The sequence below is a fragment of the Aliivibrio sp. S2TY2 genome (assembly GCF_028765525.1).
Lineage (GTDB): Bacteria > Pseudomonadota > Gammaproteobacteria > Enterobacterales > Vibrionaceae > Aliivibrio > Aliivibrio finisterrensis_A.
Map to the genome: position 1 here is coordinate 1 of NZ_JARACS010000005.1, position 57,671 is coordinate 57,671.

Genomic DNA, 57,671 nt, shown 5'->3' on the forward strand with positions numbered 1-57,671 from the left:
ACAATGAGTCAGCGACGGGCAGCGATACGGCAGACGTGGATTTAGTGGCGCCTGGTGATGGTGAAGGCGACAACGGCAGTGATGTTGCACCAACGGTCGTGATTAACTCAGGCGATGATGACACCATTAACGCTGATGAAAAAGACGCGGGTGTTACGGCGAGTATTGAGCTACCTGAAGGTACAGATCTGACCTCAGACAGCCTAGTTATTTCAATTAATGGCGGTGAGCCACAAACAATCAAACTGTCAGATGCGACGTTCGATGAGAGTGGCAAAGTTGTGGTTTCTATTCCAGCAAGTGCCATCGTAGATGGTACGCCAGTGAAGGTTGACGCGATTGTTGTTGATGTCGCTGGCAATGAGTCAGCGACGGGTAGCGATACGGCAGGCGTTGATTTGGTGGCGCCTGGTGATGGCGAAGGCGACAACGGCGGTGATGTTGCACCAACGGTTCTTATCGATTCTGGCGATGATGACACCATCAATGCGGTGGATAAAGACGTGGGTGTTACGGCAACAATTACGCTGCCAGAAGGTACGAACATTGCAGAAGACAGTGTGGTTGTAACCTTCTCAGATGGTACAACAGACACCATTAAACTGTCAGAGATTACCGTCACCGACGGTAAGTTCAGTGTAGCGATCCCAGCGACAGCGATAGTGGATGGTCAAATAACAGAAGTAAGTGCGATTGTTGTTGATGTCGCTGGCAATGAATCAGCGACGGGCAGCGATACGGCAGGCGTTGATTTGGTGGCGCCTGGTGATGGCGAAGGCGACAACGGCGGTGATGTAGCACCAACGGTCGTGATTAACTCAGGCGAAGATGACATCATCAATGCAGCGGAGAAAGACGCGGGTGTCACAGCAACAATTACGCTGCCAGAAGGTACGAACACGGCAGAAGACAGTGTGGTTGTAACCTTCTCAGATGGCACAACAGAGACCATTAAACTGTCAGAGACTACCGTCACCGACGGTAAGTTCAGCGTAGCGATCCCAGCGGCAGCGATAGTGGATGGTCAAACAACAGAAGTGAGTGCGATCGTTGTTGACGCGGCAGGCAATGAGTCCGTGGAAGGCTCAGACCGTGCTGAGGTTGATACGACTTATGGTGAAGACATTGATGAGCCAGGTAATGATATTACTCAACCAACGGTGAGTATCACGGATAATACGGGTGATGAGGCCGAGCTTATCAGTGGCACAGAAAACGCAGACATCACGGTGAGGTTCGGTGAGGGCGTGAGTTCAGGCACAGCGCAAGTGGTTATTAGTGATGAAGATGGTGACACAGCAAACGACATCACGTTGAACGTGACGTTGAACAGTAATGGCACGGCCACAGTCGATGGTGGTTATACGGTGACGCAGAACGACGATGGCACTTACACTATTAATGACGTAGACGTGAAAACGCTGGTGGATGGCACCTTAACGGCAAATGCGACATTCACCGACAGCGATGGCAACGTGGCGATCGCGAAAGATGATGTGGCGAAAGATACAGTCGCTCCAAACCCTCCTGCAATCACAAACATAACCGACGACTCAGCAGCGAGTGATTACTCAACGGTGACATTACACGGTACTGGTGAGCCGGGAGCAACAATTACTATTTATGATGAAGATAATAACGTTGTCAATTCTTCTACAGCTATAACCGTAGATAGTGATGGTAACTGGACATTAGATATTTCTGACTTATCAGAAACTCCAGTCGGTGATAATGAATTCTTTAGCGTCACGCAAACAGATGAGAATGGTAATGTAAGCCTTCCTTCTGAACAATCTCATTATGCTCACGGTGCATTTAGTGGTACAGATGACTATGATGATTACGTATTACTAGGTAAGGGAGACGACACCTTCAATTTAAACGATGATGATAAAAATGATCGAGTGGTTGTTGATGGTGGTGCAGGAACAGATACAGCAGTATTAGACTCAAATTTATCTGATTGTAAAGTTAGCCTTAATGAAAACGGTGAAATTGTTATTGTTGATAAAGAGGGAGATACAAACATCTTCCGCGACTTCGAACAATTTGAATTTAAAGATAAAGAAGATGCTCAGTCTGTATCAGATTTATTCAAACCAGTAGTTACAATTATTGATGATAAAAACAATGATGGCGTTATTAATAAATCAGAGCTAGAAGGAAAAGTAACCGCAACATTTACTTTGCCTCCAGCAGCTGTAGCTGGAATGATTTTATTGATCACTATTGATGGTAATGCAGAACCTTACGCGTTAACGGAAGCTGACATAGAGTTAGGTACTGTAACTCGTGAAGTTGATGTTCCAGAACATGGTGAAAGCATTAACGCAGATGCAAGTATGAGTTATGAAGGACAAACTTTCTCAGATTCTGATAAGGCAGTTATGGAATCAAACTCGGCCCCTGATGCAGTAAATGACATCCTTATTTTTGATGGTTTAGCTGGAAGTTACTATGGTTATAACGACAGAGGACCTGATAAAGATGGTAATGATTTATCATCAATAGAACAGGTACTTGAGTTTATTAATGGTAATGATCCTGATGCCAGTTTTATAGCGAAAGAATTAGATTATGAGCGTGAAGCTAATGATCTTGGCGAAGATGATACATTGCAAGATTTCTTAGGTGTTGATGCTGATTCCTTATCGAGTGATCCAGGCGATTCTACTGATGCAATTTTGCATATTGAAGGTCAAGTTGATCTAGAACCAGGAAGATACGGCTTTAAAGTAACTGCAGATGATGGTTATTTAATTAAAATCGATGGCGTTATTGTTGCTCAGTATAATGGAAATCAAAGTTCTTCAACAACAACTCCTGGAGAAGATGGTCATATTTATTTTGACATAGATACTCCTGGATTCCATGAGATTGAAATTGTTTATTGGGATCACGGTGGTGCTTGTGAGCTTTCTATTGAGCTAGGAAAGTTTGATGAAAATAATCAATTAATCGAATATAAAGATTTAGGTGATTATCCGTTATCACATCAAGGTAGTTTGGCAACAGAAGATAACATTGTCACTATTACGCCAGAAGACTTATTAGGAAATGATACCGATATTGATGGAGACGAATTAACAATCGTAGGTGTATCAAACCCAACTAATGGAACTGTTTCGATTAATGATGATGGTGAAATTGAATTTAAGCCATCAGAAAACTTTAGTGGTGACGTTACTTTTGATTACACCATCAGTGATGGAAATGGCGGCACAGATACAGCTACAGTAACAATCAATATTGATGCTGTTGCTGATGTTCCTGAATTAACTATTAAAGAAGTGAATGATATTTCATTTGGTAATAATGGATTTGTAACTGACATCATATTAAGTGAATACATTGGTGGCGAGCTAACAGATACAGATGGCTCAGAGGCATTAAGTTATGAATTATCAAACCTACCATCGGATGCGGTGATCTTAGTAGGTGACGAACTAATTCCAATTAATAATGGAATAGTTGAGCTAACAGCAGAGCAATTATCAACAGCTAAAATCCAATTGCCATTGAGTTATACCGGTAAGCTTTCGGTGTCAATTGTTGCTATTTCTACAGAGACGAGTAATGGAGACCAAGCTAGAAGTGAGGCTCAAATCATTGACTGGGTAGTAACAGATATTCCAAATGTTGATGAAGACGTTAACTCAGAAGGTGATTTAGTTGACTCTGTTCAAGTTGTTCATGCTGGGACGGAACATGAATATACCATATGGGCTTCTTCAGGGTCAGGGAAGCCAAATGTAATGTTTGACAAAAATGATACACAGTCTGGATTAATTGTAGACGCTGGTGCTGCTGGTGATGATATATACCTAGGCTCTGGTGACGATACAATTTACCTAGGAGATAGTCATGCAGGGGGATTTGATGTTAACCCTGATGATCCTAAGCTTATAAATGCTCAAAATGTAGTTGAAAATATTTTTAGTAAAGGGAGTGATTTAAGTCATCTTCAGGATGGGGTTGAATCAGGATCATTTAAAAACATATCTGCTGACAGTAATGCTTATCTTGATCTTGGCCATGGCGGTAACGGTAATGACAAGATCTTTGGTCAAAATGGCGTTGATATTATGTTTGGTGGTAAAGGCGACGATTACCTAAACGGAGGTAATGATAATGACGGTCTTCGCGGTGGTAGCGGTAATGATATTCTTGATGGTGGCTCAGGTAACGATATCTTAATAGGTGGACTTGGTGACGATATTCTTACTGGTGGAACAGGGGAAGATATCTTTAAGTGGGTTGACCAAGGTGTTGATAATAGTTTAGATAACGGTACAGACACCATCAAAGACTTCACTGTAGGTGAGGACTTAATTGACCTAACTGAAATTATCGGTGGCGATGATAATGTTATAAATATGGGAGATCTTCTTTCTCATATTACAGTATCAGAGGATGGAGACGACCTAACACTATCGATTACAGATGACAGTGGAAATGAGCATGACATTGTCGTTGAAGGAGCTGTGACTTCATTTGGGCTTGAGAATGCAGATTTCTCTAATCAATCAGAAGTACTAACAAAACTATTGAATGATCAGATGTTTAAATTAGATGATATTACTTAATTAGTGGATCTAACCTTAAATTAAGGGCCTATTTTGGGCCCTTTTTATTTTTCCCTTGTTTAAGGGCGCTCAAAAGAGCACAATTTCAACAAACAAGTCGAAGTGAGATTTACATGGAATTAGAAGATATTCGTCGTGATTATAGCCTTGGAGGCTTACGTAGAGCTGATTTACCACAAGAGCCAGTAGATCTATTTGAACTCTGGTTAAAACAAGCGGTAGAAGCAAAATTGACTGATCCAACCGCGATGACCGTTGCTACTGTGGATAAAAATGGACAACCATTTCAACGTATCGTGTTATTGAAGCATTTTGATAAGACAGGGTTTGTTTTTTATACCAACCTTGCATCTCGTAAAGCACAGCATTTGGAAGACCATAGTAAAATTTCTCTGCACTTTCCTTGGCACACTCTTGAGCGCCAAGTTCACATTACAGGGACGGCTGAGAAACTAAGCGCACTTGAAAATATGAAATATTTCACCTCAAGGCCAAAAGAAAGCCAAATCGCAGCATGGGCAAGTAAACAAAGCAGTCGCTTAACGGCACGTTCAGCCCTTGAAGGTAAATATCTAGAGCTTAAACAGAAGTTTGCTAAAGGGGAGATCCCTGTTCCTAAGTTTTGGGGCGGCTTTAGAGTGAATATTGAATCAATTGAATTTTGGCAAGGTGGAGATCATCGGCTTCATGATCGATTCCTATACAGTAAAGATCAAGATAACTGGGAGATCGACCGATTAGCGCCATGATCTTGGCTTGATCTTAATGAATAAATAAAAATGCCGATGATCATCAGATCATCGGCATTTTTTATGTCTCTTTTAGCCACTCAGTATTAAGTTTCTCTGTATCACCGAGATAATCTAACAACCACTGAATGGCTATAGATTGATTGTTATTATTCCAAGCAAGGCAACATGGACTCGGGTCAATATGATTTTCTATCTTCTTACTCATTACTTGACCGGTTTCTAATAATCTTTTGGCTCTATGAGCTGGCATAACACCAACGCCTAAACCATCAATAAAACACTGTTCAGCACTGTGCCAATTGGGAACGATAAGGCGACGTTGATTATCTAACTGCCATGTCGAGCGTTTTGGTAATATCTGAGAGGTGTCTTCTAAGCAAATTACAGGATATTTAATTAACTCGGAATGTGGGATTTGGTCTTCATAAGCCGCTAATGGATGATTAAGGCCAACCACAAATTCCCAGGCGAGCTCTCCCATAGGACGGTATGAGAAATCACCACCAATCGGAATGGTTGCCGTTGCACCAATACCAATATCGGCACGACCCGTCATTAAGGCATCCCACACGCCGTTAAACACTTCCATGGTTAGTTGAAGCTCAATATCGGGAAAGGTGGCGTAAAAGTCTCGAACGAGCTGGTTTACCCCATTTTCACGAACGACATTATCTAAAGCAACTGACACACTTTGTTGCCAGCCGTTTGCCACTCGTTGAGTGTTAAATCGAATGTCTTCCATCTCTTTAAGGAGTTTTCTTGTTTGCTCGACAAAATAGGTTCCGGCGGCAGTCAATTCGACTTTACGGTGTAAGCGAGTAAATAAACATACATTCAAGCGCTCTTCTACAGACTTTATGGTGTAGCTGATCGCGCTAGGTACTTTATGCAACTCATCTGCCGCATGGCTAAAACTGCCTAATCGTGCAACGGACTCAATAGTGATTAATTCGTGGTATGAAAACATAAAAACCTGATGTTTATTTATTCGCATCAAACTATTTGATGCAAAGTGCAAATTATATCGTTTCACAAGAGTAGCAACTAGCACATAGAATGCAACGAATTTTAAAAATGTTCAGCTTTGGAGAAGAACATGGAAAACAAAAAACAATCTATACCTTATATCTGGCTTGCAGGCCTAAGTATGTTAGGTTTTTTAGCAACAGATATGTATTTACCTGCATTCGATATTATTCGTGGTGATTTAGCAACGACAGAAAATATGATTGGATTAACCCTAAGTATTTTCTTGTTAGGTATGGCGATTGGTCAACTTTTTTACGGACGATTGACTCAAAAGTTAGGAACGAAAAAATCACTGATCATTGGTTTAAGCATTTTTGCAGTCAGTAGTTTAGCTGCTTCATTTTCAACCAGTGTCGAAATGCTATTAGTTGCACGTTTCTTCCAAGCGCTGGGTGCTTGTAGTGCTAACGTTATTTGGCAAGCAATGGTTATTCAGCGTTACGATGCGAAAACATCACAGCGTATTTTTGCGACAATTATGCCATTAGTTGCTCTTTCTCCTGCATTGGCTCCTTTATTAGGTGCTGCGATTGAAAAGTTCTACGGTTGGTCAATGATCTTCGTAACATTAACGATTATTGGTGTTGGCTTAGCAGTTAGAACGTTTGCAGATAAAGAACCAAAACAAGAGCAAGCAACATCAGGAAAAACCATTACTTTTCGTGATGTTATCAAGTCAAAAAAATTCACAGGAAATATGTTAATTTACGCAGCAAGCTCAGCAATCTTCTTTGCGTGGTTAACGGGGTCACCGTTTGTAATGACTCAAATGGGTTATTCAGGTTCTGATATCGGTTTAAGCTATGTTCCACAAACTATTGCCTTTATCGTTGGTGGTTACGGTTGTCGTTGGGCATTAGAACGCTTTAATGCACAGCAAGTACTGCCATGGATTTTAAAATTATCTATCGCGAGTGTGGTTACGGTTTTCTTAGTGTCATGGAGAATGGATGTATCATCAATCATTCCAATGCTCATTCCGTTCTGCTTCTTAGCGGCGGCAAATGGTGCGGTGTACCCAATTGTAGTAAATAACGCATTAATTGATTTTAAAGAAGGCAGTGCTGTTGCTTCTGGTTTGCTTAACTTCTTACAAATGTTGTTCTGTGTAGCGGCAAGTGCAATGGTATCGAGCATTAGCTACATGGGCGCAATCTCTATGGGGAGCATTATGTTATTGCAATTGGTTTTCTTATTCATCGGTGCAGTTATGGTGTTTAAAGCGAACAAAGAAGAAAATATGGAATTAGCAGAGCAATAATCTGTATAAAATGATGTGATAAAAATAGCATTGAGCGTAACTGCCAATGCTATTTTTTTGCTTATAATACCAATCTACGTAAGTATTTGATCATTCTTGCTTGCTAAAATCCATTTATTTTTTCTTTATCAGTACAGGTTCAATATCGATCTCATAGCCAGAATAAAAAACCTTACTTGGACTGTATTCTCTTTTTGTCACTAAATGTTCCGTATTAAATTGAATATCAACTCGTGGAAAAATTTTATTAGTCACAAATATATGATTTTGTTTAAGGTTTAAATTAAACGTGATTTGTTCTTTTTTTAATGTCGCTCTTAAAGTACTTAAATCTTGGCTAGATTTCTCTTTTGAGCGAAGGATTTTTTCAGCTAATTCTGGTGATTGTCGTTCAATATTTATCTGCTCAATTTTAATGATTTGTGCATTGATATCATCACAGTGCTTTTGTAGTGAGTGAAGTGTTTCTTTTTGATTACTGAAATCGTGAAAAGCGTGAACTTTTGTATAAGCGCCTCCTTCAATACCGAGGTTCGCTGTTTTAATTAGGCCATTTGCTGTAGCGCTTCCGCCACTAATTGTTCCGTGTTTTTCTGATTTATCGATAACAAAAATAGAGCCTAGAGATTCAAGTTCGCAGTGATTTGAATGCAATGCAATATGAATATCGTTGTGTGCCATTATATGTGCATTTTGAGCGAGTTTTGTGGTCACTCTACCTTCTGCTGTTATGCGACATATTAAAGCTTCTCCATCAGCGACAGGCCGTCCAATGATCCCATTCATCACGGTGACATCACCTTTAGCATTGACCTCTGCATTCTCGATAAAGCCACCAACGGTAATATTTCCTTCTGCTGATACTTTCATTCCTGGTTCAATGTTTTCTTGAACAAAAATACTGCCATTAAATGAAACGTGGCCTGATGTCGCATTCACATTTTTTAGGGTTAGAAGATTATCAACCGTAACGCCAGAAGCATGAATTAAAGGCGAGCCATCGATATCGGAAATCAATATATTTGAATCAGAAGGAGAGATTGAAGAACCTGGATAAAGCTGAAAATCAGAATCAATGCCAGAAGCCGCAATGATACTTTTTCCTGTTATTGTAAGGCCGTTTTTTCCTAGTGTGGCAGGGATTTTTTCCATTAACGGTGTGTTTTTTTTAACACTAATAACTTCTCCTAGATCTCGCATATCAACATGGCCATCATCCATTTCTTGTGGCTGTAATACACGTTCTAGAATATTAGGTACAAGAGACTTAAACTGCGCATCTTGTCCTGCTATTGGTGCTTGGCCGACAGCAATGATGTTTGAAATTGTTTCCCCTGGATTAAGAACTTGGCTTTTTAACAATAGATTTTTAAGGTTATCTTTATTTATACCCTTTAAAATATGTTTATTTGTTAATGCTTCTATTATTAATGGGCCGCGTAATGGTATGCCACCATAAGCACCAGTTACGGTCATGGTCGCGGTCATTTCATCTTCTTGCATATCGATAGATAACTGCGCATCTAAACGTTGTGAAATGAGAAGACCATTTAACTCAGATACACTTCCTTTTTTTATCGAAGAAATAATATTTTCTATTTCATTATCAAATAGATAGTATTTTTCTATCCCCATATTTTTTAAAGCTTGGTGGATATGATGCGCTTCGATTAGGTGGGGTAATTCGATGTTTTCAGGAATCACAAAATGTACGGTAGATTTGTCATCTGATAAGATTAAGAACTGCTCAATCATATTCTCTCCAAAGAAACTTTTTATAGCATATTGGAGAGGATATTATCACTTATAGCGTATAGGGTTTACATTAAGTGTTGTAAGTGCAAACCGATTCACAATTATATAAAATTACCCATTAAGTTTCCCTACTAATTCAAGAACTTCGAAATAAGGTTGGGACTCAAATTTAGCAAAACCAGCCATTTTGTTGGCTTTTATCTTTGTGGTTAATGGTGTGGGAATACCACATAAAAAACGAGCAAAAACGGCGTTGGCTAACGGTTCTTTACTGTTATTTTGTAGCTCTTGGCACCACCATTTTACTTGTTCATCATCTGCAATGAAATGCGTATAGCCTCTTGGTAAGACTGCCGCTTCAGAGCGACAAGCTGAGCAGTGTCCACATTTCTCTGGTGCATTAAAATCGGCAAAATAACGTGCTAACTCATGGCTGAGGCAAGTCTTTGTTTCAAAGAAATCGAGCATTGCATGAATTCGGTTTATCTCATTCTGCTCTTTATTTTTAAACAGTTGGTGCTGCTCTTGAGCTAAAACATGGGTGCTTTCTACCTTGTTTAGAATTTGATAAACCTCTGTGACTTGTTTACTTTCCAGTTCAATCCAACCTTGCTCATGAAAATAATCCAATGCCGCAACGACACGTTTACGTTCACCTCTGTAACCCATCCACAATGCATCAAAATCAACCGTGTGCCATGTTTTGGCTTTTGGAGAACATTGAAAAATAGTAGATACAAATTGCTGACGCTCAGTTTGAAACTTAGCAATAATGTCATTAATAGAGATTAGTGTTTTAAAGCGATAATCAGCATAGTAGCTGTATTTTGCTTGAATGATGTGTTTTAGCTCTAAGTACACCAATAAGGTTTTTAAAGGCAATTGGCGAACATTGCTGTCTTTAGATAAACGCAGTAATTGAGTTTCCCACGTTTCTGATGACTTATAGATGTCATCCAATACATATTGAATCGCTTCTCTATCAGGAGTATCACCATAAACAAAGTTTTCTAATACATTTAAACCTGAGGTATTGGCAAGAACGGTACAAAATGAGAGCTTGCCATCTCGCCCGGCACGACCAATTTCTTGCGAGTAGTTTTCAATGGATTTAGGTAAATCAAAGTGAATGACTTGGCGAATATCAGATTTATCCACACCCATACCAAAAGCAATAGTAGCGACAATACAATTAATATCGCCATTCATAAATTGGTGCTGAATAGATTCTCTAATGTCGTGTTTTAGTCCGGCATGATAGGCTTTGGCTTGAATACCATTTGATTGTAACCACTGAGCCACATTTTCAGCCGTTTGCTGAAGGGTAACGTAAACAATACTTGCCTGATCTGGCTTTTGTTTTAAGGTGGCAAACAGTGTTGATCGTTTCTGCTCTTCTTCTACAGGTATAATTGAGATGTCTAAGTTAGGGCGATAGAAGCCGGTGATCACCACATTTTCTTTTGTAATGTTAAATTTCTTCCCCATGTCTTCAATAACCGCTGGCGTTGCTGTTGCGGTTAATAGGAGTACTTGAGGTATATTCAGTTCTTCACAATCTTGTGGCAACTTTAAATAATCAGGTCGAAAGTTATGGCCCCACTCTGAAATACAGTGCGCTTCATCGACAACAAGTAAAGAGATATTGATTTGAGCGATAAACTGGCGGAAGCGTTCGTTTTTTAATCGCTCAACAGAGATCATTAAAATCTTAATCTCCCCATTTCTTACCCCTTGTAAGATCGCTTGAGTCTCCTCACGAGTTTGAGTCGAATCAATCGATGCAGCAGCAATGCCTTTGCTTTTAAGAAATGTAATTTGGTCTTTCATTAAGGCAAGCAAAGGGGAAATTACGAGGGTTAGATTAGGTAATAAAAGAGCAGGTAGCTGATAGCATAATGATTTACCTGAGCCGGTAGGAAAAATAGCCGCAGACGAGTGGCCATCGAGGACCTTCTCGATAACGTGTTGTTGACCACCTCTTAGAGAGTCAAAGCCAAATACCTCTTTTAATGTCTGCTGATAATTCATTAATAATCTACCTTTTTTCTCATACTTTTAGTTTGGCCACGTTGGGTTTTGTTATCCACTCGTTTGCGTTGAGAACTGCGTGTTGGTTTTGTTTCTCGGCGCGCTTTTTGAGTTTCTGCTGCTGATAATATTAATGCTTTTAGACGCTCAAGCGCATCATCTCGATTTTTTTCTTGAGTTCTAAATTGTTGTGCTTTGAGCACGATAATGCCTTCTTTAGTGATACGGCTATCTTTCATTTTTAATAGACGCTCTTTATAGAAGGCAGGTAACGTTGATTTTGCAATATCAAAACGAAGATGAATGGCACTTGAGACCTTATTCACATTCTGTCCACCCGCACCTTGAGCTCGAATCGCAGTCAGTTCAATTTCCCAATCGGCTAATTGGACTTGGTTTGAAATGGTTAGCATGTAATAAACCTATGATCGTTGTTCTAATAGAGGGTATACTATCAGTTAGCGTCAATGCGCACCATTTTCAATACAAAGGTAATTCCATGAGTGTAAAAGAAGAGCTGCAAAAAATTCATCACCGTCTAGATCGTTGTAAGAACCGTTTAGCGGCAGCAGAAAAGCGCGATGATAAGCCTGTCGTTAAGCAATTCTTGCAGGAAATTCAAACACTAGAAAAGAAAATCACTAAGCTAAAAGGTAAGCAGCAATACGAAATGGGCAACAAGGGTACTGAAGTTCGTAACCTTGAGTTCAAGCGTGCTATTACTAAAGCTGAGCAAGCTGATATGGGTAAACTGAAAAAATCGGTTCGCGGTTTAGTCGTTGTTCACCCAATGACAGCGCTTGGCAAAGAGCTAGGACTTAAAGAAATGACAGGTTTTGCGCCACAAGCGTTCTAATAACTTTTCATTTCAAACTCAAAACACAAGTACGTGTTGAAATATAAATAGCCATGATATCGTTAAGAGCATGGCTATTTTTTTTAAGTAATTCATTCATACATCAGCTATGATGTCCGCTATTATTCATTATCAGAAAATTACATGACTCACTCTAAATCTGCTCCTACAAAAACACCGATGCACCCTCGCAATAAACATAATGCTAATTATGATTTTCCTGCGTTGATTGCAACATCTCCTGAACTGAAAGCATTTGTTGAAACGAATCAATATGGTAATGAATCAATCAACTTTTCAGATCCTCTTGCTGTTAAAGCATTGAACAAAGCACTGTTAGCGCATTTCTATGATGTACCATTTTGGGATATTCCAGAAGGTTACTTATGCCCACCAATCCCAGGTCGTGCAGATTACATTCATAACATTGCTGATTTACTTGCAATCACTAATGACGGTGAGATCCCAACAGGTAAAAACGTGCGTGGTTTAGATATCGGTGTGGGTGCTAACTGTGTGTACCCTATCATTGGTCACCGCGAATACAAATGGAACTTTGTTGGTTCTGATATTGATCTTCAAGCGCTTAAAATGGCGTCGTTTATTGCAAACAATAACCCAAGTCTGAAGAAGGGTATTGAGTGTCGTCAGCAGAAAAATGAAGAGAATATCTTTAGAGGTATTATCAAGCCACAAGATGAATTTGCGTTCACCATGTGTAACCCTCCGTTCCATGCATCAGAAGCAGAAGCAACAGCAGGGTCTGAGCGTAAACAACAGAATCTAGCGACAAATAAATCGAAGAAAGGTCACGCTTACAATGAATTAAAAGGCGTGAAAAAACTGAATTTCGGTGGCCAAAAAGCAGAGCTTTGGTGTGAAGGTGGTGAATTAGCATTCATTACTAAAATGGCAAAAGAGAGTTGTGAATTTGCACTGCAAGTTCAATGGTTTACGACATTGATTTCTAAGAAAGAAAACGTAGAAGCTTTACATCAAGAGCTTGCACGATTAGGTGTTAAAACGATTAAGACAGTTTATATGGCTCAAGGTCAGAAAATCAGCCGTTTTGTGGCATGGACATTCCAAGCTAATGTAAATTTGTAAGCTTTTAGATGCTGATTTTATTCTTTATCTATCAATAGGTTAGTTATAAAACGTTTCTAAATTTGACTAAACGTAAATTGCAGACACATTCAGTAACAATCTCTGCGATTTAACATTAATAATTTCAATCATTTAGCTGTCAGAATACACAGAATTCGACAGTTAAATGGTTATTTTATGAAATCAAAAACTCTTCTTGCTTCTTTAATTAGTGCGGCCTTTCTTGTCGGTTGCAGTGATGAAGCAGCGACAAAAACAGCACCTCCTGCCCCTCTTGTAGCAACCCATACCGTAGAGTCTATTCAATATCAACAAGGTAAAACTTATATTGGCCGTATTGAAGCGATGGAAGATGCGTCTATTGTTGCTCATGTTTCTGGTTATATTCAGTCTCGTTCATTTAAAGAAGGCCAAATGGTTGAGAAAGGCGATGTACTTTTTCAGATCGATCCTTCTACCTTTGAAGCGCAAGTAGCTAATGCCAAAGCGGGCATCACTCAAGCGAATGCAGCATTAAAAAAAGCACAACTTGATTTCCAGCGTGGTAAAAACCTACTTCCTAAAGGCAACATTAGCCAAGCTGAATTTGATGGTTTAACCGCACAATTATTAAGTGGTGAAGCACAAGTTGAGTCGGCTCAAGCGCAATTAAAATTGGCAGAAGTTAACCTTTCTTACACCACCATTACCGCCCCATTTTCAGGACGTATTAGCGACAGTAAAGTCAGCATCGGTGATTTGGTTTCACCGGCTTCTGGTGTATTGACTACTTTGGTGAGTTTAAACCCAATTCACACCCGTTTTACCATTAGTGAGCGCGAACGTTTATTAATGGGGATCGATCAAGTGAAAGGCGATGGTGATGGCGCATCAAGCCAAGTTGAAGTCGTTCTGAATCTTGAGAATGGTAAAGAATATAATCATTTAGGTAAGATTGACTACATTGGTAACCGTATCGACCAAACCACAGGTACGTTAACACTTCGTGCATTGGTTCAAAACCCTGATTTCACCTTGCTTCCGGGTCAGCATATCAACGTAAATCTACGAGAAAAGAAACCAACTGACGTCATTGTTACGCCTCGTCGTGCGGTGCAAAGTGACTTAGAAGGCAGCTTTGTGATGGTACTGACTGAAGGAAATATTGTTGAACGACGCAATGTTACCTTGGGTAAGCAACTGCCAGAAGGGGTGATTATCAGCTCTGGTTTAGATGCGAATGAGCAAGTGCTAGTGAAAGGATTACAACGTGTAAGAAATGGCGTTCAGGTTCGTCTAGAGAACGCGGAGTCTTAATATGTTAAGTCGATTTTTTATACAGCGTCCAAAGTTTGCTCTGGTTATTTCTATTATTCTCACTCTTGCCGGAGCCATTTCTTTAGCGATTCTTCCTGTGGCGGAATACCCTAAAATTAGTCCACCTTCAGTAAGCGTTAATGCGTACTACACAGGGGCAAGTGCAGAGGTGGTTGAGCAAGCCATTGCCGATCCGATAGAAACCTCGGTCAATGGGGTGGAGGATATGATTTATATGTCCTCAAAAAGTGCCAATGACGGGTCGTACTCTCTTAACGTTACCTTTGATGTGGGCACTGATCCTGACATGGCTCAGGTCAACGTTCAGAACCGGGTTGCGCAAATAGAATCTAAACTGCCACAAGAAGTTCGCATGGTAGGTGTGACGGTTAAAAAGCGCTCTCCTGATCTTTTAATGGTACTGAACTTCTACTCGCCTGATGGTAAGTATGATGACCAATTTTTAATTAACTATGTAAACCTAAACATTAAAGATCAGCTAGCTCGTGTTACGGGTATTAGTGAAGTTGGTGTACTTGGTGGTGGTGAATACGCAATGCGTGTTTGGCTCGATCCAGATAAAATGACCAACTTAGGGTTAACTACCTCTGATGTTCATGCCGCATTAGCTGAACAAAACGTACAAGTTGCGGCGGGTAAAATTGGTGCTGCGCCTTATGCCAGTGCACAAGATGTGCAGTTTAACTTGGTGACAAAAGGACGTTTAGAATCAGTTGAAGAGTTTGAAAACGTCGTACTTCGTGCAAATAACGACGGGTCATCAGTTTATCTAAAAGACATTGCGCGTGTTGAGTTAGGTAAGAAATTCTACGACGGTAATGGCCAATTTAGAGGAAAAGACGCCTCTATCGTAACGCTATCTCTGCAATCGGATGCCAACGCATTAGAGAGTGGAAAAGCGGTAATGGAGATGCTTGAAAAGCTTAGTGCGACTTTCCCTGAAGGCTTGGCGTATGAAACCAGTTATGACACCACGCTGTTTGTTGCAGAATCGATTAAAGGGGTAGTAAAAACCCTAATTGAAGCGATTCTATTGGTTATTGCTGTGACCTACCTGTTCTTGGGCAGTGCGCGTGCAACGCTAATTCCAGTTGTTGCAATCCCAGTATCGTTAATTGGTACCTTTGCTGTCATGCTTATGACCGGGTTTACGATTAATACCGTAACCTTGTTTGGCCTTATCTTAGCCATTGGTATCGTGGTGGATGACGCCATTTTGGTTATCGAAAACGTCGATACCATTATGAAGCGCGATCCGTCGTTAAGTCCAAGAAAAGCCACGTTAATCGCGATGAAAGAAGTAACAGGCCCAATCATTACCTCTACTTTGGTTTTGCTTGCGGTGTTTATTCCTGTTGCAATGCTTCCGGGTATTACTGGAATTATGTATCGCCAGTTCGCATTAACCATCTGTATTGCGGTAATTATCTCATCAATTAATGCGTTAACGCTTTCTCCTGCACTGTGTTCTTTGGTGCTAAAGCAAGGTGGAGATAATACGGCTCGTTGGTTTAAAGCCTTCAACCGTGGTTTAGATAAAGTTACTAATAAATACGGTGAAATTGCGGGTTTCTTTGTTCGAAAAACAACGATCTTGATGGTATTTTTTGCCGTAGCGCTTGGCTCGGTGACTTACCTTGCGAAAAATACGTCAACGGCATTCGTTCCTCAAGAAGATAAAGGAATTTTGCTGGTTAACGTACAGCTGCCTGATTCCGCATCACTTTCTCGTACTGAAGAAGTGTCAGCCAAAGTGCTTGAGATCTTGAATCAAGAGCAGGGTGTTGATGGCGTTACTATTGCCAATGGTTATGCATTCTTAACGGGTGCTGCTGCATCAAATGGCGCGTCATTGTTTGTGAAATTAAAGCCTTGGGATGTTCGTAATGACATGGAGGGAGATAACTCGTCATTCGCTATCACGAATCGTATCAATGGCCGTGCCGCAATGGAATTACCAGAAGCGGTGATTTTCGCGATGGGTGCGCCAGCGGTTCCCGGGATGGGCGCAGCTTCTGGTTTTGAGTTTGTGTTAGAAGATACGCTAGGTCGTAATCGTACGGATTTAGCGAATGTAATGAATCAAGTGATTCAAACGGCCAACCAACAGCCTGAAATTCAATACACATTCAGTACGTTCCGTGCCAATGTTCCGCACTACTATGTGGATATTGACCGTGAAAAAGCCAAACAACTTGGGGTATCACTTGGTTCTATTTTCCAAACGCTGCAAGGTAATTTGGGCTCGATGTACGTGAATGATTTTACCATGTTTGGTAAGAACTTCCGTGTCACTATGCAAGCTGATGGGCAGTACCGTAGCAGTATGGATGATTTGGATAAATTTCACGTGCGTGCAAGCTCGGGTCAAATGGTGCCACTAAGCACATTAGTGACTTATGACACGGTATTTGAACCCGATGTAGCGTGGCGTTACAACATGTATCGTTCAGCCGTTATTCAAGGTCAACCTGCCGCAGGCTATTCGAGTGGTGATGCGATTGCTGCGATGGAACGTGTTGCCGCTGAGGTGCTTCCTCACGGCTACCAATACGAGTGGACAGGCATGGCTTACCAAGAAGTGAAAGCGGGTAACCAAGCGATTTATGCGTTTGCTTTAGCGCTGATCTTTATCTATCTATTCATGGTGGCACAGTATGAGAGTTGGAGTATCCCTCTAGCGATTATCCTTGTGGTTCCTGTGGCGACATTAGGCTCTTTTGTGGCCTTGAATTTAGCCGGAATGCCATTGAACCTATACGCTCAAATTGGCTTGGTTCTCTTAATCGCACTGGCCGCAAAAAATGCCATCTTGATTGTTGAGTTTGCGAAAAACGAGCGTGAAGAGAAAGAGACAGATTTAGATAACGCATCGGTGAATGGTGGTCGTTTACGATTCCGCGCGGTAAACATGACATCGTGGTCATTTATTTTAGGTATTTTGCCATTGGTGTTTGCATCAGGTGCTGGCTACATCAGCCAAAACTCTCTGGGTGTGTCACTGATTGGCGGCTTACTGTGCGTGTTATTGGTCGGTACGCTACTTATCCCTGGTTTTTATGCCATGGTGCAACGTCGTCGTGAGAAACTGCACGGCGGAAGTACCAAGCTTGTTCACATTGATGATGAGTGATTTGACAAGAAGCTAATACGTTAAGCCATTCAACTAAAAGGAGCCTTCGTGGCTCCTTTTTTATTTACAAAAAGAGTGATATTAACCTCTCATTTTGAACTAGAGTGGTTCGGTTCCCATAATGCTAAGGTATATACTCTTTTGTCATTATCTCGCCTCAGCGCATTCTATTGTCAAATTTATTCTGAGTACTTATCAATGCAAAAACATAACGTAAAATTTATTGCTACCGATATGGATGGCACATTACTTAATGAGCACAGCCAGTTAGACCTAAGTTTCTTCGATTTGTATAAACAGCTAGAAGACAAAGGCATCATGTTTGCCGCGGCGTCTGGACGTCAGTACTACAGCTTATTAGAAACCTTTGAGCCAGTGAAAGATAGCATGATGTTCATTGCTGAAAATGGCACGTTAGTGATGCATAAAGGCCAAGAGCTTTACAGTTGCACGATAGATACACCATCAATCAAAAACATTATTCAAACCGCGCGTTCTATAGATGGAGCACACATTGTATTGTGCGGAAAAAAATCCGCTTACATTGAAACTCAAGACCCACAAGCACTAGCCGAGTTCTCTAAATATTATCAACGTTGCCAATACGTAGAAGATTTATTAGCAATTGATGATGAGTTCATTAAAGTCGCTATTTGTCACTTTGATGGGTCAGCAGAGCATATTAATCCGGTAATAAATACAGAGTTTGGCCATACTCATCAAGTGGTGGTTAGCGCTAAGATCTGGCTCGATGTAATGAATGCGGTTGCCTCTAAAGGGGCGGCGATCAAGCATCTTCAAAACACGCTTGGCTTTAGCTTCGAAGAGACAATGAGTTTTGGTGATTACTTAAATGATTTAGAAATGCTACAAGAGAGCTATTATTCTTACGCGATGGAAAACGCACATCAGCAGGTGAAAGAAACAGCACGCTTTATCGCGCCAAGTAACAAAGACGCTGGCGTGTTTACGGTGATTAAAGAGCAAGTGTTATAAGCGTTTACTTATCGCATACTCGATATTAAAAAGCCCTAACAACACGTTAGGGCTTTTGTTTTTCTAGTGCATTGAAATGACATTAGAACCATTAAGCTAGGGCTAATTCACCATCATTTTGTTGATGAGAAATAGAATCATCATAGAACTTATTTTTTACAATTTTTGTACCTGCGGTGCCATTAAGAGCATCTAAAGCCAAATGCAAATCGGTAATGATACCAATTGAAATATCGACATTTTCAACATAGTTGATCATCGCATCAATTTTTGGCTGCATAGAGCCTTTATCAAACGCATAACCTTTTAATTCTTCGGTTGTCGCAATGTCTAATTTGATTTGGTTTGGCTTACCGTAATGGAAGAATACCCCATCACCATCGGTCAAAATTAAGAAAAAGTCGGCGGAAATTTGTTGAGAAAGTAACGATGCCGTTGAGTCTTTATCAATAACACAATCAATATTTGAAGTGATGCCATTCTCATCAGTACAAATAGGAATGCCGCCACCGCCACAACAAATAACGATGTTATCGTGCTGCAAAGCTAATGAAATCAATTCACTTTCACGAATATTTTTAGGAGCAGGAGAGGCAACAACACGTCTAAAGTAGTCACCATCTTGGCGAATAGACCAATCAAACTCTTCAGCAAGTGCTTTAGCTTCTGCTTCTGAATAGACTTGACCTATAAACTTCATCGGGTCGTTAAACGCAGGGTCGGCTTTATCAACATCAACATGAGTAAGAATTGTTGATACGTTACAATCAACACGGTTACGTAATTCTTGTGCAAGCATGGTTGCTATCATCCCTTGGGACTCGGCAACTAAACAGCTAAGAGGATAAGAAGGAACAGCATCAAAGGCATCATTTTGTTGGCTTAATAAACCAACTTGTGGGCCATTTCCATGAACAATAGCAATACGGTAATCTTCACTTAATTTCGCAATAGATTCTGCCGCTACCTTTACGTTTTCAAGTTGATTTTCATAAGAAAGAACCTGGCCACGACGCAATAGTGCATTGCCGCCTAGGGCAATAACAATTGTTGGTTTCATTGTTGTACGACTCATTTTAATTTTCTCAATGCCACATCAGTGCTGTTATCACTAAATAGAGATTCATTTTTTCTCTGTATTTAGCCAGCGTCTATTTATCACAAATCTACCGTGTTCAGCATCACCTTATTTAGAAAGTAAGGGCTGCGAAGACATAGACTGGACATTGAGCGGGGATTCTATACTGGAAATATCAGCAACGCACCGTATTTATTTTATAAATAGAGAATATATGTAAGTAGGTGTTTCTTTGTATGTAACTTATCATCTGATGTTAAATTAGTGTAATAAACTAAATTAAGAGCCTCTGGAGAGAGATATTCTATTGTGTTTTTTTGAAAGTAGAGTTCTTGTGCGAAGGAGCTTGAGGATATAAGGAGTGATGTCGAAAATAAGTGATTGGTTTAGGAAATAAACAAAACGCATTTAAAGTTGGATCTAATAAATCTTAGGAAATAATTTAGCCATTAAATATCTACTAGGTTACCCCTTAATAGTGATAAAATCGTCGTATCAGAATAACCGAGAAACGCTATGTTTATCCATCATGTTAACGATATCGACTGGCTGGTGATTACCGCTTTTGAAGAACTTAAAACGATGTTTATCGAAGAAGCCGGTGCGATCCCCTCTTGCTTTTCTATTGCCAGCGAATTGAGCTTGATTGATCAAGCTAAGCGCACTTATGGGTATTTGCCTACATTCAGTGGCGTAATCACCGATACAGGCACTTTTCAAAGTCAGGATAACGAAGAAGATTTGCTCCCACAGCTTGCTTGCCTAGTTGAGGGGCGTGGTCGGGTGTTTATCTATCACGGTGGCTTTGTGGCTTTTGTGGATGACGAGCAAACCTTTATTACAAGAATGGACTGAACATTATTCAGTATGATTACGCGATTAAATTCTGGCGTGATGTAGAGGGCACTTACTCTACAGATAATTATATTAAATAAGGCGACCAAGAAGACACATTAGGTGACCCATAATGGGGTATGGTGACAAGACAGTGTTTTGGTCACGAGTAAGGCGTCACTAGAAGTAAGCAAGTGCCATAGGTGAATCTTAACTTATGGCATGTCTTTTTGTGAATTTTTATTGCGTAAGTTATTGTTTTGATGTTGCTTCTAGTGTTTAGAGATACTTTACTTTCGGTGTCTTTTAATGGACTATAATTATTGATTTAGTTAAAATTAAAAAAAATAATGTGGCTTTGACTATGGAAGATAACCAGAAAGATAAATATTTTTTAGCAATGCAAGCGTATAAAGAAGATGATTTTACGAAAGAAATTTTAACTCCTTTATTTAAGTCTATGGGTTATGATCGTGTAGAGTTTCATGGTGGGCCGAGTGAACGAGGTAGAGATTTGATTGCGACAGCTATATTACCTCCACCGAAACGCGGTGAATATGTAGTATATATTCAAGCAAAAAAGCTTAATAAAAATAAAATGTTAGCTAGAAATGATTTATCTCGACTTTGTAGGCAATTAAGACAGGCAAAATCTAAAGGTTTTACAAAGGGAAACGGAGATCGAGTCAAGCCAGATCATATCTACATAGCAACACCGCATGCAATAACTCAACGATTTATAGAAGATCTGGAAGATGAGTTGTTTGATGATGGTTACCGTGGTTGGCTAGAGTTGTACGATTGTGTGCGGATTTTGAAGGATATTGAAGAGTTTTGCCCTGACCTTTTAGAAAAACTAGAACCATTTGAAGAAAAAATTTGGAATGCTAAAAGTGAAAATATTGTTGACAGAAATCATGAGCTATTAGGGGCACTTTGCTCAGTTCGTGATTCTATTGATATTAGTAAATTTTATAGTGATTTATCATTCTTTGTAGGGTCAATTGACAGTAGAGTTCTTGTTACATATAAAGCACATATAACAAAAAAACGTTTTAGGCTCATTAATAAAAAGCAATGGGAAAGTCTTAAATTAGAGCGTGAAAAAATCATTGATTTGGTTGGTTTAGATATTTTAAAAGAAGATACAAAAGTTAGCGAAGATAGATATAAAGAGCATTACAATCAATATAACTCAAAAGAGAATAAAGCTAACCAATTAGCTTATAATTCATCTGTTTCGCATTTATCTTCTCTTGTTGAAGAATTTGACTCAAGGGCGTTTTTACTTTTAGGGCGACTAGAATTTGAAGCGAAAAAACAGTCTCGCTCTAATAAACTTACGTTGGAACTTATTACGGATAAATTGAGAAATGTTCGCTCAAAAGTTAAAAATGATAATTTTAAATTGGAGAGGTCCTGTCGTGGGTTTGATACATCAGAATTGAGCAAAGAATCTGTTGATTTAGCTGAAAAGGCTTTTGAGCTTATTAATGACTTTTCAAGCAAAATTGTAGAACAACAAAGATATGTGAAATTATTAAAAGAGGATATCATTCCTGAGCCTTACTACGATGTGTGTTTAAATTCTTCTCAACTTGAAAAAGAAATTTCACAACGTGTAGAAGAATATCGTTCTTGTGTTAAATTTTTAAATAGTGATGATCGCCCAAATATGGCAGGCGTTCGTCGCTTGCTTGATTCAGTTGAAATTAGCCTTAGATTTTTTGGATGTATTTATACTGATGAATCGGTTCTTAGTTCTATAATTGAATTGAAAGAGTTAGAAGCTTGTTCTGATAGAGTGTCAATATCTGCACATGATGTATTTTATACCGGCAAGGATGTTGCTATTTATGGTGGTGCTGGTGTCGGTAAGACTACCACACTAGAAATGTTTTTTAAGTCTTACGAAGAAACTATTAATGGAAGAAAAATAATATTTTGTAGCTTGAATCGAGTCGTTCAAGGTTTATCCAACTTAGGTATAGAAAAGAGAAATACGAAAGACACTAAATCAACTTATTTGGATAAGGTAATCTATTCAATTATTTTATTATCGTATGGACTAGCAGTTAATTCTGATAATATTGATAGAATTAAACCATATTTAGATGATGGAGTAGTACTTGTTTTTGATGGATTGGACGAAATAATAACTGAGTATCCTATTGTTTTAGATGCTATGAATAATTTCAAAAAAAACTATGAAAAAATTCAATGGATTATTTCAAGTAGGGATTGTGTTAGCTATCTTAAGGAAATAAATTTTTTAGGAATTACGTTGTTGCCGTTTACGCCCGAACAGCTTCGAAGCTTCATTTGTGGTTGGTTTAATGATGAATGCATAGGAATGAAGCTTTGGAATGAAATTTCAGGGACGGAACTTCATGAAAACCTCTTAACTCCATTAGTCGCGACAATTCTTTGTACATTGGTTGAAAAAGGAATAAAAGCCCCTTCTAATGAATCTGAAATATATAGCGAGCGTTTAAGTCTTTTGCTTGGTAAGTATGATACAAATAAAAGAATACGACGACAGGAACAGGGCAGCGAAGAATTATTTTCCTGTGCTAAAGCTCTTGCTTGGAGCATGCATTCTCAGGGTATCCGTAATATAAGTTATAGAGAAGCTATTCAAAACTTACAAATTAAAGTCGGATCGAAGTATACGACAAGACTTATTTCAAAGTGCGTAAAAGAGTTAGAAGATCCATGCACTGTATTGGTTCGAGACAAAGTATCAGGAAAGCTGTCATTTGGTCACTTTAGATTTCAAGAACATCTTGCATCATTAGAGTTGAGAGATAATAGGTCGATTGATCTTAGTACTATTATTATTCGCGACTGGTGGCGAGGAGCATTTAGTTTGTTTGCTCAAAGTTTAGATGATATTGAGTCTACAATAGAAGAATTAATTAGAGGTGATAAGTTGATTTCTGAGGATGCCTTCACGACATTATATACAATGTGTGATGTGTTGAGTTCTAAAAAGAGGGGAAATATGAGGTTATTGCTCGATCATCTGAAACAGGATAATTTTTATTGTTATGAAACTGATAATTATGATTTTTCAGATAATTATGATGGTGATTATCATAGCTATGCTCCAGTTTTAAGGACCGATTGGTGAGCTATACAATTATAAAAATGAAGAAATATATGATGACTTCAGTATCTCACTACCAGTGAATAAATAATTCAATTTGTAATAGGTTATAAATATCTCTAATAAACAACCCGCCAATCAGCGGGTTGTTTACTATCTGGTTCTCTATATTGTATTTAATGCATTACGCAGCAATCGACTCATCTCTAGTCATTCTTCTCACCAATACCGTTCTTACATTGTCGTATACCCAGTTAAAGGTGAATGCATAAATGGTGATAAAGATAGTCACGCCAATATCCATCACAAACGCTTCCCAGATGCCTACGTTTAATAAGTAAGCCATCACAGGTACAGTTACGAACAGTAACCCTAATTCAAACAATACAACGTGGAAGATGCGTAATGAAAGGGTTCGCTGTGTTTTCTCGCCAGTGAAGAATTGATCGAAAATCCAATTATAAATAAAGTTCCAGATCATCGCGATAGTGGCAACGACTATCATGGTTCCTGATAGGGAAGTAACGTCGTGATTAGTAAAAATAGCTAACCCAAGAATAGACAGTGATACCGCCAATACCTCAAATAATACAGCGTGGAAAATACGTTCAGTGGTTTTCATAGCGATGACTCTTAATGATTATTGATACATTTAAAGATAATGAATCAGCGATTATAGAGAGCGAATAAAAGAGATAAAGTTAACAGCCATCACGAATCGTGATAGTTTAGGGGTTTAATCCAATTATTAAGCCAATGCCATGTACAGTTTTGAGCAATTGAAAATCTTTGTCACCGTGTGTGAGTGTGGTTCATTCTCTGCCGCCGCTCGTCAGTTAAAGCGCGCTCAATCCGGTGTGAGTCAGGCTATTGCCAATTTAGAGATCGCCATTAACCAAGAACTGTTTAATCGTGATAAAAACACGCCTGTGCTAACAGAGAAAGGCAGAGCGTTATTGCCGATTGCTCAATCTATTTTGCATCAACAAAAATACTTTGACCAAAAAGTTGAATCGTTAGAAAGAGAGCACGAATATGAGTTAGTCATCGCCATTGATGAGAGCTTAATGAATGACGATGTATTACAAATATTGGCGGCATTGGCAGATAAGTTTCCTGTGACGGATTTTGAGATCATCACAACCTCAACTTTTGATGTTGAAGAGTTAGTAAAAAAAGGCAAAGCCCAAGTAGGGATTGTCTATGCAGATGGCGAGTTAAAAGTAGACATGGATTTCTTTACTCTAGGTCATGTGCGCTTTCTGACGGTGGTGTCTCCAGAGCATGAGTTAGCCAGTTTATCTGTTGTGAATGATGCAGCATTGAAAGGGCACAGACAGCTAGTGCATCGCAGTTCAAAGCGTAAAGAGTTATGGTTCAGCTATGGGATAAGCTCAAAGTTGTGGTATGCCAATACGCATCAAACCTTGATGGATCTTGCTTGTAAAGGAGTGGGTTGGACGATAGTACCAGAGCATAGTGTTACAAGCTTACTAGAGCAGAATAAACTTGTGGCGCTGCCAATTGCACATGAATTTGATGGCTGGCTTACCCCTATGGGTTGCTTGGTATCGCGTAGTCATGTTTTTGGCCCTGTATTAGAAGAGTTATTGTCCTCTTTACAAACGATTAGCCAAAAAAAACGCTAGCTCATTATTAATGAACTAACGGTTTATTTACACTGTAAAACGGAACTAAGCGACTTGTTCAGTTTTTACTTGTGTGGTGGCTATATCTTCACAAAACTCGTGGTGCAGCGCTCGTATAGCGTTTTGATAGTCTTTATCGCTGACAACAAACTGTACGTTTACATTGCGCATAGAGGAGTGCAGAGCCACAGGAGTGACGTCATTATTCATTAATGATAAAACCCCTTTTGCCAATGCTTTGTTGGTATCAATCTGAGAACCAATCACCGAGATTAACGCCACCATACGACCTTTAATCGAGGCGTTTGGATAGCGTTTTTCTGCTTTGTATAACAGTTTATTGAGATTGTCAGTGCTACCGCCAAGGTAATAAGTAATTGAATTAGCATTCATTTCTTTACCAATTAAACTCACTTGTGCGTCTGAGATAATTTCCATTAACTCATAGCCGACGTTATCTACCTGGCCTACCATTGCTTGATCAAACAAATGTAGGGCAAACACTTTTTCTTTACCTGCAATGATTTCGACTTTGTTGGTTTCTGGCTGGTAATCTGATGAGATTAATGTGCCTTTGTGTTCTGGTTCAAAAGTGTTTTTAATCTGGATTTCAATGTCACTTTCACGAAGCCCTGCCGCAGCATTAGGGTGAATCGCTTCCATTCCTAAGCTTGCTAATTGATCTGCAACATCGTAATTGGTGCGTCCAATCGGGAATACCTTATCGGTGCCTACAACACGCGGATCAGCCGAACTTAGGTGATATTCTTTATGGATAATCGCCAAATCAGCATGAGTAAGTGACGCGATACGGCTAAAGGTCATTTCACTGTAACCACGATCGTACGTGCCCATTAGACCTTCTTTGCAATAGGCATAGCCAGTAACAATTGGTAGCTCTGTGGTGACATCTATATCTTTAAATACATCAGTAATAGTTTCATCTAATGTTCTTGGAGTTTGATTGTCCCAACCAGAGAGATCGACGAATTTTGCGTTAATTCCAACGGTTTTTAGCTTTAATGCCGTGTTAAAGGCACTGTGAGCTTCACCAATTGAAGACAGAAATTCACGCACTTGAGGTAAATAACGACGCAATGAAAACTGACCGTATTGACAGGTTTCAAGAATATTAGAAATACAGGTTTTGGCTTCATCAATTCGTGAGCAAATGAATTTATCAGCTCTTAATCGGTTCAAAGGGTCAATAAATAGATGTTCATTGGTTAATAGCATACGATTTTTCACATACTCTAATGCTTCATCCCAGCTATCGTCGCGCTTAGCGATCAGTTTATACACACCAGGTTTGCCTGTTTTCTTACATTCAAGTAATGAATCGGTAATACCACCATAAGCAGATACAACAAAAACACGGTTATATGGATTTTGAGGGCGAAGAAAGATGTTGTCTAAAACGGCGTCAAACGCAGTCATAGAAGTACCGCCGATTTTTTCTACGGTATAAGTCATGGGTAATCCTTTTTGACTTTGAGGGAGAGAATCCACTTGAGTCACCTTGAACCCAAGTGGATTTACTACTAACTTAAATAAGCATTAGGGGGAATGAGTGTTTAATCTAAGATAGGGTAGACACCGTTTTCATCATGAACTTCGGCACCTGTGATTGGTGGATTGAACACGCACGCCATCACCATTTCTTTATCTTTATAAGCACGCAAGTAGTGTTCGTCATGCTTATCAAGAATGTACAAGGTGCCCGGTTTGATTGGGTAGGTTTCACCGCCAATGACTTCAATTTCACCTTCGCCACTCATGCAATAGACTGACTCTAGGTGGTTCTTGTAGTGAATGTGTGTTTCTGTATCTTGATAAATTGTGGTGATGTGGAAAGAGAAGCCCATGTTGTCGTCTTTCAACAACATTCTTACGCTTTCCCATGTTTCTGATGCTACGCGTCGTTCGCTATCACGACATTCGTCTAGTGTTCTAACAATCATTGTATCGTCCCTGATTAAGATGCTTTTTTGAAGTGTTTTTCTGCAATATTATCAATTGCGTTTTCAAAGATGGTTAGTCCTTCTTCTAGCTCTGACTCTGTGATCGTCAATGGACAGAAGAATTTCACTACTTCATCAGATGGACCAGCAGTTTCAATGATCATACCGTTTTTAAAACAATCTTTAGCGATATCACTTGAGATAATGCCATCTTTACACTCAATACCAATCATCATGCCGCGACCTTTTTGCTGAACAAACAATTTAGGGTAGCGTTTTACAGCACGAAGAATGACATCATTGACTTTTTGAGAGCACTGTTTGATGTGTGTTTCAAAATCTGAGTTTGCCCAGTAAATCTCCAGAGCTTTAGCTGCGGTAATAAAAGCGTGGTTGTTACCACGGAAAGTACCGTTGTGCTCACCCGGTTTCCATTCATCTAATTCTGGTTTTAGTAAGACAACCGCCATTGGTAAGCCGTAGCCGCCAATGGATTTAGAGAGTGTAACCATATCTGGTTTTATACCTGATGGTTCAAAACTGAAGAAGGTGCCAGTACGCCCACAGCCTGCTTGGATATCATCAACAATCATTAGAATGTCGTTGGCTTTACAAATTTTGCTTAAACGCTGTAGCCATTCATTGGACGCAACATTTAAACCACCTTCGCCTTGTACTGTTTCTAAAAGTACCGCAGCTGGTTTATCTAAACCGCTTGAATTGTCAGATAGCATGGTTTCAAACAAGTTAAGACCATCGATGTCGGCATAGCCTTCAAAAGGAATGCGAGTGATGTTGTTTAAACTAAAACCTGCACCTTGGCGGTGGTGTTGATTACCTGTTGCTGCAAGTGCACCAGCAGTACAACCGTGGAAGCCATTAGTGAAGGCAACAATGTTAGTTCGGTTAGTGACTTTACGTGCCAGTTTTAAAGCGGCCTCAACGGCATTGGTTCCGGTAGGGCCGGTAAATTGAACTTTATAATCTAGATCTCTAGGTTCTAGGATGTAATTATTCAATGCATTCAAGAAAGTGGCTTTTGCACTTGAGTGCATATCTAAGCCATGCGTAATGCCATCATTTTCGATGTATTCAAGTAAAGCTTGCTTTAAGACTGGGTTGTTGTGACCGTAGTTGAGTGATCCGGCTCCAGCAAGGAAGTCTAAGTAACGTTCGCCGCTTTCGGTTTCTAGCCAACATCCTTTTGCTTTTTGGAAGACAACTGGAAAACTATTTGAGTATGAACGTACTTGTGATTCTTGCTTCTTGAAAATATTCATGATGAGTCCGTTTATGATTCCTATTTTATTTTAGAGCGATACGATACAAATATTCAGTATCGTGTTTGCCTTTGAAATGGGTTTCTTTGTCTAGAAATGTGGTTACTTCACCTTGATCACCGTTTTCGGCATCCAGCTTTTTAAATAGCGACCATGAAGCGGTATTGGCTTTGGTGATGGTTGTTTCTACGAATTCGGTATGTTTGATGTTTTTACGCTGTAAAAGCTCATTTAGCATTGAGTAAGCTAAACCTTTACCTCGGTAGCGAGGAGAGACAGCGACTTGCCAAATGAATAATGTTTTTGGGTCATCAGGCTTATGGTAACCAGAGATAAAACCAGCAAGGTTGCCGTCTTTCTCTGCTAAAACGCAGGTCTTACTGAAATGGGTAGATTGGAGAAAATTGCAGTATGAAGAGTTGATATCAAGAGGTGGACACTCGGTGATCAATGCGTAAACATCGTCACCGTCTGTCCTTGAAGGCTCTCTAAATGTCCATTTTTTGCTGGGTTCAATATCCATGCTTGAACACAAGATTCTGGGTGCCGCAATAGTCATATGTAAATACATATCCTTTGTACTCTAATTAAATTCCTTTTTATTATGGGCATTTTTAGAGGTGTAAAGGCAAGTTAATCACAATAAAAGCGTATTTCTTAGCTTGTTAATGTGATACTGGTCACATTTTAGTGGTTTTGTTTAGTTAGAGTTCTACGTATTCGATTGTGTGGATTGGATGAAAAACTGGCTTTTTATAAAAAATAGCCCGTCTTACTTGGGCTATTTTTCGTGTTTTTTTAAAAGAGATTTATACTGCAGCGACCATTTTTTGTAATAGGCGAATCATCTCTTTTTGTTCGTTTAGATCAAGAGAGCTAAGTGCTTCTTTATTCACCTTAATTGGGATCGGCAAAAGTGTTTCTTTTAGTGTTCGACCTTCATCTGTGAGGTAAATTCGAAATGAACGACGGCTGTTGGGATCCGCTTGTCGTTCAACAAGGCCAAGCTTTTCTAATTTATCTAATGTTCGTGTTGTTGTGGAGTTTTCCACTTTTGATTTTTCAGCAATATCGCGTTGAGTGACTCCTTCTTCTTCCCATAAACACATCATGGTTGGCCAAAGAGCAACTGTTAAACCGTGTTGTTTTAACTCTGCTTCGAAATGTTTTGAGGCTTGGTTGGCAATAACGTTAATCATCCATCCAAAGCTGCTTTGACGATCAAATTCTTCCATTGTGTTCAAACTCCTGCGCTTACAACTATTGCAATGGTAACTAATCCGGTTGCAATTAGCACCAATAATGCACGTTTATTTGATACAAACATCAAGTTCGATGATGTTTGATTTTCTGTGAGTTTCTTTTGTATACCAGTAACCATTGCCCAAACAAGCGGCTTTGAGCGTAATTTATAAAAAAGAATGGCAACTAAATGCAGTATGACTAATACCGGTAACAAACGTGCACATATTCCATGCAGGGTAACGAAAATATCAAAGACATCATCATTTAAAACGATATCAGAGTAAGGGATGTGATCGAATAACCCTGCTAACGCGATACCGGTAATACATTGAATAAATAAAGTGAAAATTAACCCGATGACCATCCAAGATCCTGCTGGATTATGGCCTACTTTTGATGGCTCTTTTCCTAATAAATAACGAATGGTACGTTTTGGGGAAGCAATAAATTTTTTAAAACGGCTCGTATCACTGCCAACAAAACCCCATACAATGCGCCACATAATAAGAGTAAACAGGACTAAACCTAAATAGACATGCGGTCCTTCTCCATTAAAGCCACTTGCGGCTAATCCGATAAAAAGCAGAGCTTGGAGCCAATGATATAAGCGTGTTGGTAAATCCCAAATCTTCATTTTCTTGTTCCTAATTAATGGTTGTTTTAACTAACTATAAATAATTTACACCACAACAGTTGCGTGCGCAACTGTTGTGGTGTAAATTAAATGCAACTCGAAGCGAGACAGACATTTATTAGAGAGAAAGTAATGAAAAAATTAATAATTAGTTTATGTGTTTTATTTCCAAATATTGCATTTTCACAAGCGAGTGTTGACCTAATTAACGCAAGACAACAGGCTTTTGTACATATCGAAAATCAATCAGAGCAAGTAGAGGACATGCTTGATGAAGATGCTCCTAATTGGAATGAAATTGAGTCGGTCAGTCATGAACTTTATAAACATAGCCAATTACTAAGCACGGCATTTCCTGAAGGTAGCCAAGACGGCAGTAAAGCAAAAGAAGCGGTATGGGGTAAACCTGAAAAATTTAATCAATTAATGCAAGAGATGGATAGTGGCTTTGTTCAACTTTATCAAGCAAGCCTGAAACAAGATAAAGAAGCGGCAAAAACGGGTTTAGAGCAAGCACAAGATACGTGTAATGCGTGTCACCGTTCTTACCGTTCACGTTTTTAAGTTAAAAAAGGGTTGAAGATACGATAGCTTCAACCCTTTTAACGTTTTATAACGGTATTAGTTAGTCAGTGCTAACTTGGCTCCAAAGCCAACCAATAAAGAGCTTAATCCATATTTTAGTAGATTAGAAAAAGCTTTGCTTTCTGCGATTACCGTTCTGAATTTTCCTGCAAAAATGGCAATACAAATAAACCATATTAAAGCAATGAAAGCGGTTGTGATCCCAAGCATGCCAATCATCGATGGTGATGAGGTTTCAGGCGTTAAAAACTGAGGAATGAAAGCAACGAATGTCAGACATACCTTTGGGTTTAACGCATTGGTTAGAATACCTTGGCGATATACTTTCATATTTGACGTTTTCTTAGCGGTTTCCAACTCTGCTATGCCACCTTTGGCTGTGAACATTTTAAAGCCGATGTAACACAAATAGGCAGCACCAATGTATTTGATAATGGTAAAAGCGGTTGCAGAAGAGAGTAGTAGTGCACTTAAACCAACGACAGCTAAAAAGGTGTGAAAAAGTACGCCAGTAGCCACTCCAAATGCCGCATAAACTCCAGTTTTTCCACCACCACTTAATGCTCTTGAAAGTACAAAAAAGAAATCGGCGCCTGGCATTGCACAGAAGGCAAACATGCCAGCAATAAAGAGAAGATAAGTTTCAATGCTCATAATTAACCCATGAATAAGAAAACGTAATATAGGCTATATTAGAGCCACGAATAAATTATCGATAATGTACTGCTTATTGAGCGATATATAAACCATTATTCAGACACTTCGAGTAAATAATCTTCAACTTGTTCAGATAGCCAGTCAATAATAACGCCGCGAGGCATGTTCGTTTTGGTCATTTCTGCGAAAGATTGCCAGTTCATTGCACGGTTATGTTTGAGAACCTTTAACGTACCATCACGTAAATACTCATTAATTAATAATGCAGGGACCGACGACCATCCCGTTCTATCTAATACTGCATCACGAAGGTGCTCATAAAAAGTAAGTGCAATGTATTTGCTGGATGTTGGCTCAAATACCATTAGTTCATCATCATCAATGTAATTAACGATGATTTCTGTGTGGCTTTCTAAATCTGTCGGGCTTACTTTTCGTAGTCGGCTTAACGGGTGTTCTTTATGTGCGACCGACATCATACGAATTTGTCCCAGCTCATTTTGTTGAACATGCAGAAGTTGGCTATTTATAGGTAATATCCCATAGGCCACATCAACGACATTTTGCTCTACCATTTCTTCAAGCTCTGGTGATGGAGCAACATAAATAGAGATGCTGGTGTTTGGGAATTTTCGACTCATGCGAGTTAAAATATCACGCCAAATGGGTTCAGGCAGTGAGTCATCACGAACAACACGAATAGTTGAAGCAATGCCTTCATTGTATTGTAAGCACTTACTTATAATATCGTTGCTAATAACCATCATACGTCGGCAGTCATTAACGATTGATTCACCTATTTCGGTAGGGGTAATGCGGTTGCCAGTACGAACTAATAAGGTTACTCCAAGCTCATCTTCAAGGGTGCTTAATGCGGCACTTACAGTGGTTCGACTTTTTTGAAGCTTACGAGCCGCTTCTGCAATAGAGCCTAATTCGACTGTATATAAAAGCATTTCAATCTGACTGGTTTTCATGATTATTTCTCGTTAATTTATGCTCTTTTTAGCTAAGCGACGAATAACCTGACGCTGACTGATTATCCTATCACCAATTTAGACTATATGATGCGTTGTATATATAAAAAAGACGAAAAATAAGTCGAAGGGGTAAATTATGTCATATTCAATTCATAAAGAGAGGCAGTTATTGCTTATATCTACATTTTCAGCGTTATTGTTTGCCATGATAGGCATTACATTGGGTTCATTGATCCATTCATTAGTGATTATTTTTGATGGTGTGTATTCACTTGTCAGTTTAGGGCTCACTTTAGTGTCGCTTGCTGCTGTGATGTATATTCGAAAAGAAGAAGTAGCGAAAAACATTAAGCGCGTTAAGGTAATTGAGTCTTCAGTAATTTTACTAAAGGGGATCGCAATTACCTTAATGTGTGTACTGTCGTTTATTTCTGCGATTGAAGCGATTATGGATGGTGGTCGAGAAGTAAACACTGGTATGGCGTTGGCTTTTGGTGTGTTTAGTATGATCGGGTGTTACACCAGTTATTGGGTTATGAAAACACAAGGTCGTGCAGTTAGCTCCCCATTAATTGAAGCGGAAGCAAAGCAGTGGTTAATGGATACTGTGATCAGTGCTGCTGTATTTATTGGTTTTATGGTAGCGAAATTGTTGCTGTTAACCTCTCACGCACATTATGCAGAACTTGCTGATCCGGTGATGGTTGTTCTTGCCTCAATCTATTTTATTATTGTTCCAGTAAAAATGATCATCAGTTCAAGCAAACAATTGCATCACCTGAGTCACAATACGTTTCTAGGTAAATATCTGCACATTTAGCTCGTATTATCTAGGTACGTTCATCCTTAGGTGTATCCATTACGACTAAAGTACCAATTGAGTTGACCTGAGAGATCTCCCCAAGTACGTTTGAATGAAACTGCTTATAGGATGCGAGACTCTCAGTCTCAACTCGTAATAGATATTCATTTGCTCCCGTAATATTGTGGCACTCTGTCACTTCTTTCGATTCCATGATCTGTTCTTCAAAATCTTTTTGCGATTTTTTACTGTGGTCAGATAATCCAATTGTCACATAAGCAACAAATCCTATCCCACATTTGCTTGGATTTAATACCGCACGATAGCCTTGAATTGTCCCATTTCGTTCTAATTCTTGTACACGACGCAGCGTTGCGGAAGCTGATAATCCAATACGTTCAGATAGCTCTACATTAGTGAGTCGTCCATTTCTTTTTAACTCTTGCAATATTCTTTCGTCAAACCTATCCATTGCAACCAATCCTTGCGCATTAATTTTATTTTAAACAAATATAGACAGAAAATTTACTCAGTCTCGCATTAAGATACAAGCAGAATTTATTTTTATAAGATGCTTATTATGGATTACACCTATTTACTTGCTTTAACCACATTTGCTTTTGTTGGCGCGTTTACGCCTGGGCCAAATAACATTATGTTGATGACTTCAGGAGCGAACGTTGGCTTTGTTCGTACGATTCCACACATGCTTGGAGTGATATTTGGTTTTGCCTTTATGTTGGTTTTAGTTGGGTTTGGTTTAGTTCAAATTTTTCATACTTACCCTCAATTAGAGATGGCATTGCAGATCATCAGTGCGGCGTATTTACTTTATCTGGCGTATAAAATTGCGAGCAGTAAACCCGTTGATAATATTAATGGAGACTATAAGCCAATGTCGTTTTTACAAGCGGCAAGCTTTCAGTGGATAAATCCAAAAGGGTGGTCAATGGCATTATCTGTCATGAGTATTTACGCGACCAGTGCAGATATGTTTAGTGTGTTTCTAATCGCATTTGTATTTATTTGTATTAATGTGCCTACCGTAAGTTTTTGGACCGTTGCGGGTAAAGAGTTACAAAAGAGATTAAAAACACCAAAGCATTTGAAGTTTTTTAATTACAGCATGGCAGGCTTACTTGTCGGCTCTATGGTTATGGGTTTTTAATTGGTTTTCTTTGTTAATCGGGTGTTGCTGTCTTGGATGTGTTATCTTTATTTATATCACCTCTAAATACACGATTAACAAGGGTATTCCTATGTATCGACATTTCTTTTTGCTTCTCATCACTCTTTTTACTTCCTTGTCATTACAGGCAGAAGAAGTGACTTATTCAGAACAAGAGTATTTAGATCGTCCATTAATGGAGCGTTATATTTTAGATGAACTAAAAGCATTACGAATGGAGCAACAAGACCTAGAGCGACGTTTAACTATTCAAATTACCGACCGTGAGCTAGCGGTTGCTGATAAATCATTAAATTACTCCAATACAACGGTAACGTACTTTTTCTATGTCATTGCGGCGGTGGCTTCTCTTATTGCGTTGATTGGATGGCAATCATTAAGAGAGATGAAGCAAAATACCAAAGAGATGGCAGATAAGCAGCTCAATAAAATCGCCCAAGATTATGAGAAAAAATTTGTAGCGTTAGAGCGAGATCTAAAACGTAAAACGCGAATTATCACTGAGAATAACCGTGAAATTGAAATCATCAATGAAGTTCATAACTTATGGTTGAGAGCTCAAAGTGTTCAAACACCGGAACAGAAAATGGATATTTACGATGAGATTCTAAAAGTAAGACCGGGTGATTTAGAAGCATTAACCTATAAAGCGGATGCGGCAATGGAGATGCGTGAATTCCATTGGGCACTGAATTTATGTAATCGTGTATTAGAAGTGGATGATCAAAATGCACACGCGCTATTCCAACGAGCATGTGCGTATGCGCAATTAGGGGCGGAAGTGCAAGCCATTGATGACTTGCAGCGTTCTATTGAGGCAAGTACATCTATGCGTGAACTTGTATTAGAAGAGACAGACTTTGACCCATTAAGAGGTTTAGAACGTTTTGAAACACTATTAGAAGAATATGCAAATAACGTATCTTAAATAGGCATCATTTATTCGCCAAGGTGCTCGAAAATAAAGTCCATAAAGCAACGTACCTTGGCTGACATATGTTTACGACTAGGATAAACCATGAAGATATCAATGGTTAATTCAGGGTAATCAGCAAATAGTTCAACCAGTCTTCCTGTTTCTAATTCATCGGTTAAATGAAAGTGAGGGATGCGTGTTATCCCTTGCCCTGCCAAACATAACGATAACTCCATAAATGAATTATTAGTGATGACCTGACATTGCAATGGTACAGCAATAGGGTGATTGTCTTTATCGACAAAATCCCAAACAGCGCCTTGTTTTACATACGCATAACCAATGGTTTTATGTTCTGAGAGTTCATTAGGATGCAATGGTGCCCCATGCTTTTTTAAATAGTCTGGTGACGCAATGGTGATGGCTCTTGATCGTAAAAATCGACGGCTGATCAAGCTAGAATCTTCAAGTTGATGTGATGCGCGGAGTGCCATATCAAACCCTTCTGCAACGATATCAATTTTTCTGTCATTTAAGTCTAACTCAAGCGTGATGTCTGGGTATAAATCTGTAAATTTACCAAGAATCGGGCGTAAGCGTGAAAGGGCAAACCCAACAGGGCAACTGACTTTTAATCGACCTTTAGGTTTTTCTTGCTGTCCGGTAATCGCATTTTCAGCCATTTGTGCATCTTCAATCAGCTGTTGGCATTGCTGAAAATAAAGTTCGCCTTCAGGCGTTAGACGTAGCGTTCGAGTTGTACGGTGAAGTAAGCGAACGCCTAAACGCTCTTCTAGTTTCCCTATCTCTTTACTGATGTAGGAGGTCGAATGCCCACTGTTTAATGCTGCTTGGGTAAAGCTGCCGCTGGTCACGACTTCTGAGAAAATGACCATGCCATCAAATAATGCTGAATTAAATGCCATATTTACGTATCTTTAGATTTATTAAGTGTCATATGGAAATAATCATTGCACATTTAGGCTATTAATCAATATATGTGAATGAATTATAGTTATCCCATCGCAAACAAGAACAATATATTTGAAAAGAGCAGAGCATTAACTACTCTTTTTATTCAAACTGATTATGAAGGTATCCCTATGAAAATTTTAGCATTAGCAGCAAGCAGCAGTTCAACATCAATTAACAAACAATTAGCAACGTATGCAGCAGGTTTAGTGGCTGGTGCTGAAGTGGAAGTGTTAGACATTAATGATTATGAAATGCCTATCTTTAGTGAAGATAAAGAAAAAGAGTTAGGTCAACCTGAGCAAGCGAAAGCTTTTTTCCAAAAAATTGGTGAAGCGGATGCTGTTGTTATTTCTTATGCTGAACACAATGGTTCTTATGCAGCAGCATTTAAAAATGTGTTTGATTGGACATCTCGTATTGATATGAAAGTGTATCAAGGCAAACCTGTTGTAATGCTAGCTACGTCTCCTGGCCCTGGTGGGGCAGCAACGGTATTAGCTGCGGCTACAGGCTCTGCGCCTTACTTTGCAGCAGAGGTTAAGGGCTCACTTTCTGTACCTAGTTTTTATGATAACTTTGATATGGAAAAAGGTGAGTTACGTAACGAAGAGTTGAATGCTGAACTAAAAACGATCATGTCGGCATTATAAAATTTCAGAGAAAGACGGGGGCGTATCCACTTTGTGGCTGCGCCTTTTTTTATACAATAAATTCTCAGAGTAAAAACAAAAAAGTGAATATATAAAATCAAATAGATACTTTTTGCATCACAAATTCTCAACAAATGAACAAGCTTTCATCATTCAATACTATTATTTGTAATTGTTATGAATAAGAATGGATAGGCATCAATTATTATATGGTCATGATTTATATAGGACGTTTTTTATGATTAAGAAGTATTTCGCCGCTTTGTTATTAATGATGAGTATGATGGCTTCAGCCTATGCTCAATCAGTTGATAGCATGGTTACGGTTCAACAAGAGTTAAAAGAAAGATTAGTACAGTTATTTACCGCTGATCCTGCCGATAAATTGTTTTTTGAAGATGTACTACGTCGTAAAAATGACAAAGTTCGAGCGGATATTGAATTACAGCTACAAGAAAACCCAAGTGCTAAAGGGCTTGATGGTGTCGTTCGCTCAGAGATGGTCCTTATGGGCAAGTTATTGCAACTAAGTCATCAAGATTTGGTTGAGTTGACTAAAGCAGTCCGTAAAGCGAAAGGCGATGAGAAAGACGATTTAGAATTTGCTGCACAAAAACGTCTTGGCATCATGGATATGTATTATGAAGAAGCATTCAAAACATTATCATGGGGTGAAACGTTAAATATTGATTTCGCCAAAGAAAAAACAGCCATTTTAAAAGAACTAACAAATCGTGCTGATTTATTGGCAAACATTATTCATTATCTTGAATCACAAAAAGCAGATATTGCGAAACGTATGCAATATGCGTCAATAGAGAAGAAAGAACTGCTAACGCAAGATGCAACGAACTTGTCTGAACGAGTTTCATTAATGATTGCGAGTTTAGAAGTAACAACGGCATTAATGGAGCAAAATAATATTGATATTACAGAGTATAAACAGCTTATTTTCTCTGTAACGGGCGATATTAACAGCGATGTATTGGACATTGGCGTTGCTTATGGTTTAACAGAAGAGTGGATTACTCGTTTTAAAGATTGGGCGGTAGAGAATGCGCCATCAATTATTGTTAAATTAGTTATTTTCTCGCTTATTCTTTGGGTGACAAGTTTCCTTTCTCGACTTGCTAAAACAGCAATTAAGAAAAGTGTTTCTCATTCTAAAATGAAGTTCAGTAAGTTAATGCAGGAGTTCTTTGTGTCCATGGGCTCAAAGTTCGTCATGATGATCGGTATCTTGATTGCGTTATCTCAAATTGGCATTAATTTGGGCCCACTGTTAACTGGTTTTGGTGTTGCAGGTGTGGTTATTGGTTTTGCATTAAAAGACACTCTATCTAACTTTGCTTCTGGAATGATGATTCTGATTTATCGTCCATTTGATGTGGGTGATTTGGTTGACCTTGGTGGTATCGTAGGTAAAGTTAACCGTATGAATCTTGTATCTACTACAATCAAAACGGTAGATAACCAAAACTTAATTTTCCCAAACAATAAGATTTGGGGTGATGTGATTAAGAACGTAACAATCGAAACTGAGCGTCGTGTAGACATGGTATTTGGTATTGGTTATCAAGATGATATTGAAAAAGCAAAAGCCATCTTTACCAATATCCTAGAGAGCCACCCATTAGTACTAAAAACACCAGAACCTATGGTGAAATTACATACATTAAATGAATCGTCAGTGGACTTTATTGTTCGCCCTTGGGTTAAAACAGATGATTACTGGGATGTGTACTGGGAAGTGACAGAAACCGTTAAGAAACGTTTAGATGCAGAAGGTGTGAGCATTCCATTCCCACAACGTGATCTGCATATTTATAAGCACGAAGCGTAATACCAATCTACATAAGTATTTGAACAACTACTTATCCAGAATGGTATAAGTAGAAACGGTGAATGCAAAAGAGTGACTTAAATGGTCACTCTTTTTTTTGCATTAATTTATGTCGTCTTCAGATTTTATCGCTATTGGAGCAGGCTTCTTAAACTTTTTAATAATCAATGACACGATAAGACAGAGTGCGCCTACAATAAGTGCAGAGCGTAAAATAGTGAAGCTATCATGTTCTAGCTGTTGAATATGAGGGCCGACAGAAGCAAATAAACGCAAGCTAAAAAAGGCGAGGAGGATGAATGGGACAATTTTTTTCATGCGTAAATACTCCGTGAAATAGGATGATAATGACTAATTAATAACATCATCATATCTAAAGATAGTCCCTATTTAATCGCTTTTATCCGTAATGTTAGATTACGATTATAAGAGCATTTAAGCATTATGTGGCAATACGAAGCAGCTAGATGTCAGTGAATGGACGAGTAAATTGGAACTATGATCTTTGATATAAATGATGCTAATCAAGTTGATAGTTTAATTTATTTATCTAAAAGTGTGGTTGGCACCTCTTTATTTGTATAAATTTTAACCGTTTTATAAAGAAATACCTTTACAATGCTTGGTTCTAGGGTATTATCTCTCTCGCTCTGTTGCTCAGAGTTGTTAATGAACATCAAGTAAAGTAAGCCTTAGTATTTCTTCGTAATGTCGTTATTCTCAGTGTTTCCCTTATCTTTTCGTCACATTTAATAATTCAAGCTCTAAGCGTATCGCATTATGCGATTTTTTATGAATTTAAATATATAAGGGACATTACATGTCTAAAACAACTGGTATCGTTAAGTGGTTTAACGAAGAAAAAGGTTTCGGTTTTATCACTCAAGATAACGGCGGCGCTGACGTATTCGTACATTTCCGTGCTATCGCTTCAGAGGGTTTCAAAACTCTTGCTGAAGGCCAAAAAGTTTCTTTTGAAGTTGAGCAAGGCCAAAAAGGCCCTCAAGCTGCTAACGTTGTAGCTGCTTAATTTCAAATAAGTTGCGCAAAGGGTATTCGTACCGTTTGCGCTACTTTTAAATGTTTTATTAATACTCGATTTAGTTCTACTTTGTAAGATATCAACATTTCAAACATCTGCTCCTGTTTTGTACTTGTCATAACATCTCTTAGTTACCTCTACCATCCTAGTTTTAATCCAATCATTTTTCTGTAACATCAATCAATTACTCTATTTATAAATAATTTCTATAAAACCTAAAGGTACTTAATGAAAGTAAATTTTACTATTTTCAAAAATAATGTTTCATGGGACGCGTTAATTCACCAACTAAACAGTGATGTTTTATTACGTAACATACTAATGAAAGGTGAGCTAGACTCACTTGATATTGATTTTTCATATTGTGAAGAGACAGGGAAAGGAAGTATTACCAATAGTTATAATCAGCGCATTGGTGATTTTTCAATTTCGTTTTAATTTGTATCACGCTTTTTAAACATAAATATTATTGGCTTTCCCCCTAAGACATCGGCCAATTTTTCTTTTGCTCAGACCTTACTAGATAACGAATAGCTATAAAAATGCTACTTCTCTCATAAAAATGAAGTAAAAATACGTAGTACTTTTAAATATTCGTGATCTTGATCCTCGCAAATCTCTCGCCTCTACTATAGATTGAATAGGTCATTAAGAATTATGACTGCAGCTCACAGATGAGCGAGTGATTTAAGGAAGTATCTTATGAAAAGAACAAGAAAAGCCCAATTGCAACGTGCGCGAATTCAATATTGGAAAGACACTGCAAAAGACACGGCTAAAAAGTGGTAAAAATAGAAAACTCCTGACTGTCAGGAGTTTTTTGGTTTTAGGGCGTTGTAAAGTATTAGTGCACTGCTGAAATACCCACACTCGATACAATAAACCTTTCTTTTATTCTTCAGACAACAACGCATTTATTTTATCCATACAATAAGTAACGTGAGGGGCTAATCGATCTTCTTCTACTGCTGTTCTTGAACCATACAGCGTAATTGGTTCGAGATAATTTAGCCCGGTATCTTGAGCCATTTTTTCAATAGGCATTAATAAGGCTTTCATGATTGACTCTTGGCTGTCATCTGCTTGATAAGCTGAAAGCGGACTGCCAGTACTTGTCATGCATAATAACGTTTTACCGTGAAGCTTATTGCCTTTAGACCCATAAGCAAACCCATATTCTAAAACGCAATCTTGCCACTCTTTTAATAAAGACGGACTAGAGTACCAATAGATTGGGAATACAAACACGATAATGTCATGACAAAGCAGCAATTCCTTCTCTTTCTCAGCATCAATCTGGAAATCTGGATAGGTTTGGTACAAGTTATGTGTTGTCACTTGTTCATGTTTAGATAATGCTTCTACCAGCGCGTGGTTAATCGTAGAGCTTTCAATTAAAGGGTGGGCAAGTAAGACTAAAATACGTTTCATTATGTTCTCATTTTGTGGTGAAAAAGCTAGCCATGTTCATTGTAATAGCTAACGATCGTGGCTAGAAAGGCAGTTAATGTGGTTGATTAGTGCGTCATTTGTGTTGCTAATGCAAAGCGGTTCCAAGCATTAATCATGATCACTTGCATCATTGCTTGTGCTAGTTGTTCTTCACCCAGAACCTCTAAAGCTTCTTGATAGACTGTATCTGAAACACCATCATGAGCGATTAATGTCATGTCATCGGTTAATGCCAATACAGCACGCTCTGTTGCACTGAATAGTGGTGACTCCTTCCATGCGGCTAGAGCAAACAGTTTTTGTGCTTCTACACCTGCTTTTTCTGCCTCTGGTACATGCATTTGAATACAGTAAGCACACTTGTTGATCATTGAAGCGCGGATCTTAATTAGCTCTTTTAATTCAACAGATAGCGTTACACCTGATAGGTAAGACTCAATAGAAAGCATTGCACTTAGGGCTTTTGGTTGGATTTTTGCAATATCAATACGTGAAGTCATAATTAATCTCTCTTTATGTTTTTTGTTAGCGCTTTATTGCGATGTGTGCATTGTGCATAATTCGATAAAGAGAGAGAATAACCATTAAAGCTGAAATAATTTTGCATAAAACGCAAAGGTGGGAGTGTGTTAGACTTAATTCGAATATTTGATCAGGTGGTAGAGTCTGGTAGTTTTTCTCAAGCCGGCCATGCGTTACATATGGCGCCATCATCGGTTGCGAGAAACATAGATAACCTTGAAAACAAAGTGCAGACGACATTATTTAAAAGAAGTACACGTCAGTTAATTTTGACTGAGGAGGGACTTTATTTTCACCAACAATCAATTAAGTTGCTGCAAGAGAGTGATAAGTTATTGAGTGAAATGAAGGGCCATAATGAAGAGCCTGAAGGGATGTTACGTATCTCGGTCTTTGAAAGTTTTGGTAATTTAATTTTAGCGTCTTTAATTCCTGAGTTTTTAGCTTTATACCCAAAAATAAAGATAGAGTTAGAGCTTGATAATAATGTGGTGGATCTTAATAGTGAAAATATCGATATAGCGATACGTATTGGAACACCTCAAGACAGCTGTTTAAAAGCTCGTAAATTAATGCTGAATAACACCTCTTTAGTTGCTTCTTCTGATTATCTAGCGAGTCATGAGAAAATTGAGAAACCAGATGATTTGGTTCATCATAATTGCTTGCTTATTAGTCATGAACGACAGAGAAACCACTGGTACTTTAAAAAGGGAAATGTAGCGAAAAAGGTGTCAGTCTCTGGGAATTTAATTTCAAAAGGAGGCTCACCACTATTGAACGCGGCCCTGAAAGGCTCTGGGGTACTGCTGCTCTCCGATTGGATGACGGCAGAATATATTGAAAGTGGCCTATTAACTCCTGTGTTACCTAAGTGGACTGCGACTCATGGTGAAAACGGCAGTGGTGAGATTTTTGCGATTTATAAAAGCACTCAATACCCTAAACCATATATTCGTGCTTTTTTGGACTTTATTATTGAAAAAATGAAACAAAACTAATTCAATTTATCTCAGTGTTTCTTTAAGATTTTTAATCAGAGTTTGATATCTCTGCGGCAAATCTCTATTTCTTTTTTGAACTAAAAACAAGCTCTCATACACAGGATTTTTTGGTTTATGTATGTGCAGTTCGTGTTTATAAGGAAAGGCATCAATCGCACTTTGTGGAAGCACGGTGAAGCCAATTCCTTGGGCGATAGGCAGTAAAATTTGGCTTAATTGATTAATGTAACTTGCCGTAGGAACATCATTAGCATTGCCTTTTTCTAGGGCTGCATCTTGGCAAAGATCAAAATAAAGTGACAGGTAATGCTCTGCATCAGGGTGCTTTATTAACCCTAATTCGATTAATGTATCCCAAGTTACGGATGTTTTTTTATAGTGTTTCGGTAACACTAGGCAGAGTGATTCTTGGGTGATCTCTTCACTACGAAATAGGTTCGGTGCTGGTTGGTGAGTCACTATCCCTATATCAATATTCCCTCGTTGGATATCTTCTAATATTTTATGGTTTGGTGCCACCTCTACGTGAGTTACTAAACTAGGATGTTTTTTTTGTAAGGCAATACATTCTGGATAGAGAGACAAAGCTAACGCTCCAGAGCAGGCGAATTTACATAACCCTTTGTATGGGTCATCAAAGCTTAATGCTTCATTAAGGTTATCAGCATTGCGTTGTTGTTGTTTGGCATAATCATAGACTAGCCGGCCTTGCTCGGTGAGTTCGACACTTTTTCCTTCCCGCTTTAATAAATCGTACCCACACGCCAGTTCCAATTTTTTAATGTGTTGGCTGACTCCTGGTTGAGTCATAAAGAGTTTTTCAGCTGTGTGAGTAAAGTGGCCGACATCAACCAAAGTACAAAAGGTATTGAGCCAAAGAGGATTAAGCATAAATCACCAAGATAAATGAGACTAAAAATAGATAACAAAAGATTATTAGATTAAGAGTAATTGATAATTTCTTATTTGATAAGAGGGTGGTGAGATTTTTTCGGCTGTGAGGTGATGACTTTTTGTCATTGGTGATTTAACCTCACCTCCCGAGTTGAGGTTAATGACACTCGGCGAAAATAGTTAAGAGGTATAAAATATGGATTGTCCTAGTTGTGAAGAGCATATTGGTTGGGAGTGGGTGGAAGAAGAAGCCATTGAACCCAATGAGGTTTTTGAGTGTCCTGAATGTGAAGAATCACTTCGTTATTTGATAGATGAAGGTACGTATTTGGGGCCTCAACATAAAACGGTGGAAGTGGTGGACTAAACACCACCTCCACTATAATCATAGATATTATGAAAGCTTAAATGCCGCCACCTTTTCACTTAAATCAAGTGCTTGTTCTTTGAGTGTATGAGATTGAGCTAAACTGTCTGTTGAATCAATAACAAGTAAATCTGTCACATCTTTAATTGATGTGACATTTTGAGTTATTTCTCCAGTAACATGGGTTTGCTCTTCTGCTGCTGTTGCAATTTGAGTAGCCATGTCGCTGATCAATGTAACAGAAGCGCTGATTTCTTCTAGGGCAAGAGTTGCTCTATCTGCATCTACTACCGATCTATTAGCAAGGTCAGAACTGCTCTGCATTAAGTTAACCGCACGACTCGTTGTTTGTTGAAGAATATCAATTGTTGATTTGATCTCTTCGGTTGACGTATGAGTTCGTTGAGATAACACTCGAACCTCGTCAGCCACAACGGCAAAACCTCGTCCTTGTTCTCCCGCTCGCGCTGCCTCAATGGCTGCATTTAACGCAAGTAAATTTGTTTGTTCCGCAATGCCTTGAATGGTTGCTAGTACAGTATTGATCTCTTGAGAGTGTTGTTGCAAATCACTAATTACCGTACTTGCTTCATTTACTTCGTTAGCAAGGTTACTAATTGATGTCTTGGTTTCAATAACAAGAGATTGTCCCTTTTGGGTACTGCTTGATGAATTTTGTGCCGCTTCAGCTGTTTGTTCTGCGTGAGAGGCTATTTCACGCGTAGCTGATGCCATTTCAGTTACTGCGGTTGCAACCATAGTAATTTCTTGTTGTTGCAGGTTTAATTCTTTCACTGAATTATTAGCACGGTTAGTACTTTGCTCTGAGCCTGCGGTGAGTTGTTGTGATTGTTGGCGTATATGCTGAATGAGCTGCTGTAAACTCTCAACAAATATATTGAAGTTATTCGCTAACTTTCCAACTTCATCGTTATTTTCAATATGAATTCGTTGGGTTAAATCACCACGACCATTAGCGATTTGAGCTAAAGCTTGAGAGACATTATTTAATGGGCGAAATAGCATCGTACAAAGTAAATTGAAAAGGGTGGCACAGATAAGAACAACAAAAACAGTCACTAGTATCTGGCCTGAAATCGCATCAAATAATGGTGCAACTAATGAATCATATTTAATCACGCTAACGGTAATTAAGCTTGTTCCATCAATTCTTTTTGCATAAATAATGAATTCGTCATTATTGATTTCAATCGTTAGATCTTTATTAGTGCTTGCTGCTTGCTCAATTGTTGTAAAGGTTAAACCGACTTCTGATACAGGTTTATTTAAAAGGTTGGTGTCAGGATGAGTAAAGATATTCCCTTTATCATTAGCGATAAACATGAAACCATCCCCCGGAAAAATAACTTTTTCCATGCTGTTTAAAATATCGGTAATTTCTACATCAGCACCTAGAACCATTTGTTGTCCATGTAAATTTAACGTTTTTCCTAAAGAAACAACATTCGCCCCAGTTGCTGCTGCAACAGTTGGGTTGTCCATAAAGACTTTAGAAGGTGCAGCAAGAGCATTTATGTACCATCCCCACTTTCTTGGGTCATCATTACCAGGAGGAAGGATAACGCCATTTGCGTTAGCTTGAGAGCCATCAGGATAAGCAAGGAATACATTATCAAATTTTGCAGAATCGCGAATTTGTTTTAAGTGGGTAACGATAGCATCGTTTTTGGCTTCAGTAGGTAATGACGTGAGTGCTCGTTCTTTAGAAAGAATCCAATCAGTAACGTATTGATTATATGAAGCGGTGGTACTTTCTAGTCGCTGTTCAACTTCAGTATCTAAGCGATCTAGTGAGGCTTTAAAGGAAAGGGCCTCAACTAATACTCCCCCGAGTATAATGGCGGCACTTGCGGAGATAGCAAGCTTGTTTTTAAGCGATAAATTTTTAAACATAATAGTCGATCATCTTTTTTAATAGTGAATAGTTTTTTGTTTTTTCTTAATAATTTTAAGCTTCAAAATAAATGATGACATAAAAAATCTATTGAAGATAATAATGTTCTAAAAATAACTCCCTATTCTTATATTGATTTTTATATCAATATAAGTCGATTAAAAATGATAAAGTGTCTTTTGTTATTAGAGACCTTGTAATTAGGAACAAAAAATTGAATACCTCATATAAGTATACCGTGGCAGGGTGTACTGCCATTTTATTATGGAGTTTAATTGTCGGGCTTATTCGTAACGTAACTGAACAACTTGGCCCGATTGGTGGCGCTGCGATGATATACAGTGTTGGCTCACTGTTTTTAATTATAGTGGTTGGATTGCCAAAACTTCGTTTATTTTCAATTCGTTATTTACTAATTGGTGGTGGGTTGTTCGTCACTTATGAAATATGTCTATCGTTAGCGCTTGGGATGGCAAACAGCCGTAATCAAGCGGTTGAAATGAGTATTATTAATTATTTATGGCCTTCATTAACGGTTCTTTTTGCTGTGCTTTCTAGTAATAAGCCTGTAAGTAAGGTGATTTACCCTGCAATACTCTTGTCCTTTTTTGGGGTTGCATGGACATTGAGTGGGGATGAAGGTCTTTCTGTTTCTCAACTAATGGCTAATGCAGCAACTAACCCGATTAGTTATTTATTGGCATTTACTGGGGCATTTCTTTGGGCCATCTATTGTAATGTCACCAAAAAGCTAGCTAATGGTAAAAATGCAATTACTTGGTTTTTATCGCCACCGCTATATCGCTATGGGCTAAATATACAATTAGTGATGAAGCGTCGATTGTGATGACCAGTGATGCAATAATCGATTTATTGTTGGCTGGTATAGTGATGGGCAGTGGTTATGCTTTATGGAATATCGGAATTATTGGCGGCAACATGGTATTGCTTGCGACGTTTTCTTATTTTACTCCGATCTTTTCAACTTTCTTTTCTGCATGGATTTTAGATATTGAGCTAACCATGCAGTTTTGGCAAGGGGTTATAATGGTGACATTAGCCTCATTGATATGTTGGTGGTTCACTCGAGAAAAAGAGTAAATATAAACTATACATTGATGATCACAGTTATCTGTACGATTTATTGTTAATTGTAATAAATCATATTTATAGACTATGAGAACTATTTCCTCCTGATATAGTCTTATAAAGAGTGAATTTTAGGAGTAGATAATGGCGAATATAGTGGTATTGCATGGCTTATATATGCATGGCGTGGTAATGAAACCTCTTGCTGACCGGTTAAAAAAGAAAGGCCATACGGTACAAGTCATTAGCTATAATTCACTTCGTATTAATGAAATGGTCCTTTTTAAGCGCATTCATAGCTGTTTATCTGTATCTAAAAAAAATGTCGTTCTTGGACATAGTTTAGGTGGCATTTTAGCCGTCCATTTTGCTAATTATCATCAAGATATTAATACACCAATAGATTCCATTGTTACGATTGGCTCTCCGCTCCAAGGCGCTTCTATTGCTAAAGAACTTCAAAGTAAAAAATTGGGTTTTATATTAGGAAGCTCGAAGAGACAGGGGTTGGTCGATGTTGCTAAATTAACAGCTAATTGTCCTATTGGTTCTATTGCTGGGACATTACCTATTGGTTTACGTCCGCCAATGATTCGAGATCATCAACCTTCAGATGGGACAGTGACGGTTCAAGAAACTTTACTTCCAGAGTTGACTGACCACTTGTGTTTAAACTATTCCCACACGAGTTTGCTTTATGCGACAGAAACAGCAAATCAAGTGGATTACTTTATTGAGAATCATAAATTTAAAAAGGAAGAGAAATCAGAGGAAGAGGTGGCATGAGAAAGTAGATAGTCCGTTATCTACTTCTATAATGTTCGATAAAGTATGGATTAATCCAATTCTTGGTCTTCAAGTTGGCGTTCTTTTCGTAATCGAGCTTCTTCCATTACGGCGTTGATTTCAGCCATTAAGCCATCAACATCGGCATCTTTGCCATCATCAATAAATACGCCAGTAAGCTTTGAATTTGGTGTTAATTCACCACTTTCATACAGTGCCCACATTTCTTTTGCGTATTCAGAACCAAGCAGCTCTGGAGCGTATTGACCGTAGTAAGTAGTCATGTTGTTTACGTCACGCTCAAGCATCCATTTTGCATTGTTATTTGCCGAAGCATCTACCGCTTGAGGTAAATCGATAATTACAGGGCCGAGATGATCGACCAATACGTTAAATTCAGACAAATCACCATGCACAATACCTGCACACAGCATACGAGTGACATATTGGATCATTAAATCATGATCTCGCATTGCTTGTTCTTTGGTTAAAGTTACGTCATTTAAACGAGGTGCGACAGAGCCCTCATCATCGGTAACCAACTCCATGAGTAATACACCATCAAAGCAACCATAAGGCGTTGGTACACGAACATCAGCTTCTGACAGCTTATATAACGCATCAATCTCTGCGTTTTGCCATACTTTCTCTTGTTCGTCACGGCCAAATTTAGAGCCTTTCTCCATCGCGCGGGCACGACGACTATTTTTTACTTTTCGCCCCTCACGATACGCTACCGCTTGTTTAAAGCTACGTTGTTCGATCTCTTTGTAAACTTTGGCACACTGAATATTATCGCCACTACGTACAATGTAGACCGAGGCTTCTTTACCGCTCATTAATTGGGTTAGAACTTCATCTATTAAACCATCTTCAACTAATGGTAGTAATCTGTTTGGTATTTTCATTGCACCTCATATGAGCGTAGATAGACGTCGTAAAGAGTGACGTTTTTTTGAGCTGTGTATTAATTTATGTAGGGCATTATGCCTATATTTTCCTTGGTCACAAGTTTTGATGATCAGATATTTTTTGTCTTGTTTGTGATCATGCTGTGATTTCTTTTTGTTTTGCCATAATTTATAGACTATAGATTCGATCTAACACAAGTTTTTAGCCAATCATTTCTGATATGTTTTTATCTCTTTCGTCATCACATAGCTTAATTTTCTTTAAAATATGAGAAGAGAGCTATAACGATGTGTTAAATAGACATAAGGCAGTAAGAAGATGGATATTTTATTATTGAGTAATGGCAAGATTGCAGGTAACAATTTTGTAATGGAATTTGCAAGTGAAGCGATTGTTGAGCAAATTCAACGAACAAAAGCCAAGAATCTGGTGCTTATTCCTTATGCGGTTATTCGCTCTAGCCATGATGCTCGTGTTGCCTTGGTTCAACAAACCTTTGATCATCTTGGGTTAGATTGTAAAGTTACCGGTCTACATCGCTCAGAAGATCCTGTCAAAACCATTCAAGAAGCGGATGGTATTTTGGTGAGTGGCGGTAATACCTGGGTGTTAAATAAAACATTGCATGATTTAGGCTTAGTTGGTCCTATTCGTAAAGCGGTATTAGATAATGGAGTTCCATATATAGGTTGGAGTGCTGGTACGAACATCGGTTGTCCAACCATTCGTACGACCAATGATATGCCTATTATTACAGGGGCTATTCTTCCTTCATTGAATCTAGTGCCATTCCAAATTAATCCTCATTATCTAGAAGCATCAGTTGAAGGGCATTTTGGTGAAACTCGTGATGAGCGCATTCAAGAGTTTTTAGAAGTGAATAAACATGAGCCAGTGGTAGGGATCCCTGAAGGCACATGGTTGCATGTTCTTGATGGTAAGTTGAGCTACCATACAGCCAATGAGAAACCACTTAAGTTGTTCTCTCACGGTAAAGACCCTGTTTATTATACTGCTGAAGACGATGTACAGTTCTTAATGGAACACAGCTGCTAAGCAATGAGCTTATAGAGTGATAAATTAAGAGAAGGCCAAGTTATCAAATAACTTGGCCTTTTATTTTTTAGTTATCACTGAGGCTTGCAAGTACCACATCGGCCGCTTCTAATGCACCTTCTAAATAACCACCATTTTCTCGTGCGGCTTCTGTTCCTGCAAAATACCAATGAAATTTATTCAACGCTTTTGCTGATGCCGGTAATCCATAGTGAGGGTGAGCGCTAGGAGCTTGGTGATCAGCTTCTGTTGCCGTTAATGCTTCTTGGCTCCAATCTAACAGTTTTATATCAATAGGAGAGTTCGCTTTCTCACCAAAGATCCTTGTCAGTTGCTCTATTGCTGCTTGTTTAATTAAAGTTTCGCCTGTTTTTATCCGAGTCGCAGCATCAATGCCGACAAAGCCAAATAAAGCACCAACGCCATCAAAGGTACTTGCATCATGGATTTCAACTAAAGGACCAACACGGCTGCTTGCAGAGCCTGATAACCCTTCTTTGCGCCAGAAAGGAGATTTATAGATAGCAAAGAACTTTGCGTGTGCAGCCATCCAAGTGGTGGTTGCAGAAAAACGCTGTGTTAACTCATAAGGTAACGCTGGAGTAAAAGAAATACTTTCAGCTAATAAGCGCAAAGGCAGTGCAAAAATGACCTGTTCAGCTTCAATGCTTTCCATTTTACTATTGTGATTTATCGTGACGGTAGTTTGACCATGCTCATGATATTCAACATGGGTTACTTTGCTATTAAATTGGACTTTATGACTTGGAAGTGCGGCCAGTAAGGTATCTACCAAGCATTGCATTCCCCCTGCAATTCTCATTGACGTTGGCGATTGCTCAAACCCTGATTCATAACGAATAGGTGCGCTGTTTGGCTGATTTTCTAATAAATAAGCACCTTGTGAGTACTGTGGAAAAATAGGCAACATTAAATCATCAATCAATTGAGTGATGCGCGGGTGCATTTGCGGCCAAAACCAAGAAGGCCCCATATCTACCGTATTGAGGGGGGAGGTTGGTAACTCTAAACCAGTAATAGATGAGGATAAAATACGGCCACCAATACGCTCTCTTGCATCAAGCAATAAATAATCTTCTCCCATTTGTTCAAGTCGATATGCCGTGTATAACCCACTAAGGCCTGCGCCAACAATAAGGTTTTTGGTTTTCATTATTCGTCTCCTACGCTTGTCGCTGATGTAAGTGGTGACCTGTTTTTATCCATACGAAACACTCTGTTTGAGCAGTCGTAGCCTTTAATGAATCTCCGATAGGTAGACGTAACCAATCAAATTTTTGATAGCGAACATCTTGATGAGTAAATTCGCCCTCTACGATAAGAATTTCTATTCCACCGTGGTTTTCTAGCTCAATAATTTGGCCCTCTTTCCATTTTTCAAGGCGAACGGTCTCTTGCTTAAAGTGGTGTAGCGGCTGAAATAATACCCCTAGGCGATTATCGTCTTTAACAAATTCTTGTTCTTGAGTTTTGATATGTACTGGTGTGGTATCCCCTTCTTGATATTGGCCTAGCTTTACTAAAATCATACAGCCATCTTTTACTATTGGCGCGTGAGACGTGCCGATAGGGTTGCGCATATAAGTGCCAATAGGATAACTGCCATGTTCGTCAGCAAATATCCCTTCCAGTACTAAGAACTCTTCACCGCCAGTATGAACGTGCGATGAGAAATAGCTGTTTGGTTCGTAATTTACCAAGGTTGTTGCGGTTGCAATTTCACCACCATCACGCTCTAACATTTTTCGTGATACTTCTTTAATAGGTGATGGGACCCATGTTGATTCCGTGAAAAAAGCATTCGCTTGTAGCGATAAGTCAGTATGTAATTTCATGATAAGCCTGCGTGAATGGCGAGTAATAAAGTCTATTGTGTAATGTTTATCTAGGCGTAACAAATCAGAACTTCTATACTATTAATAAAGTTTTTCTTTAGTGGTATGTGGTGGTGGAAATAGAATATTATGAAAATTAACTATTTAAATGGGTTGAGAGCCTTTGAGGTGGCGGCAAGACATTTGAGTTTTTCTTTAGCGGCAAAAGAGTTGAATGTCACTCCTGCTGCGATAGGGCAACAAGTGAAATTACTGGAAGAGTGGCTTGGTGTCTCTCTGTTTGAGCGTCGCCCTTCTGGTGCTTCTCGTTTAGTATTAACCAAGGAAGCTCTGCAAGGTTTACCTGATATTACACGTGGATTTGATGCTTTATCACAAGGACTAAGTCAGTTAAAACCGATAGAGGTTAATCCCATTTTAACGGTTGCCGTTAGCCCTGCCTTTGCTGCTAAATGGCTATTAATGCGTATTGATGACTTTCAAACATCACACCCTGAATGGGATCTCCGGTTAGATACCAATATTCGAACGCTTGATTACCTTGCTGAGAGCATCGATATTGGCGTCCGATATGGAAAAGGGAATTGGGAAGGGTTAGAAAAATCATTACTAATGACGGAATCTGTCTTTCCTGTTTGCTCACCTGATTTAGTAAAGAAGGGGCTGTTTAGTTTAGATAACCTTACCGATTTTCCTTTATTACATGATCTGTCTTTACCCAAAGAGAGTGGGTTTCCTTCTTGGTCTAGTTGGGCGAAGCAGAATAATATCCATAATATAAATACAGAAAAGGGGTTGAAAATTAATAATTCGGCGTCTGTTATTCAAGCGGCGATTAGTGGCCAAGGCGTGGCATTAGGCCGAAGTGTATTAGTGCAAGAGGATTTAGATTGTGGCCGATTGGTTAAGCCATTTCCTGATTTGAAATGTCATATAGAATTGGCGTATTACATTGTCTGGAAACCAAATGGACTTGAACATGAAAAAATCAAGGCGTTTAAAGATTGGTTGCAGTATCTACAATGAAAAGGAATAAAACCAAAGCACGGACATGTAGAGTTAGATCAAACCAAACGAAGATAAAATGAAGATCCCAAGCGTACAAGTGACTAAGGATGCTACTGTCGTTTGAGCTATGATGTTTGCAGCCAGTGTAGCGTTACCACCCATTGCGCGTGCCATTACGTAACTTGCAGCAGCGGTTGGCGCCGCACTCATAAAGAATAAAAGCCCTAAATCTAGCCCTCTAAAGCCTAACAATATACCTCCAATGGTAATAAATGCTGGACTTAATATCAGTTTGTAACTAGTCGCAAACCATGTAGCTAGATTATCTTTTTTCATTGAAGTTAGGTTGAGTGATCCTCCTGCGCATAATAGTGCTAATGGTAAGGTCATATTAGCGAAATATTGTCCCGCTTGAGTAATAATTTTAGGAATTGGGACAGAGAGAGAAGAACAAGCTATCCCTAATATAATTGAAATGATTAATGGGTTCTTAGTCAGTGTTTTCACTATTACGCCAAATGCTTGTTTGTCATTATCATCTTTCGGAGTTAGTGCGATCACAGCTTGAATATTATATAAAATGGTTGTGGCTGCGACATAAATAGCTGCCAATGCAACACCTGCGTTTCCATAGGCATTTGCCACATAAGCCAAAGCAATGATTGCCGTGTTGGATCTAAATCCCCCTTGAATAATGACACCGTGATCTTGTTTATTTTTAAAGGTAAACCGAGTGGAGTAAATAGTAAAAATAAAGAACAAGAAGTTAGCGATAAGTCCGTAAATAATTAAATGGCTGCTAGATGCGAAATCATGGTTAGCATTTACGATACTTAAAAAAAGCATTGCAGGTAATGTGACTTGGAAAACAAGTTTAGAAGAGACTTCAATAAAGTTATCATTGATTAGATGAGTGCGTTTAAGTAAAACGCCCAAAAATAGCATTAAGCAGATTGGGCCAGTAATTGAAGCGGAGAACAGCAATTGAGTAATGAAATTATCCATTGTGATTTTCTTATAAGTCTTCCCTATGTAGGTGCCTATGTTACACAATAAATTAAATTACAGTTATGGATTGATGCATATAGTATTAATGTTATTCAATTAAATACGTAGTAATAGAACAAGCCTCTAATAGTTAGAGGCTTTTATTTGAAATAGGCAATATAAAAAGGTTTAAATCTTTGCAATGCTTTCGAGTTGTAAAACAGGAGCGGCATCAATGTCTTCCGCATTCATCATAGAAGATACACGCTGCATTGAAGATAACAGCAAGCTTTGTTCCCATGATTCTAATTTATGGAATTTGTTGACAAAGTTATCTTGCAAAGAAAGGGGGGCATTATTGAGGAGTTCTTCCCCTCTCTCTGTTAAATGTGCATGAACCTTACGGCGATCAGATTCACTTCTAATGCGCTGAACGTACCCATTATGCTCTAATCGGTCAATGATAGTAGTCGTGGTAGCTTGGCTTACATTGGTATGATTTGATAGCTCTTTAATCGTTACGTTATGCATACTTTGAATCGCACGCATTAAAATGAGTTGAGGACCCGTTAATCCATATTCTTTATTCAGTTTTTTCGATTGTAAATCGATAGCTCGAATTATCTGACGAATAGCGACTAAAACTTCTTCATGTTTATCCACGTAACAGGCCTTTGTATAAATGCAAAATTGAATGGTTTACAACGTTGTTGATTTTGGCATTGTACTGATGTTGGCACTATTCTCAATCTTTTATCTAAAGGATAGGTTGTTAACGTTAAAAATTTTTCTAAACACGCAATAAAACCGTCATAACCCTTCAATAATTTTGTCATCAAACCCCTTTACGCTACTTCTGATTATATAAAACGTAGTTATAAAAATAACAATTTCAAAAGGGAAGTAGGATGAGCAATTTTGTAGAGAAAGAATCAGATTTTAGCAATATGGTGAGTGCACGTTTATCTCGTCGAGGTTTTCTGATGGGAACAGCAGCGGCAGGTGTTGGCGCTTTTTTAGCGTTAAACCCAGTAGCAAAAGCCATTGCTGGTAGTATGGATAGCTCATTATTAAATTTTGAGGCCATCCCAACATCTACCAGTGATTCCATTATCCTTCCTAAAGGTTATAGCTCTAGTACTTTGATGTCGTGGGGCGATCCTATCTTTGCGAATGCTCCTCAATTTAACCCTAACGGTAAGCAAGACTCGAAAGCACAGGCGCAGCAATTTGGTGATAATACCGATGGTATGAGTATATTCCCTTTATCAAAAGATCGCGCCATTCTTGCGGTCAATAATGAATACACCAATTATGAGTACTTGTTCGCGCATCAAGGCAAAGCGATGACGGCAGATGATGTTGCCAAAGCACAAGCTGCGGTAGGGATTACCATTGTTGAAATTGTAAGAAAGAACGGTCAGTGGATGCTGGATCCAACAAGTAAAGTAAACCGTCGTATTACCGCAAATACGGAAATGGAAGTGACGGGTCCTGCCGCAGGTCATGATTTATTGAAAACCAAAGCGGACCCAACAGGTAAAAAAGTATTGGGTACTTTTAATAACTGCGCAAATGGTGAAACGCCTTGGGGCACCTATTTAACTTGTGAAGAAAACTTTAATTCATTCTTTGGTTCAGAGAAAGCGATAGAATTAACCCCAGATGACAAACGATACGGTGTAAAAGCCAAGCAAAGTAAATATCAATGGCACAATTTTGATGCTCGCTTTGATGTGGCTAAAAATCCGAATGAACCAAATCGTTTTGGCTGGGTAGTTGAAATTGATCCGAATGATCCAACCTCAACCCCATTAAAACGAACTGCGCTAGGTCGATTTAAACATGAAAATGCCGCATTAGTCGTTAATGATGATGGCCATGTCGTGGTGTATCTTGGTGATGATGAGCGTGGAGAGCATTTGTATAAGTTCGTATCAAAAGATAAATACCAAGAAGGTAATAACGCAGCCAATCGTAATCTTCTTGAAGAAGGCACCTTGTACGTTGCTAAATTTGCAATGAAAGACGATAAGTTAGAAGGCGATGGCCAGTGGCTAGAACTCACTTATGGTACAAATGGATTAACCAAAGAAAATGGGTTTAATAGCCAGGCTGAAGTGATGATTTTTACTCGTCGTGCAGCAACACAAGTAGGTGCGACCACAATGGACAGACCTGAATGGGTTGCCATTCATCCTGATAAAAAACACGTATTTTGTACACTAACTAATAATAAATATCGTGGTGTTAAAGAAGGGCAAGATATCGATGGCGTTAACCCACGAGCTGAAAACCATTACGGTCAAATCGTGCGTTGGGAGCCTACAAATGGCGATCATGTTAGTGATACATTCCAATGGGATTTGTACCTAATAGCAGGCAATCCAACGGTTCATAAAGGCAATTTGTACGCTGGTAGTGACAACATCAATAAAGACAATATGTTTAATAGCCCTGATGGTATTGGTTTTGATAAAGCAGGACGCCTATGGATTCAAACCGATGGCAATTACTCAAACAAAGGGGATTTTGCAGGGCAGGGTAATAATCAAATGTTGTGTGGTGACCCTAAGACTGGAGAAGTTCGTCGTTTCTTAACTGGGCCAATTGGCTGTGAAATTACCGGACTCACTTTTTCTGAAGATCAAAAAACCATGTTTGTTGGTGTGCAGCATCCATCTGGACACTTCCCTGAAGGGGGAGATAGCAAACCACGCTCAACTATTGTGATGGTGACTAAAGATAATGGTGGTGTGATCGGCAGTTAGGATCTTTATACCAATGTAACTAATTAGGTGATCTATTTATTACGCAGGAAAATCACTTAAGAGTAAGGCAAAAATTCTTATAAGTAGTTATTCTACAATCATAATTTTTAACGCAACTATTGAGTTATTTCACCAGTAATAATGGTCAGATAATTAATGAAATGGGTATTATATTTAGATATAAAAAAGTGGCTTCATAATGAGGCCACTTTAATTGAAAGTGTTGAAGTGATAGTTATTAAGTGTCTACTTATTTTCTTCTTCTACAGTCCAATGGATAACGACTTCTTTTTTACCCCACTGTCTTGCTTTCTCAACATCTTCACCCATGTAAATATCAATCTTCTTTTTCCAGCGCTTATTCATCTTATCTAGCACTAGGTATGTGCCCTCAAGTCCTTCGATTCTTACTTCTTGGTTATGCGTAAGCCCCATATCGATAAGATCTCTTGATACGGCAATGGATTTCATTCCTGGTTTAAGGGTATCACCCCAAGCTGCAAGGTTTGGGGTGTCATCGGTTTCACCAACACTTGATGTGTATGCACTTGCGGTTACTTTTAGAGATTGTTCACCTCCTCCACAACCAAAAAGTGATGTCATAGTGAGTGCTGCAAGAAGATAAAAACGAATTTTCATAATTTTTTCCTTTGAATATAAAGGGTTAATGCGTGATAAATGTATCCGTACATAATACCTTTTTCTTTGGTTGGTACTTTGCTAAATATTGAGACAATTCATAATTCAATGAATAAAACGAAGTGTAGCAGGTAGATAACTAGGCTAATGCACTTTCAATG

Annotated in this window: 53 protein-coding genes and 1 pseudogene (1 of these 54 running past the window's edge); 26 read left to right on the forward strand and 28 right to left on the reverse strand. The window is 38.8% G+C overall.

Annotation, left to right across the window (positions count from 1 at the left end):
* Positions 1-4,586, forward strand: a 4,586-nt coding sequence (locus PVK63_RS09635; protein WP_274449255.1) for a tandem-95 repeat protein, incomplete at its 5' end; no start/stop codon positions are given.
* A 113-nt stretch (positions 4,587-4,699) separates the two neighbouring features.
* The gene (gene pdxH, locus PVK63_RS09640; protein ID WP_130044904.1) at positions 4,700-5,335 is read left to right on the forward strand and encodes a pyridoxamine 5'-phosphate oxidase; all 636 of its coding nucleotides are present in this window, start codon (positions 4,700-4,702) and stop codon (positions 5,333-5,335) included.
* Between the two features lie 61 nt (positions 5,336-5,396).
* Here the strand turns inward: pdxH and punR are convergent, their stop codons facing one another.
* Complete coding sequence (gene punR, locus PVK63_RS09645; protein ID WP_130044903.1) at positions 5,397-6,305, reverse strand: DNA-binding transcriptional activator PunR; 909 nt, start codon at positions 6,303-6,305, stop codon at positions 5,397-5,399.
* Between the two features lie 129 nt (positions 6,306-6,434).
* Between punR and punC the strand changes: the two genes are divergently transcribed.
* On the forward strand, positions 6,435-7,628 hold the full coding sequence (gene punC / locus PVK63_RS09650) for a purine nucleoside transporter PunC (RefSeq protein WP_130044902.1): 1,194 nt from the start codon (positions 6,435-6,437) through the stop codon (positions 7,626-7,628).
* A gap of 114 nt (positions 7,629-7,742) precedes the next feature.
* Here punC and PVK63_RS09655 read toward each other — a convergent pair whose 3' ends face one another.
* From PVK63_RS09655 to arfB, 3 genes are all read right to left on the reverse strand, one after another.
* Positions 7,743-9,383, reverse strand: coding sequence for a DUF342 domain-containing protein (locus PVK63_RS09655; RefSeq protein WP_130088215.1), 1,641 nt, complete (start codon positions 9,381-9,383; stop codon positions 7,743-7,745).
* A gap of 111 nt (positions 9,384-9,494) precedes the next feature.
* On the reverse strand, positions 9,495-11,414 hold the full coding sequence (locus PVK63_RS09660) for a RecQ family ATP-dependent DNA helicase (RefSeq protein ID WP_130088214.1): 1,920 nt from the start codon (positions 11,412-11,414) through the stop codon (positions 9,495-9,497).
* A complete protein-coding gene (arfB, locus tag PVK63_RS09665) occupies positions 11,414-11,827 on the reverse strand; it encodes an alternative ribosome rescue aminoacyl-tRNA hydrolase ArfB (protein ID WP_130044899.1) in 414 nt (137 codons plus the stop codon). The genes PVK63_RS09660 and arfB overlap by 1 nt, the downstream gene beginning before the upstream one ends.
* A gap of 86 nt (positions 11,828-11,913) precedes the next feature.
* Between arfB and PVK63_RS09670 the strand changes: the two genes are divergently transcribed.
* From PVK63_RS09670 to PVK63_RS09690, 5 genes are all read left to right on the forward strand, one after another.
* Positions 11,914-12,270 (forward strand): YibL family ribosome-associated protein, encoded by a 357-nt coding sequence (locus tag PVK63_RS09670; protein ID WP_130047061.1) that lies wholly within the window; start codon positions 11,914-11,916, stop codon positions 12,268-12,270.
* Positions 12,271-12,414: 144 nt separating this feature from the next.
* Positions 12,415-13,377, forward strand: a complete 963-nt coding sequence (rlmF, locus tag PVK63_RS09675; RefSeq protein WP_130088213.1) for a 23S rRNA (adenine(1618)-N(6))-methyltransferase RlmF — start codon at positions 12,415-12,417, stop codon at positions 13,375-13,377.
* A 177-nt stretch (positions 13,378-13,554) separates the two neighbouring features.
* The gene (locus PVK63_RS09680) at positions 13,555-14,673 is read left to right on the forward strand and encodes an efflux RND transporter periplasmic adaptor subunit (RefSeq protein ID WP_130088212.1); all 1,119 of its coding nucleotides are present in this window, start codon (positions 13,555-13,557) and stop codon (positions 14,671-14,673) included.
* A gap of 1 nt (position 14,674) precedes the next feature.
* Positions 14,675-17,827 carry an efflux RND transporter permease subunit gene (locus tag PVK63_RS09685; protein ID WP_130088211.1) on the forward strand — a complete coding sequence of 1,051 codons (3,153 nt, stop codon included), beginning with the start codon at positions 14,675-14,677 and terminating at the stop codon, positions 17,825-17,827.
* Between the two features lie 198 nt (positions 17,828-18,025).
* Entirely contained in the window at positions 18,026-18,823 is a 798-nt protein-coding gene (locus tag PVK63_RS09690) for a Cof-type HAD-IIB family hydrolase (protein ID WP_130088210.1), read from the forward strand.
* A 91-nt stretch (positions 18,824-18,914) separates the two neighbouring features.
* On the opposite strand, the gene PVK63_RS09695 is transcribed toward PVK63_RS09690, so the two are convergent.
* Positions 18,915-19,898, reverse strand: coding sequence for a carbamate kinase (locus tag PVK63_RS09695; RefSeq protein ID WP_130047057.1), 984 nt, complete (start codon positions 19,896-19,898; stop codon positions 18,915-18,917).
* Positions 19,899-20,417: 519 nt separating this feature from the next.
* Here PVK63_RS09695 and PVK63_RS09700 point away from each other — a divergent pair.
* Positions 20,418-20,756, forward strand: a complete 339-nt coding sequence (locus tag PVK63_RS09700) for a cytosolic protein (RefSeq protein WP_130088209.1) — start codon at positions 20,418-20,420, stop codon at positions 20,754-20,756.
* Positions 20,757-21,099: 343 nt separating this feature from the next.
* The gene (locus PVK63_RS09705) at positions 21,100-23,868 is read left to right on the forward strand and encodes a hypothetical protein (protein ID WP_274417679.1); all 2,769 of its coding nucleotides are present in this window, start codon (positions 21,100-21,102) and stop codon (positions 23,866-23,868) included.
* A 160-nt stretch (positions 23,869-24,028) separates the two neighbouring features.
* On the opposite strand, the gene PVK63_RS09710 is transcribed toward PVK63_RS09705, so the two are convergent.
* A complete protein-coding gene (locus PVK63_RS09710; RefSeq protein WP_274440342.1) occupies positions 24,029-24,466 on the reverse strand; it encodes a PACE efflux transporter in 438 nt (145 codons plus the stop codon).
* A gap of 139 nt (positions 24,467-24,605) precedes the next feature.
* Between PVK63_RS09710 and PVK63_RS09715 the strand changes: the two genes are divergently transcribed.
* Positions 24,606-25,493 carry a LysR family transcriptional regulator gene (locus PVK63_RS09715; protein WP_274440343.1) on the forward strand — a complete coding sequence of 296 codons (888 nt, stop codon included), beginning with the start codon at positions 24,606-24,608 and terminating at the stop codon, positions 25,491-25,493.
* A 45-nt stretch (positions 25,494-25,538) separates the two neighbouring features.
* Here PVK63_RS09715 and PVK63_RS09720 read toward each other — a convergent pair whose 3' ends face one another.
* From PVK63_RS09720 to PVK63_RS09745, 6 genes are all read right to left on the reverse strand, one after another.
* Complete coding sequence (locus PVK63_RS09720; RefSeq protein WP_274440344.1) at positions 25,539-26,966, reverse strand: aspartate kinase; 1,428 nt, start codon at positions 26,964-26,966, stop codon at positions 25,539-25,541.
* 101 nt (positions 26,967-27,067) lie between these two features.
* The gene (locus PVK63_RS09725; RefSeq protein WP_105055616.1) at positions 27,068-27,454 is read right to left on the reverse strand and encodes an ectoine synthase; all 387 of its coding nucleotides are present in this window, start codon (positions 27,452-27,454) and stop codon (positions 27,068-27,070) included.
* A gap of 14 nt (positions 27,455-27,468) precedes the next feature.
* Positions 27,469-28,734 carry a diaminobutyrate--2-oxoglutarate transaminase gene (ectB, locus tag PVK63_RS09730; RefSeq protein WP_130044882.1) on the reverse strand — a complete coding sequence of 422 codons (1,266 nt, stop codon included), beginning with the start codon at positions 28,732-28,734 and terminating at the stop codon, positions 27,469-27,471.
* 25 nt (positions 28,735-28,759) lie between these two features.
* A complete protein-coding gene (ectA, locus tag PVK63_RS09735) occupies positions 28,760-29,293 on the reverse strand; it encodes a diaminobutyrate acetyltransferase (protein WP_274440345.1) in 534 nt (177 codons plus the stop codon).
* A 250-nt stretch (positions 29,294-29,543) separates the two neighbouring features.
* Entirely contained in the window at positions 29,544-29,969 is a 426-nt protein-coding gene (locus PVK63_RS09740; RefSeq protein WP_130044880.1) for a MarR family winged helix-turn-helix transcriptional regulator, read from the reverse strand.
* 5 nt (positions 29,970-29,974) lie between these two features.
* The gene (locus tag PVK63_RS09745; protein ID WP_274440346.1) at positions 29,975-30,613 is read right to left on the reverse strand and encodes a cytochrome b/b6 domain-containing protein; all 639 of its coding nucleotides are present in this window, start codon (positions 30,611-30,613) and stop codon (positions 29,975-29,977) included.
* A 132-nt stretch (positions 30,614-30,745) separates the two neighbouring features.
* Here PVK63_RS09745 and PVK63_RS09750 point away from each other — a divergent pair, with 132 nt between their 5' ends.
* Complete coding sequence (locus PVK63_RS09750) at positions 30,746-31,177, forward strand: c-type cytochrome (protein ID WP_274440347.1); 432 nt, start codon at positions 30,746-30,748, stop codon at positions 31,175-31,177.
* 57 nt (positions 31,178-31,234) lie between these two features.
* Here the strand turns inward: PVK63_RS09750 and PVK63_RS09755 are convergent, their stop codons facing one another.
* Positions 31,235-31,852, reverse strand: a complete 618-nt coding sequence (locus PVK63_RS09755; RefSeq protein ID WP_165366869.1) for a LysE family translocator — start codon at positions 31,850-31,852, stop codon at positions 31,235-31,237.
* 95 nt (positions 31,853-31,947) lie between these two features.
* Complete coding sequence (locus PVK63_RS09760) at positions 31,948-32,832, reverse strand: LysR family transcriptional regulator (protein ID WP_130044876.1); 885 nt, start codon at positions 32,830-32,832, stop codon at positions 31,948-31,950.
* 139 nt (positions 32,833-32,971) lie between these two features.
* Here PVK63_RS09760 and PVK63_RS09765 point away from each other — a divergent pair, with 139 nt between their 5' ends.
* Positions 32,972-33,655, forward strand: coding sequence for a cation transporter (locus tag PVK63_RS09765; RefSeq protein WP_274440348.1), 684 nt, complete (start codon positions 32,972-32,974; stop codon positions 33,653-33,655).
* A gap of 10 nt (positions 33,656-33,665) precedes the next feature.
* Here PVK63_RS09765 and PVK63_RS09770 read toward each other — a convergent pair whose 3' ends face one another.
* Complete coding sequence (locus PVK63_RS09770; RefSeq protein WP_130044874.1) at positions 33,666-34,109, reverse strand: Lrp/AsnC family transcriptional regulator; 444 nt, start codon at positions 34,107-34,109, stop codon at positions 33,666-33,668.
* Between the two features lie 108 nt (positions 34,110-34,217).
* On the opposite strand from PVK63_RS09770, the gene PVK63_RS09775 reads away from it, so the two are divergent.
* On the forward strand, positions 34,218-34,805 hold the full coding sequence (locus tag PVK63_RS09775) for a LysE family translocator (protein ID WP_130044873.1): 588 nt from the start codon (positions 34,218-34,220) through the stop codon (positions 34,803-34,805).
* A 91-nt stretch (positions 34,806-34,896) separates the two neighbouring features.
* Positions 34,897-35,754, forward strand: coding sequence for a TPR end-of-group domain-containing protein (locus PVK63_RS09780; protein ID WP_130088217.1), 858 nt, complete (start codon positions 34,897-34,899; stop codon positions 35,752-35,754).
* An 11-nt stretch (positions 35,755-35,765) separates the two neighbouring features.
* Here the strand turns inward: PVK63_RS09780 and PVK63_RS09785 are convergent, their stop codons facing one another.
* On the reverse strand, positions 35,766-36,668 hold the full coding sequence (locus PVK63_RS09785; protein ID WP_274440349.1) for a LysR family transcriptional regulator: 903 nt from the start codon (positions 36,666-36,668) through the stop codon (positions 35,766-35,768).
* Between the two features lie 177 nt (positions 36,669-36,845).
* Here PVK63_RS09785 and PVK63_RS09790 point away from each other — a divergent pair, with 177 nt between their 5' ends.
* Positions 36,846-37,367: an NADPH-dependent FMN reductase gene (locus PVK63_RS09790; protein WP_130047042.1), complete on the forward strand. Its 522-nt coding sequence runs from the start codon at positions 36,846-36,848 to the stop codon at positions 37,365-37,367.
* A 238-nt stretch (positions 37,368-37,605) separates the two neighbouring features.
* On the forward strand, positions 37,606-39,210 hold the full coding sequence (locus PVK63_RS09795; protein ID WP_274440350.1) for a mechanosensitive ion channel family protein: 1,605 nt from the start codon (positions 37,606-37,608) through the stop codon (positions 39,208-39,210).
* Positions 39,211-39,312: 102 nt separating this feature from the next.
* Here PVK63_RS09795 and PVK63_RS09800 read toward each other — a convergent pair whose 3' ends face one another.
* Positions 39,313-39,528, reverse strand: a complete 216-nt coding sequence (locus PVK63_RS09800) for a hypothetical protein (protein WP_274440351.1) — start codon at positions 39,526-39,528, stop codon at positions 39,313-39,315.
* 502 nt (positions 39,529-40,030) lie between these two features.
* On the opposite strand from PVK63_RS09800, the gene cspE reads away from it, so the two are divergent.
* Both cspE and PVK63_RS09810 read left to right on the forward strand, forming a co-directional pair.
* Positions 40,031-40,240: a transcription antiterminator/RNA stability regulator CspE gene (gene cspE / locus PVK63_RS09805; RefSeq protein ID WP_012552262.1), complete on the forward strand. Its 210-nt coding sequence runs from the start codon at positions 40,031-40,033 to the stop codon at positions 40,238-40,240.
* Between the two features lie 240 nt (positions 40,241-40,480).
* Positions 40,481-40,690 (forward strand): hypothetical protein, encoded by a 210-nt coding sequence (locus PVK63_RS09810; RefSeq protein ID WP_130044867.1) that lies wholly within the window; start codon positions 40,481-40,483, stop codon positions 40,688-40,690.
* Between the two features lie 453 nt (positions 40,691-41,143).
* Here PVK63_RS09810 and PVK63_RS09815 read toward each other — a convergent pair whose 3' ends face one another.
* Positions 41,144-41,683: an NAD(P)H-dependent oxidoreductase gene (locus PVK63_RS09815; RefSeq protein WP_274440352.1), complete on the reverse strand. Its 540-nt coding sequence runs from the start codon at positions 41,681-41,683 to the stop codon at positions 41,144-41,146.
* Between the two features lie 86 nt (positions 41,684-41,769).
* The gene (locus tag PVK63_RS09820; protein ID WP_274440353.1) at positions 41,770-42,204 is read right to left on the reverse strand and encodes a carboxymuconolactone decarboxylase family protein; all 435 of its coding nucleotides are present in this window, start codon (positions 42,202-42,204) and stop codon (positions 41,770-41,772) included.
* Positions 42,205-42,330: 126 nt separating this feature from the next.
* Between PVK63_RS09820 and PVK63_RS09825 the strand changes: the two genes are divergently transcribed.
* On the forward strand, positions 42,331-43,227 hold the full coding sequence (locus PVK63_RS09825; protein ID WP_274440354.1) for a LysR family transcriptional regulator: 897 nt from the start codon (positions 42,331-42,333) through the stop codon (positions 43,225-43,227).
* Positions 43,228-43,233: 6 nt separating this feature from the next.
* On the opposite strand, the gene PVK63_RS09830 is transcribed toward PVK63_RS09825, so the two are convergent.
* On the reverse strand, positions 43,234-44,121 hold the full coding sequence (locus PVK63_RS09830) for a LysR family transcriptional regulator (RefSeq protein ID WP_274440355.1): 888 nt from the start codon (positions 44,119-44,121) through the stop codon (positions 43,234-43,236).
* A gap of 199 nt (positions 44,122-44,320) precedes the next feature.
* Here PVK63_RS09830 and PVK63_RS09835 point away from each other — a divergent pair, with 199 nt between their 5' ends.
* A complete protein-coding gene (locus PVK63_RS09835) occupies positions 44,321-44,491 on the forward strand; it encodes a hypothetical protein (protein WP_130047037.1) in 171 nt (56 codons plus the stop codon).
* A 27-nt stretch (positions 44,492-44,518) separates the two neighbouring features.
* On the opposite strand, the gene PVK63_RS09840 is transcribed toward PVK63_RS09835, so the two are convergent.
* Positions 44,519-46,405 carry a methyl-accepting chemotaxis protein gene (locus tag PVK63_RS09840; RefSeq protein ID WP_274440356.1) on the reverse strand — a complete coding sequence of 629 codons (1,887 nt, stop codon included), beginning with the start codon at positions 46,403-46,405 and terminating at the stop codon, positions 44,519-44,521.
* Positions 46,406-46,620: 215 nt separating this feature from the next.
* On the opposite strand from PVK63_RS09840, the pseudogene yddG reads away from it, so the two are divergent.
* Both yddG and PVK63_RS09850 read left to right on the forward strand, forming a co-directional pair.
* Positions 46,621-47,507: pseudogene (yddG, locus tag PVK63_RS09845) on the forward strand (aromatic amino acid DMT transporter YddG).
* A gap of 132 nt (positions 47,508-47,639) precedes the next feature.
* A complete protein-coding gene (locus PVK63_RS09850) occupies positions 47,640-48,281 on the forward strand; it encodes an alpha/beta fold hydrolase (protein ID WP_130047034.1) in 642 nt (213 codons plus the stop codon).
* 50 nt (positions 48,282-48,331) lie between these two features.
* Here the strand turns inward: PVK63_RS09850 and PVK63_RS09855 are convergent, their stop codons facing one another.
* Positions 48,332-49,189 (reverse strand): PA4780 family RIO1-like protein kinase, encoded by an 858-nt coding sequence (locus PVK63_RS09855; RefSeq protein WP_130044860.1) that lies wholly within the window; start codon positions 49,187-49,189, stop codon positions 48,332-48,334.
* Positions 49,190-49,511: 322 nt separating this feature from the next.
* On the opposite strand from PVK63_RS09855, the gene pepE reads away from it, so the two are divergent.
* On the forward strand, positions 49,512-50,249 hold the full coding sequence (gene pepE, locus PVK63_RS09860; RefSeq protein ID WP_274440357.1) for a dipeptidase PepE: 738 nt from the start codon (positions 49,512-49,514) through the stop codon (positions 50,247-50,249).
* 67 nt (positions 50,250-50,316) lie between these two features.
* Here pepE and PVK63_RS09865 read toward each other — a convergent pair whose 3' ends face one another.
* Together PVK63_RS09865 and PVK63_RS09870 are read right to left on the reverse strand one after the other, a co-directional pair.
* On the reverse strand, positions 50,317-51,423 hold the full coding sequence (locus PVK63_RS09865; protein WP_274440358.1) for a flavin monoamine oxidase family protein: 1,107 nt from the start codon (positions 51,421-51,423) through the stop codon (positions 50,317-50,319).
* Positions 51,424-51,433: 10 nt separating this feature from the next.
* Positions 51,434-52,105: a cupin domain-containing protein gene (locus tag PVK63_RS09870; protein ID WP_274440359.1), complete on the reverse strand. Its 672-nt coding sequence runs from the start codon at positions 52,103-52,105 to the stop codon at positions 51,434-51,436.
* 129 nt (positions 52,106-52,234) lie between these two features.
* Here PVK63_RS09870 and PVK63_RS09875 point away from each other — a divergent pair, with 129 nt between their 5' ends.
* Positions 52,235-53,131, forward strand: a complete 897-nt coding sequence (locus PVK63_RS09875; RefSeq protein ID WP_274440360.1) for a LysR substrate-binding domain-containing protein — start codon at positions 52,235-52,237, stop codon at positions 53,129-53,131.
* Positions 53,132-53,164: 33 nt separating this feature from the next.
* On the opposite strand, the gene PVK63_RS09880 is transcribed toward PVK63_RS09875, so the two are convergent.
* Positions 53,165-54,118, reverse strand: coding sequence for an AEC family transporter (locus PVK63_RS09880; RefSeq protein WP_274440361.1), 954 nt, complete (start codon positions 54,116-54,118; stop codon positions 53,165-53,167).
* Between the two features lie 171 nt (positions 54,119-54,289).
* Entirely contained in the window at positions 54,290-54,763 is a 474-nt protein-coding gene (locus tag PVK63_RS09885; RefSeq protein ID WP_130044854.1) for a MarR family winged helix-turn-helix transcriptional regulator, read from the reverse strand.
* 245 nt (positions 54,764-55,008) lie between these two features.
* Between PVK63_RS09885 and PVK63_RS09890 the strand changes: the two genes are divergently transcribed.
* Positions 55,009-56,871 carry a PhoX family protein gene (locus PVK63_RS09890; RefSeq protein ID WP_274440362.1) on the forward strand — a complete coding sequence of 621 codons (1,863 nt, stop codon included), beginning with the start codon at positions 55,009-55,011 and terminating at the stop codon, positions 56,869-56,871.
* Between the two features lie 246 nt (positions 56,872-57,117).
* On the opposite strand, the gene PVK63_RS09895 is transcribed toward PVK63_RS09890, so the two are convergent.
* Together PVK63_RS09895 and PVK63_RS09900 are read right to left on the reverse strand one after the other, a co-directional pair.
* Positions 57,118-57,510 carry a 3D domain-containing protein gene (locus PVK63_RS09895; protein WP_274440363.1) on the reverse strand — a complete coding sequence of 131 codons (393 nt, stop codon included), beginning with the start codon at positions 57,508-57,510 and terminating at the stop codon, positions 57,118-57,120.
* Between the two features lie 139 nt (positions 57,511-57,649).
* A protein-coding gene (locus PVK63_RS09900; RefSeq protein ID WP_274440364.1) for a LysR family transcriptional regulator crosses the window boundary here: on the reverse strand, positions 57,650-57,671 show its 3' portion. It continues 845 nt past the right edge of the window; the window shows 22 of its 867 coding nt (coding positions 846-867); its start codon lies beyond the right edge, outside the window — the gene reads right to left on this strand; it ends in the stop codon at positions 57,650-57,652.

Bases quoted from the DNA above. Each gene is read 5' to 3' on its own strand.
- PVK63_RS09800 (WP_274440351.1), bottom strand. From the start codon at position 39,528: ATGAAAAAAATTGTCCCATTCATCCTCCTCGCCTTTTTTAGCTTGCGT.
- PVK63_RS09660 (WP_130088214.1), bottom strand. From the start codon at position 11,414: ATGAATTATCAGCAGACATTAAAAGAGGTATTTGGCTTTGACTCTCTA.
- PVK63_RS09680 (WP_130088212.1), top strand. From the start codon at position 13,555: ATGAAATCAAAAACTCTTCTTGCTTCTTTAATTAGTGCGGCCTTTCTT.
- PVK63_RS09685 (WP_130088211.1), top strand. From the start codon at position 14,675: ATGTTAAGTCGATTTTTTATACAGCGTCCAAAGTTTGCTCTGGTTATT.
- PVK63_RS09820 (WP_274440353.1), bottom strand. From the start codon at position 42,204: ATGACTTCACGTATTGATATTGCAAAAATCCAACCAAAAGCCCTAAGT.
- punR (WP_130044903.1), bottom strand. From the start codon at position 6,305: ATGTTTTCATACCACGAATTAATCACTATTGAGTCCGTTGCACGATTA.
- PVK63_RS09850 (WP_130047034.1), top strand. From the start codon at position 47,640: ATGGCGAATATAGTGGTATTGCATGGCTTATATATGCATGGCGTGGTA.
- PVK63_RS09765 (WP_274440348.1), top strand. From the start codon at position 32,972: ATGTCATATTCAATTCATAAAGAGAGGCAGTTATTGCTTATATCTACA.
- PVK63_RS09785 (WP_274440349.1), bottom strand. From the start codon at position 36,668: ATGGCATTTAATTCAGCATTATTTGATGGCATGGTCATTTTCTCAGAA.
- PVK63_RS09775 (WP_130044873.1), top strand. From the start codon at position 34,218: ATGGATTACACCTATTTACTTGCTTTAACCACATTTGCTTTTGTTGGC.
- ectB (WP_130044882.1), bottom strand. From the start codon at position 28,734: ATGAATATTTTCAAGAAGCAAGAATCACAAGTACGTTCATACTCAAAT.
- PVK63_RS09880 (WP_274440361.1), bottom strand. From the start codon at position 54,118: ATGGATAATTTCATTACTCAATTGCTGTTCTCCGCTTCAATTACTGGC.
- PVK63_RS09835 (WP_130047037.1), top strand. From the start codon at position 44,321: ATGGATTGTCCTAGTTGTGAAGAGCATATTGGTTGGGAGTGGGTGGAA.
- PVK63_RS09840 (WP_274440356.1), bottom strand. From the start codon at position 46,405: ATGTTTAAAAATTTATCGCTTAAAAACAAGCTTGCTATCTCCGCAAGT.
- PVK63_RS09895 (WP_274440363.1), bottom strand. From the start codon at position 57,510: ATGAAAATTCGTTTTTATCTTCTTGCAGCACTCACTATGACATCACTT.
- PVK63_RS09795 (WP_274440350.1), top strand. From the start codon at position 37,606: ATGATTAAGAAGTATTTCGCCGCTTTGTTATTAATGATGAGTATGATG.
- ectA (WP_274440345.1), bottom strand. From the start codon at position 29,293: ATGACTATTGCGGCACCCAGAATCTTGTGTTCAAGCATGGATATTGAA.
- PVK63_RS09830 (WP_274440355.1), bottom strand. From the start codon at position 44,121: ATGCTTAATCCTCTTTGGCTCAATACCTTTTGTACTTTGGTTGATGTC.
- PVK63_RS09875 (WP_274440360.1), top strand. From the start codon at position 52,235: ATGAAAATTAACTATTTAAATGGGTTGAGAGCCTTTGAGGTGGCGGCA.
- PVK63_RS09715 (WP_274440343.1), top strand. From the start codon at position 24,606: ATGTACAGTTTTGAGCAATTGAAAATCTTTGTCACCGTGTGTGAGTGT.
- PVK63_RS09870 (WP_274440359.1), bottom strand. From the start codon at position 52,105: ATGAAATTACATACTGACTTATCGCTACAAGCGAATGCTTTTTTCACG.
- PVK63_RS09655 (WP_130088215.1), bottom strand. From the start codon at position 9,383: ATGATTGAGCAGTTCTTAATCTTATCAGATGACAAATCTACCGTACAT.
- pdxH (WP_130044904.1), top strand. From the start codon at position 4,700: ATGGAATTAGAAGATATTCGTCGTGATTATAGCCTTGGAGGCTTACGT.
- PVK63_RS09760 (WP_130044876.1), bottom strand. From the start codon at position 32,832: ATGAAAACCAGTCAGATTGAAATGCTTTTATATACAGTCGAATTAGGC.
- PVK63_RS09690 (WP_130088210.1), top strand. From the start codon at position 18,026: ATGCAAAAACATAACGTAAAATTTATTGCTACCGATATGGATGGCACA.
- pepE (WP_274440357.1), top strand. From the start codon at position 49,512: ATGGATATTTTATTATTGAGTAATGGCAAGATTGCAGGTAACAATTTT.
- cspE (WP_012552262.1), top strand. From the start codon at position 40,031: ATGTCTAAAACAACTGGTATCGTTAAGTGGTTTAACGAAGAAAAAGGT.
- PVK63_RS09670 (WP_130047061.1), top strand. From the start codon at position 11,914: ATGAGTGTAAAAGAAGAGCTGCAAAAAATTCATCACCGTCTAGATCGT.
- PVK63_RS09725 (WP_105055616.1), bottom strand. From the start codon at position 27,454: ATGATTGTTAGAACACTAGACGAATGTCGTGATAGCGAACGACGCGTA.
- PVK63_RS09695 (WP_130047057.1), bottom strand. From the start codon at position 19,898: ATGAGTCGTACAACAATGAAACCAACAATTGTTATTGCCCTAGGCGGC.
- PVK63_RS09780 (WP_130088217.1), top strand. From the start codon at position 34,897: ATGTATCGACATTTCTTTTTGCTTCTCATCACTCTTTTTACTTCCTTG.
- PVK63_RS09700 (WP_130088209.1), top strand. From the start codon at position 20,418: ATGTTTATCCATCATGTTAACGATATCGACTGGCTGGTGATTACCGCT.
- PVK63_RS09810 (WP_130044867.1), top strand. From the start codon at position 40,481: ATGAAAGTAAATTTTACTATTTTCAAAAATAATGTTTCATGGGACGCG.
- arfB (WP_130044899.1), bottom strand. From the start codon at position 11,827: ATGCTAACCATTTCAAACCAAGTCCAATTAGCCGATTGGGAAATTGAA.
- PVK63_RS09890 (WP_274440362.1), top strand. From the start codon at position 55,009: ATGAGCAATTTTGTAGAGAAAGAATCAGATTTTAGCAATATGGTGAGT.
- rlmF (WP_130088213.1), top strand. From the start codon at position 12,415: ATGACTCACTCTAAATCTGCTCCTACAAAAACACCGATGCACCCTCGC.
- PVK63_RS09705 (WP_274417679.1), top strand. From the start codon at position 21,100: ATGGAAGATAACCAGAAAGATAAATATTTTTTAGCAATGCAAGCGTAT.
- PVK63_RS09720 (WP_274440344.1), bottom strand. From the start codon at position 26,966: ATGACTTATACCGTAGAAAAAATCGGCGGTACTTCTATGACTGCGTTT.
- PVK63_RS09745 (WP_274440346.1), bottom strand. From the start codon at position 30,613: ATGAAGATTTGGGATTTACCAACACGCTTATATCATTGGCTCCAAGCT.
- PVK63_RS09815 (WP_274440352.1), bottom strand. From the start codon at position 41,683: ATGAAACGTATTTTAGTCTTACTTGCCCACCCTTTAATTGAAAGCTCT.
- PVK63_RS09865 (WP_274440358.1), bottom strand. From the start codon at position 51,423: ATGAAAACCAAAAACCTTATTGTTGGCGCAGGCCTTAGTGGGTTATAC.
- PVK63_RS09750 (WP_274440347.1), top strand. From the start codon at position 30,746: ATGAAAAAATTAATAATTAGTTTATGTGTTTTATTTCCAAATATTGCA.
- PVK63_RS09740 (WP_130044880.1), bottom strand. From the start codon at position 29,969: ATGGAAGAATTTGATCGTCAAAGCAGCTTTGGATGGATGATTAACGTT.
- PVK63_RS09855 (WP_130044860.1), bottom strand. From the start codon at position 49,189: ATGAAAATACCAAACAGATTACTACCATTAGTTGAAGATGGTTTAATA.
- punC (WP_130044902.1), top strand. From the start codon at position 6,435: ATGGAAAACAAAAAACAATCTATACCTTATATCTGGCTTGCAGGCCTA.
- PVK63_RS09790 (WP_130047042.1), top strand. From the start codon at position 36,846: ATGAAAATTTTAGCATTAGCAGCAAGCAGCAGTTCAACATCAATTAAC.
- PVK63_RS09755 (WP_165366869.1), bottom strand. From the start codon at position 31,852: ATGAGCATTGAAACTTATCTTCTCTTTATTGCTGGCATGTTTGCCTTC.
- PVK63_RS09710 (WP_274440342.1), bottom strand. From the start codon at position 24,466: ATGAAAACCACTGAACGTATTTTCCACGCTGTATTATTTGAGGTATTG.
- PVK63_RS09770 (WP_130044874.1), bottom strand. From the start codon at position 34,109: ATGGATAGGTTTGACGAAAGAATATTGCAAGAGTTAAAAAGAAATGGA.